This window comes from Pseudomonas cremoris (assembly GCF_014230465.1).
This window is the reverse complement of record NZ_JAAXCY010000005.1, coordinates 284,971-342,641: the sequence shown is the minus strand read 5'-3', so window position 1 is coordinate 342,641 and position 57,671 is coordinate 284,971. Positions and strand designations below refer to the sequence as shown.

Annotated in this window: 52 protein-coding genes (2 of these 52 only partly in view); 37 read left to right on the top strand and 15 right to left on the bottom strand. The window is 59.9% G+C overall.

The genetic code is table 11. The features are described from left to right. On the bottom strand, nucleotides 1–823 hold the 5' portion of the coding sequence (ttcA, locus tag HF257_RS14675; RefSeq protein ID WP_185706689.1) for a tRNA 2-thiocytidine(32) synthetase TtcA. Its footprint begins 2 nt before the window's first position; the window shows 823 of its 825 coding nt (coding positions 1–823); it begins with the start codon at nucleotides 821–823; only part of the stop codon is in view: it crosses the left edge, with 1 base visible at nucleotide 1. A gap of 365 nt (nucleotides 824–1,188) precedes the next feature. Here ttcA and HF257_RS14670 point away from each other — a divergent pair, with 365 nt between their 5' ends. Both HF257_RS14670 and HF257_RS14665 read left to right on the top strand, forming a co-directional pair. Continuing rightward, nucleotides 1,189–1,791 (top strand): Yip1 family protein, encoded by a 603-nt coding sequence (locus HF257_RS14670; protein ID WP_185706687.1) that lies wholly within the window; start codon nucleotides 1,189–1,191, stop codon nucleotides 1,789–1,791. A gap of 129 nt (nucleotides 1,792–1,920) precedes the next feature. Beyond that, nucleotides 1,921–2,415: a SprT family zinc-dependent metalloprotease gene (locus tag HF257_RS14665; protein ID WP_185706685.1), complete on the top strand. Its 495-nt coding sequence runs from the start codon at nucleotides 1,921–1,923 to the stop codon at nucleotides 2,413–2,415. Between the two features lie 105 nt (nucleotides 2,416–2,520). Here the strand turns inward: HF257_RS14665 and HF257_RS14660 are convergent, their stop codons facing one another. Beyond that, nucleotides 2,521–3,684, bottom strand: coding sequence for a CaiB/BaiF CoA transferase family protein (locus HF257_RS14660; RefSeq protein WP_185706683.1), 1,164 nt, complete (start codon nucleotides 3,682–3,684; stop codon nucleotides 2,521–2,523). A 157-nt stretch (nucleotides 3,685–3,841) separates the two neighbouring features. Between HF257_RS14660 and tusD the strand changes: the two genes are divergently transcribed. From tusD to HF257_RS14630, 6 genes are all read left to right on the top strand, one after another. Next, nucleotides 3,842–4,234, top strand: a complete 393-nt coding sequence (gene tusD, locus HF257_RS14655) for a sulfurtransferase complex subunit TusD (protein WP_185706681.1) — start codon at nucleotides 3,842–3,844, stop codon at nucleotides 4,232–4,234. A gap of 1 nt (nucleotide 4,235) precedes the next feature. Continuing rightward, nucleotides 4,236–4,586, top strand: coding sequence for a sulfurtransferase complex subunit TusC (gene tusC, locus HF257_RS14650; RefSeq protein WP_185706679.1), 351 nt, complete (start codon nucleotides 4,236–4,238; stop codon nucleotides 4,584–4,586). Beyond that, nucleotides 4,586–4,864, top strand: coding sequence for a sulfurtransferase complex subunit TusB (gene tusB / locus HF257_RS14645; protein ID WP_185706677.1), 279 nt, complete (start codon nucleotides 4,586–4,588; stop codon nucleotides 4,862–4,864). The genes tusC and tusB overlap by 1 nt, the downstream gene beginning before the upstream one ends. Continuing rightward, a complete protein-coding gene (locus HF257_RS14640) occupies nucleotides 4,861–5,196 on the top strand; it encodes a TusE/DsrC/DsvC family sulfur relay protein (protein WP_185706675.1) in 336 nt (111 codons plus the stop codon). The genes tusB and HF257_RS14640 overlap by 4 nt, the downstream gene beginning before the upstream one ends. Continuing rightward, entirely contained in the window at nucleotides 5,193–6,194 is a 1,002-nt protein-coding gene (locus HF257_RS14635; RefSeq protein ID WP_185706673.1) for a glycosyl transferase family protein, read from the top strand. Before HF257_RS14640 ends, HF257_RS14635 begins: the two co-directional genes overlap by 4 nt. Nucleotides 6,195–6,282: 88 nt before the next feature. Beyond that, nucleotides 6,283–7,281 carry a glutathione S-transferase family protein gene (locus HF257_RS14630; protein WP_185706671.1) on the top strand — a complete coding sequence of 333 codons (999 nt, stop codon included), beginning with the start codon at nucleotides 6,283–6,285 and terminating at the stop codon, nucleotides 7,279–7,281. Nucleotides 7,282–7,418: 137 nt separating this feature from the next. Here the strand turns inward: HF257_RS14630 and cysG are convergent, their stop codons facing one another. From cysG to HF257_RS14600, 6 genes are read right to left on the bottom strand one after another with little or no spacing between them, the layout of a single operon-like run. Then, a complete protein-coding gene (gene cysG / locus HF257_RS14625) occupies nucleotides 7,419–8,813 on the bottom strand; it encodes a siroheme synthase CysG (RefSeq protein WP_185706669.1) in 1,395 nt (464 codons plus the stop codon). Beyond that, on the bottom strand, nucleotides 8,814–10,094 hold the full coding sequence (gene serS / locus HF257_RS14620; protein ID WP_185712093.1) for a serine--tRNA ligase: 1,281 nt from the start codon (nucleotides 10,092–10,094) through the stop codon (nucleotides 8,814–8,816). Nucleotides 10,095–10,110: 16 nt separating this feature from the next. Beyond that, nucleotides 10,111–10,485 (bottom strand): fluoride efflux transporter CrcB, encoded by a 375-nt coding sequence (gene crcB / locus HF257_RS14615; RefSeq protein WP_185706666.1) that lies wholly within the window; start codon nucleotides 10,483–10,485, stop codon nucleotides 10,111–10,113. Beyond that, nucleotides 10,485–11,807, bottom strand: coding sequence for a replication-associated recombination protein A (locus HF257_RS14610; protein ID WP_185706664.1), 1,323 nt, complete (start codon nucleotides 11,805–11,807; stop codon nucleotides 10,485–10,487). The genes crcB and HF257_RS14610 overlap by 1 nt, the downstream gene beginning before the upstream one ends. A 27-nt stretch (nucleotides 11,808–11,834) precedes the next feature. Then, complete coding sequence (gene lolA, locus HF257_RS14605) at nucleotides 11,835–12,458, bottom strand: outer membrane lipoprotein chaperone LolA (protein ID WP_185706662.1); 624 nt, start codon at nucleotides 12,456–12,458, stop codon at nucleotides 11,835–11,837. Nucleotides 12,459–12,512: 54 nt separating this feature from the next. Further along, nucleotides 12,513–14,921, bottom strand: a complete 2,409-nt coding sequence (locus tag HF257_RS14600; RefSeq protein WP_185706660.1) for a DNA translocase FtsK — start codon at nucleotides 14,919–14,921, stop codon at nucleotides 12,513–12,515. 498 nt (nucleotides 14,922–15,419) lie between these two features. Here HF257_RS14600 and aat point away from each other — a divergent pair, with 498 nt between their 5' ends. From aat to infA, 3 genes are all read left to right on the top strand, one after another. Beyond that, nucleotides 15,420–16,100: a leucyl/phenylalanyl-tRNA--protein transferase gene (aat, locus tag HF257_RS14595; protein ID WP_185706658.1), complete on the top strand. Its 681-nt coding sequence runs from the start codon at nucleotides 15,420–15,422 to the stop codon at nucleotides 16,098–16,100. Nucleotides 16,101–16,155: 55 nt separating this feature from the next. After that, nucleotides 16,156–16,863 carry an arginyltransferase gene (locus HF257_RS14590; protein WP_185706656.1) on the top strand — a complete coding sequence of 236 codons (708 nt, stop codon included), beginning with the start codon at nucleotides 16,156–16,158 and terminating at the stop codon, nucleotides 16,861–16,863. 100 nt (nucleotides 16,864–16,963) lie between these two features. After that, complete coding sequence (gene infA, locus HF257_RS14585; RefSeq protein ID WP_002553999.1) at nucleotides 16,964–17,182, top strand: translation initiation factor IF-1; 219 nt, start codon at nucleotides 16,964–16,966, stop codon at nucleotides 17,180–17,182. 242 nt (nucleotides 17,183–17,424) lie between these two features. On the opposite strand, the gene clpA is transcribed toward infA, so the two are convergent. Together clpA and clpS are read right to left on the bottom strand one after the other, a co-directional pair. Then, nucleotides 17,425–19,695: an ATP-dependent Clp protease ATP-binding subunit ClpA gene (gene clpA / locus HF257_RS14580; protein ID WP_185712092.1), complete on the bottom strand. Its 2,271-nt coding sequence runs from the start codon at nucleotides 19,693–19,695 to the stop codon at nucleotides 17,425–17,427. A 29-nt stretch (nucleotides 19,696–19,724) separates the two neighbouring features. Continuing rightward, entirely contained in the window at nucleotides 19,725–20,093 is a 369-nt protein-coding gene (clpS, locus tag HF257_RS14575) for an ATP-dependent Clp protease adapter ClpS (RefSeq protein WP_185706654.1), read from the bottom strand. Nucleotides 20,094–20,317: 224 nt separating this feature from the next. Between clpS and cspD the strand changes: the two genes are divergently transcribed. Further along, the gene (gene cspD / locus HF257_RS14570) at nucleotides 20,318–20,596 is read left to right on the top strand and encodes a cold shock domain-containing protein CspD (RefSeq protein WP_185706652.1); all 279 of its coding nucleotides are present in this window, start codon (nucleotides 20,318–20,320) and stop codon (nucleotides 20,594–20,596) included. An 82-nt stretch (nucleotides 20,597–20,678) separates the two neighbouring features. Here the strand turns inward: cspD and icd are convergent, their stop codons facing one another. Continuing rightward, the gene (gene icd / locus HF257_RS14565; protein WP_185706650.1) at nucleotides 20,679–21,935 is read right to left on the bottom strand and encodes an NADP-dependent isocitrate dehydrogenase; all 1,257 of its coding nucleotides are present in this window, start codon (nucleotides 21,933–21,935) and stop codon (nucleotides 20,679–20,681) included. 493 nt (nucleotides 21,936–22,428) lie between these two features. Here icd and HF257_RS14560 point away from each other — a divergent pair, with 493 nt between their 5' ends. From HF257_RS14560 to HF257_RS14440, 25 genes are all read left to right on the top strand, one after another. Continuing rightward, nucleotides 22,429–24,654, top strand: coding sequence for an NADP-dependent isocitrate dehydrogenase (locus HF257_RS14560; RefSeq protein ID WP_185706648.1), 2,226 nt, complete (start codon nucleotides 22,429–22,431; stop codon nucleotides 24,652–24,654). A gap of 172 nt (nucleotides 24,655–24,826) precedes the next feature. After that, complete coding sequence (locus HF257_RS14555; protein ID WP_408635691.1) at nucleotides 24,827–26,044, top strand: serine hydrolase domain-containing protein; 1,218 nt, start codon at nucleotides 24,827–24,829, stop codon at nucleotides 26,042–26,044. Nucleotides 26,045–26,106: 62 nt separating this feature from the next. Further along, the gene (locus HF257_RS14550) at nucleotides 26,107–26,553 is read left to right on the top strand and encodes an NUDIX hydrolase (RefSeq protein ID WP_185706646.1); all 447 of its coding nucleotides are present in this window, start codon (nucleotides 26,107–26,109) and stop codon (nucleotides 26,551–26,553) included. Nucleotides 26,554–26,612: 59 nt separating this feature from the next. Further along, the gene (mnmA, locus tag HF257_RS14545; RefSeq protein ID WP_185706644.1) at nucleotides 26,613–27,737 is read left to right on the top strand and encodes a tRNA 2-thiouridine(34) synthase MnmA; all 1,125 of its coding nucleotides are present in this window, start codon (nucleotides 26,613–26,615) and stop codon (nucleotides 27,735–27,737) included. After that, the gene (hflD, locus tag HF257_RS14540; RefSeq protein ID WP_185706642.1) at nucleotides 27,734–28,357 is read left to right on the top strand and encodes a high frequency lysogenization protein HflD; all 624 of its coding nucleotides are present in this window, start codon (nucleotides 27,734–27,736) and stop codon (nucleotides 28,355–28,357) included. The genes mnmA and hflD overlap by 4 nt, the downstream gene beginning before the upstream one ends. Before the next feature lie 123 nt (nucleotides 28,358–28,480). Next, nucleotides 28,481–29,851 (top strand): adenylosuccinate lyase, encoded by a 1,371-nt coding sequence (purB, locus tag HF257_RS14535; RefSeq protein WP_185706640.1) that lies wholly within the window; start codon nucleotides 28,481–28,483, stop codon nucleotides 29,849–29,851. 83 nt (nucleotides 29,852–29,934) lie between these two features. Further along, entirely contained in the window at nucleotides 29,935–31,101 is a 1,167-nt protein-coding gene (locus tag HF257_RS14530) for a ribosomal protein uL16 3-hydroxylase (RefSeq protein WP_185706638.1), read from the top strand. Continuing rightward, on the top strand, nucleotides 31,094–31,516 hold the full coding sequence (locus HF257_RS14525; RefSeq protein WP_185706636.1) for a GNAT family N-acetyltransferase: 423 nt from the start codon (nucleotides 31,094–31,096) through the stop codon (nucleotides 31,514–31,516). The genes HF257_RS14530 and HF257_RS14525 overlap by 8 nt, the downstream gene beginning before the upstream one ends. Nucleotides 31,517–31,745: 229 nt before the next feature. Then, complete coding sequence (locus HF257_RS14520) at nucleotides 31,746–32,483, top strand: secretin N-terminal domain-containing protein (protein ID WP_185706634.1); 738 nt, start codon at nucleotides 31,746–31,748, stop codon at nucleotides 32,481–32,483. A 495-nt stretch (nucleotides 32,484–32,978) separates the two neighbouring features. After that, nucleotides 32,979–34,304 (top strand): isocitrate lyase, encoded by a 1,326-nt coding sequence (gene aceA / locus HF257_RS14515; protein ID WP_105698602.1) that lies wholly within the window; start codon nucleotides 32,979–32,981, stop codon nucleotides 34,302–34,304. A gap of 573 nt (nucleotides 34,305–34,877) precedes the next feature. Beyond that, the gene (locus HF257_RS14510) at nucleotides 34,878–35,291 is read left to right on the top strand and encodes an NADH-quinone oxidoreductase subunit A (RefSeq protein WP_003219575.1); all 414 of its coding nucleotides are present in this window, start codon (nucleotides 34,878–34,880) and stop codon (nucleotides 35,289–35,291) included. A gap of 10 nt (nucleotides 35,292–35,301) precedes the next feature. Next, nucleotides 35,302–35,976, top strand: coding sequence for a NuoB/complex I 20 kDa subunit family protein (locus HF257_RS14505; RefSeq protein ID WP_016975544.1), 675 nt, complete (start codon nucleotides 35,302–35,304; stop codon nucleotides 35,974–35,976). A gap of 72 nt (nucleotides 35,977–36,048) precedes the next feature. Further along, on the top strand, nucleotides 36,049–37,833 hold the full coding sequence (gene nuoC / locus HF257_RS14500; protein WP_033896875.1) for an NADH-quinone oxidoreductase subunit C/D: 1,785 nt from the start codon (nucleotides 36,049–36,051) through the stop codon (nucleotides 37,831–37,833). A 2-nt stretch (nucleotides 37,834–37,835) separates the two neighbouring features. Further along, the gene (gene nuoE / locus HF257_RS14495; protein ID WP_105698603.1) at nucleotides 37,836–38,333 is read left to right on the top strand and encodes an NADH-quinone oxidoreductase subunit NuoE; all 498 of its coding nucleotides are present in this window, start codon (nucleotides 37,836–37,838) and stop codon (nucleotides 38,331–38,333) included. Beyond that, nucleotides 38,330–39,685: an NADH-quinone oxidoreductase subunit NuoF gene (nuoF, locus tag HF257_RS14490; protein ID WP_185706632.1), complete on the top strand. Its 1,356-nt coding sequence runs from the start codon at nucleotides 38,330–38,332 to the stop codon at nucleotides 39,683–39,685. The genes nuoE and nuoF overlap by 4 nt, the downstream gene beginning before the upstream one ends. A gap of 135 nt (nucleotides 39,686–39,820) precedes the next feature. Further along, nucleotides 39,821–42,535, top strand: a complete 2,715-nt coding sequence (gene nuoG, locus HF257_RS14485; protein ID WP_185706630.1) for an NADH-quinone oxidoreductase subunit NuoG — start codon at nucleotides 39,821–39,823, stop codon at nucleotides 42,533–42,535. Then, nucleotides 42,532–43,539, top strand: coding sequence for an NADH-quinone oxidoreductase subunit NuoH (nuoH, locus tag HF257_RS14480; RefSeq protein ID WP_185706628.1), 1,008 nt, complete (start codon nucleotides 42,532–42,534; stop codon nucleotides 43,537–43,539). The genes nuoG and nuoH overlap by 4 nt, the downstream gene beginning before the upstream one ends. An 11-nt stretch (nucleotides 43,540–43,550) precedes the next feature. Beyond that, entirely contained in the window at nucleotides 43,551–44,099 is a 549-nt protein-coding gene (gene nuoI / locus HF257_RS14475) for an NADH-quinone oxidoreductase subunit NuoI (RefSeq protein WP_003174725.1), read from the top strand. Between the two features lie 9 nt (nucleotides 44,100–44,108). After that, entirely contained in the window at nucleotides 44,109–44,612 is a 504-nt protein-coding gene (nuoJ, locus tag HF257_RS14470; protein ID WP_016974048.1) for an NADH-quinone oxidoreductase subunit J, read from the top strand. A gap of 2 nt (nucleotides 44,613–44,614) precedes the next feature. After that, nucleotides 44,615–44,923 (top strand): NADH-quinone oxidoreductase subunit NuoK, encoded by a 309-nt coding sequence (gene nuoK / locus HF257_RS14465; RefSeq protein WP_003174727.1) that lies wholly within the window; start codon nucleotides 44,615–44,617, stop codon nucleotides 44,921–44,923. Beyond that, on the top strand, nucleotides 44,920–46,773 hold the full coding sequence (gene nuoL / locus HF257_RS14460) for an NADH-quinone oxidoreductase subunit L (protein ID WP_185706626.1): 1,854 nt from the start codon (nucleotides 44,920–44,922) through the stop codon (nucleotides 46,771–46,773). The genes nuoK and nuoL overlap by 4 nt, the downstream gene beginning before the upstream one ends. Before the next feature lie 49 nt (nucleotides 46,774–46,822). Continuing rightward, nucleotides 46,823–48,355: an NADH-quinone oxidoreductase subunit M gene (nuoM, locus tag HF257_RS14455; RefSeq protein ID WP_010209575.1), complete on the top strand. Its 1,533-nt coding sequence runs from the start codon at nucleotides 46,823–46,825 to the stop codon at nucleotides 48,353–48,355. Nucleotides 48,356–48,362: 7 nt separating this feature from the next. Beyond that, complete coding sequence (gene nuoN, locus HF257_RS14450) at nucleotides 48,363–49,826, top strand: NADH-quinone oxidoreductase subunit NuoN (protein WP_185706624.1); 1,464 nt, start codon at nucleotides 48,363–48,365, stop codon at nucleotides 49,824–49,826. Nucleotides 49,827–50,065: 239 nt separating this feature from the next. Beyond that, on the top strand, nucleotides 50,066–50,416 hold the full coding sequence (locus HF257_RS14445; protein ID WP_185706622.1) for a toxin: 351 nt from the start codon (nucleotides 50,066–50,068) through the stop codon (nucleotides 50,414–50,416). Next, the gene (locus HF257_RS14440) at nucleotides 50,406–50,720 is read left to right on the top strand and encodes a helix-turn-helix domain-containing protein (protein ID WP_185706620.1); all 315 of its coding nucleotides are present in this window, start codon (nucleotides 50,406–50,408) and stop codon (nucleotides 50,718–50,720) included. The genes HF257_RS14445 and HF257_RS14440 overlap by 11 nt, the downstream gene beginning before the upstream one ends. A gap of 89 nt (nucleotides 50,721–50,809) precedes the next feature. On the opposite strand, the gene tssK is transcribed toward HF257_RS14440, so the two are convergent. The 4 genes in view from tssK to tssG are tightly spaced (at most 26 nt apart) and all read right to left on the bottom strand, a layout consistent with a single transcriptional unit that may run on beyond the window. Then, nucleotides 50,810–52,141 carry a type VI secretion system baseplate subunit TssK gene (tssK, locus tag HF257_RS14435; protein WP_185706618.1) on the bottom strand — a complete coding sequence of 444 codons (1,332 nt, stop codon included), beginning with the start codon at nucleotides 52,139–52,141 and terminating at the stop codon, nucleotides 50,810–50,812. Between the two features lie 26 nt (nucleotides 52,142–52,167). After that, a complete protein-coding gene (locus tag HF257_RS14430) occupies nucleotides 52,168–54,126 on the bottom strand; it encodes a type VI secretion system Vgr family protein (protein WP_185706616.1) in 1,959 nt (652 codons plus the stop codon). A 6-nt stretch (nucleotides 54,127–54,132) separates the two neighbouring features. Then, nucleotides 54,133–56,769, bottom strand: a complete 2,637-nt coding sequence (gene tssH, locus HF257_RS14425) for a type VI secretion system ATPase TssH (RefSeq protein WP_185706614.1) — start codon at nucleotides 56,767–56,769, stop codon at nucleotides 54,133–54,135. Then, nucleotides 56,762–57,671, bottom strand: partial view of a type VI secretion system baseplate subunit TssG gene (gene tssG, locus HF257_RS14420; RefSeq protein WP_198913549.1) — the 3' portion only. It continues 110 nt past the right edge of the window; the window shows 910 of its 1,020 coding nt (coding positions 111–1,020); its start codon lies beyond the right edge, outside the window — the gene reads right to left on this strand; the stop codon is at nucleotides 56,762–56,764. Before tssG ends, tssH begins: the two co-directional genes overlap by 8 nt.

The following is a 57,671-nucleotide window of genomic DNA, read 5'->3' as shown; positions in this document are numbered from 1 at the left end:
AGAGGTTCACTACATTGACGAAGCGCGACGCGGCGCTCTCATCGATCTTGAGGCTGGTGAAGTCAAACAGGTTGCGGTCGGCCAATTGCGACGGAATCACATTCTGCAGGCTGCGGAAGATGCTTTCGGTACGGCCCGGCGTCTTGCGCTCCCAATCCACCAGCATCTCCTTGACTACCTGGCGCTGCAGGTTCTCTTGGGAGCCGCACAGGTTGCACGGGATGATCGGGAATTGCTTGAGGTCGGAGTAGGCCTGGATGTCCTTCTCGTTGCAATACGCCAACGGGCGGATCACCACGTTGCGTCCGTCATCGGCGCGCAGCTTGGGCGGCATGGCCTTGAGGGAGCCATTGAAGAACATATTCAGGAAGAAGGTCTCGACGATGTCGTCGCGGTGATGCCCCAGGGCCATCTTGGTCGCGCCGATTTCATCCGCAAAGGTGTAGAGCGTGCCACGGCGCAGGCGCGAGCACAGCGAGCAGGTGGTCTTGCCCTCCGGAATCAGCTCCTTGACCACCGAGTAGGTGTCTTTCTCGACGATGTGATACTCGACGCCCAATTCTTTGAGGTAGGCCGGCAACACGTGCTCGGGAAAACCGGGTTGTTTCTGGTCCATGTTGACGGCAACGATCTCGAACTTGATCGGTGCGACCTTTTGCAGATGCAACAGCACGTCGAGCATGGTGTAGCTGTCTTTGCCGCCGGAGAGGCAGACCATGACCTTGTCGCCGTCCTCGATCATGTTGAAGTCGGCGACCGCCTCACCGGCCAGGCGGCGCAGGCGTTTTTGCAGTTTGTTCTGGTTGACCGTAAGAGTGCCCATGGCGCTTGGATCCGCTGGAGGTGTGTGACGAAAAGCGGGGCATTTTACCGTTATGCGCGACTGAGATCCAATGTGGGAGCGGGCTTGCTCGCGAAGGCGCAGTGTCAGTCGGTACATGTGTAACTGATACACCGCCTTCGCGAGCAAGCCCGCTTCCCACATTTTGATCGAGTGGTGCCCGACAGTCCTCACCGCGATTAGCGCCAGTATTTACAGCGCAATTTGCTCTAAAGACCCTACAGTTATTCCGGCCATCCCTTCCTATACTGCGACTTGAGGTCGCACATATATCCAGACCTTTCAGGCCAATTGGCCCGTGGGCGCTCCGATGGGGGGCGATGGTAATTACGACAGGAGTGACTGGCATGATCCATCACGTCGTGGGGCTGTTTACCCATCCCGACCAGGAATGGCGGGAAATCCGTGGCGATAAAGAAGAAAGCATCGGCCACATGTACCTCACTCACACCCTGATTCTCGCGGCGATCCCCGCCGTATCAGCCTTTATCGGTACCACCCAGGTCGGCTGGGTCATCGGCAGTCGCGCGCCCGTGATGCTGACCCAGGAAAGCGCACTGTGGATGACCATCATGTCGTACGCAGCCATGCTCGGCGGCGTGGCGGTGATGGGCGCGTTCATTCACTGGATGGCGCGCACTTACGACGCCAACCCCAGCATGTCGCGTTGCGTGGCGTTCGCCACCTACACCGCCACACCGCTGTTCATCGGCGGGCTGGCGGCGCTGTATCCGCATATGTGGCTGGGCATGGTCGTCGGCACAGCGGCGATTTGCTACACGGTGTACCTGTTGTATGTGGGGCTGCCAACCTTCATGAACATTGATCCGGACGAAGGTTTCCTGTTTTCCAGTTCGGTACTCGCCGTGGGCCTGGTTGTACTGGTGGCAATCATGGCGTTCACCGTGATTGTCTGGGGCCTGGGCGTAGGGCCGATCTACACCAACTAAACGGTTTTAATCAGTGAGCAAGGCCACCGCAAGGTGGCTTTGTGCGTTGTGCATGACCATTCGGCGCCTGACAGATTCGGAAACACCTGGTTTTGCGGCATACTGGGGGTCTCTGGAGATATGGTCAGCATGCCCGAGCAACTCAATACCCGCGTCGAAGATTGTTTCCTACAAGCCGAATCCTTTTTCAAACGAAGCTTCAAACGCCCCCAGGTCAGCCTCAAGCTGCGGGGCCAGAAGGCCGGTGTCGCGCATTTGCACGAGAACCTGCTGCGTTTCAACCCACAGTTGTACCGTGAAAACAGCCAGCACTTCCTGAAACAGACCGTGGCCCATGAAGTGGCGCACTTGATCGCCCACCAATTGTTTGGCGAGCGCATCCAGCCCCATGGCGAGGAATGGCAATTGATCATGCGCGGCGTCTACGAGCTGCCGCCGGACCGTTGCCACACCTATGAAGTCAAGCGCCGCCAGGTGACCCGCTATATCTACCGATGCCCGTGTGCGGACAGTGACTTTCCGTTTTCGTCGCAGCGCCATGGGCTGGTAGGTCAGGGGCGGCGGTATTTGTGTCGGCGGTGTCGGCAGACGTTGGTGTTCACTGGGGAAACTCGGGTGGAGTGAGGGCCCCTTCGCGAGCAAGCCCGCTCGCACATTTGATCGGTGATCAACCTGGCAACGCGGTCGAATGTGGGAGCGGGCTTGCTCGCGAAAGCGCCAGTCCAGGCTCTACCCAACTACTTTGGCACGCCGCAACTCCGCTATCCGCTGAGCACTGAACCCCAACTGCGCCAACACCTCATCACTGTGCGCCCCCACGGCAACCCCGATATGCCGTGGTTCCGGCAAACCTTGCGAGAATTTCAACGGACAGGCCAATTGCGCCTGCGTCGAACCGTCCCCCCGGGGGACCTGACTGATCAGTTCGCGGGCTTTAAGCTGCGGATGCTCCACCGCCTCGCTCAAGCTCAACACCGGCTCGACACAGGCATCCACCCCCGAAAACAAATCACACAGCTCATTGAAGCTGCGCTTTTCGAACTCGACTTGCAGCGCAACCTTAAGCTCCGGCGCCAAGCCCTGCGCCGCTAACTCCGGACGCCCCAATGCCGTGCAGAGTTGCTGCATAAACACAGGCTCCAGGCTGCCAACCGACATCCAACGCCCGTCCCGCGTCCGGTAGTAATCGTAGAAACTGCCGCCGTTTAACACATGCCCCTCGCGCACCGGCTCCACGCCACATGCCAGGTAACCCGCACCTACCATGGCGTTCAAGCTGAATGAGCAGTCGGTCATGCTCACATCCAGGTATTGCCCTACCCCGCTCTGCTGCCGGGCAATGACCGCCGCCAGCAACCCGACCACCGCATGCAAAGAGCCGCCGCCCACATCCGCCAGTTGCACGCCCAGCGGCACCGGCCCGCTGTCCTGGCGCCCGGTGTAGCTGGCCACGCCGGCCAGTGCCAGGTAGTTGATATCGTGCCCGGCGCGGTCTTTGTAGGGGCCGGTCTGACCGTAACCGGTGATCGACACATAAATCAGCCTGGGATTGATCGCCTTCAGCGCCGCATAGCCCAATCCCAGCCGCTCCATCACACCGGGCCGAAACTGTTCGAGCACGATGTCGTAGTCTTTGACCAGCGCTCGCACAATCTCCAACGCCTCAGCCTGCTTGAGGTCCAGCGCCAAACTGCGCTTATTGCGATTGAGGTAGGCATGGCTCGCCGAAGTCCCTCGGTCGTTGGGCGGCAACACGCGCAGCAGGTCCATGCGCGTAGGCGATTCGATGCGCAATACCTCGGCGCCCATGTCCGCCAGCATCAATGATGCAAACGGGCCGGGCAGCAAGGTGGAAAAATCCAGCACTTTGAGGGACGCCAAGGGACCTGACATGGGCACTCCAATTCCGTTTCGATTGCCCACAGACTAGGCAGCCTTGCGCCTACCGGCAATCGTCAGAACGCTCAGCAACGGTGACCGTTTTGATCACGGCGGGCTTTTTCGTGGCGGCGGCTTTATCATTGCCCCACGTTTACTTGCAGAGTGTTCCATGAAGTTTGCGATAGCCCTGTTTTCCGCCGCCCATGCGCCCTCCTCGCGCCGCGCCTTGCTGTTCGCCCAGGCGGCGTTGGCCGGCGGGCATGAGATTGTGCGGCTGTTTTTTTATCAGGATGGCGTGTACAGCGCGTCCAACAACGTCGTCGCGCCCCAAGATGAGCAAGATATCGCCCGCCAGTGGCGTGAGTTTGTCAGCCAGCATCAGCTTGATGGCGTGGTGTGCATTGCCGCGGCCTTGCGCCGTGGCGTGCTCAATGCCGAAGAGGCCACGCGCTACCAACGCAGCGCGGTGAACCTGGAGGCGCCGTGGGCGTTGTCGGGCCTCGGGCAATTGCACGACGCCGCCCAAACGGCCGACCGCCTGATCTGTTTTGGAGGACCTTGAAATGTCCAAATCCTTATTGGTGATCAGCCGCCAGGCGCCATGGTCCGGGCCGAGTGCGCGCGAAGCGCTGGATATCGTGCTGGCCGGCGGCGCGTTTGACCTGCCGATCGGCTTGCTGTTTCTGGATGACGGCGTGTTCCAACTCGCGCCGCACCAGAACGCCAAGGCCGTGCAACAAAAGGACCTCAGCGCCAACCTGCAGGCCTTGGGGCTGTTCGGCATCGATGATGTATTTGTCTGCCGCCACAGCATGGCCGTGCGTGGCTTGACGCCACCGACCGAGGCGCAACCGTTGAGCAACGAGGCTATTTCCCAATTGATTGACCGCTACGACCAGGTGATTACCCTCTGATGTCGACTTTACATGTGGTGTCTCACTCGCCGTTTTCCGACAGCCGCCTCGACAGCTGCCTGCGTATCTGCGGCGCCGAGGACGCGATCCTGCTGTGCGGCGACGGCGCCTACGGGCTGCACGCCCCTGCCCTACACACCAAGGGCGTGAAGGTGTTTGTGCTGGCCGAGGACATGCAGGCGCGCAACCTGCCCTTACCGGACTGGGCCGACAGCGTGGACTATCCCGGTTTTGTGCAACTGTCGCTCGACTACGACAAGGTCAACAGCTGGCTATGAACACCTTGACCGTAGGCGAACGCACCTATGAGCTGGACAAAGACGGCTACCTCGTCGACTTGAACGACTGGTCCGTCGAGGTCGCCAACGCACTGGCCGCCGCCGAACCGTTGGCGTTGACGCCCGACCACTGGGAAATCCTCGACCTGTTGCGCGGCTTCTACGCCGAATTCCAGCTGTCCCCGGCCACCCGCCCGCTGATCAAGTACACCGCCTTGAAGCTGGGCCCGGAAAAAGGCAACAGCCTGCACCTCAACAAACTGTTCAACGGCACTCCCGCCAAACTCGCCGCCAAGCTGGCGGGCCTGCCCAGGCCGACGAATTGCTTATGACCGACTTTGCCCCGCTGACCCTAGAAACTCCTGCCGAGCACCCTTTTGCGCAGTTCGTGCGCATCCTGGGCAAAGGCAAGCGCGGCGCGCGCAACCTCACGCGTGAGGAAGCCCGCGAAGCCATGGGCATGCTGCTCGACGAGAAAGTCGAAGACACCCAACTGGGCGCCTTCCTGATGCTGCTGCGCCACAAGGAAGAAAGCCCGGAAGAACTCGCCGGCTTCACCGAAGCCGTGCGCGAGCGACTCAACGCGCCAGCGCTGAATGTGGATGTCGACTGGCCAACCTACGCCGGCAAGAAACGCCATCTGCCGTGGTACCTGCTGGCAGCCAAGTGCCTGGCACAAAACGGCGTGCGCATCCTCCTGCACGGCGGCGGGGCGCACACGGCGGGCCGGCTGTACACCGAGCAATTGCTGGAAGGTTTGCAGATCCCACTGTGCCGCAACTGGCAGCAGGTCGAGAGTGCCTTTGAGCACGGCAACCTGGCGTTTATCCCGCTGGGCGACTGGGCGCCGCAACTGCAACGCATGATCGACCTGCGCAACACCCTGGGCCTGCGTTCGCCAATCCACTCACTGGCGCGCCTGCTCAACCCGTTGAATGCACGCCTGGGCCTGCAAAGCATTTTTCACCCGGGTTACCAGGGTGTGCACCGCGACGCCAGCGGCCTGCTGGGGGATAACGTGATCGTGGTAAAAGGCGACGGCGGCGAAATCGAGATCAACCCTGACTCTGCAAGCCATCTGTACGGCACCACCGGCGGCGAAAGCTGGGATGAAGAATGGCCCGCCCTATCGGCCCAGCGCCACGTCAAACCGGCCGCGTTGGAGCCTGAGCATTTGAAAGCGCTGTGGCGTGGCGAAGTGGAAGACAGCTACCCACAATTGGCCCTGATCGCCACCATGGCGCTGGCGCTGCGCGGTCTTGGTCATGCACGTGAACAAGCGTTCGTCTTAGCCCAGCAATACTGGGATGCGCGGGACAAATCGATTTAGTCGATAATTCACCCGCAGTCTTTGCGCTTTTAAATCGAACTCATCCCTTTAGACTGGTCTCCAACGCTTATTAGTTGAGGAGCCAGTCATGGGTTTGCTGATCGAAGGACACTGGAAAGACCAGTGGTACGAAAGTAGCGCTGATGGCGCGTTCCAGCGCGAACAAGCGCAACGTCGCAACTGGGTGACCGCCGACGGCGCGCCTGGCCCGAGCGGTGAAGGTGGCTTCAAGGCTGAGGCCGGTCGTTACCATCTGTATGTGTCCCTGGCCTGCCCGTGGGCCCACCGCACCCTGATCATGCGAGAGCTCAAGGGTTTGGAAAGCCTGATCGACGTGTCCGTGGTCAGTTGGCTGATGCTGGAAAACGGCTGGACCTTCGACAAGGCCTACGGCTCTACAGGCGACAAGCTGGACAATTTCGAGTTCATGCATCAGCGCTATACCGCCGATACCGCTGACTACACGGGGCGCGTCACCGTGCCCGTGCTGTGGGACAAGAAATTGAATCGCATCGTCAGCAATGAATCGGCAGAGATCATCCGCATGTTCAACAGTGCGTTCAACGGGCTGACTGGCAACACGCTGGATTTCTACCCTGAGTCGCTGCGCCCGACCATCGACGTGCTGAACGAACGGATCTACCCTGCCGTGAACAATGGCGTGTACCGCGCAGGTTTTGCTACCTCGCAGCAGGCATATGAAAGCGCGTTTGATGATGTGTTTGCCGAGTTGGATTACCTGGAACAGCATTTGGGCAAACATCGCTATTTGGCTGGGGAATACCTGACCGAAGCTGATGTGCGGCTGTTCACTACGCTCATTCGTTTTGATGCGGTGTATTACAGCCACTTCAAATGCAATTTGCGCAGAATTGCCGATTATCCGAACTTGTCGAACTGGCTACGGGAGCTGTATCAGTGGCCGGGCATGGCCGAGACCGTGGATTTTGAACACATCAAGGGGCATTACTACGCCAGTCACCGCACGATCAATCCGACGGGGATTGTGCCGAAGGGGCCGTTGCAGGGGTTTGATGCCGGGCATGACCGGGAGCGATTGATTGGCAAGCGGGTATTCGGCATGTAGTGAGCGGGCTTGTCCCGCGCTGGGCGGCGAAGCCGCCCCAATAAGACCACCTCGGTGTTTCAGGAAGACCGAATTGCTTGGGTTTAGGGCGGCTTCGCCACCCAGCGCGGGACAAGCCCGCTCACTACAAAGCCACGTCAGATTTGGGATTGGGCGCCTTCAAACCACTTCAGCTTCTCGCGCAACACCACCACCTCACCGACGATCACCAATGTCGGCGCATGCACTTCATGCTCCGCCACCATGCGTGGCAAGTCCGCCAGGGTGCCGGTGAAGACACGCTGGTTGGACGTGGTGCCCTGCTGGATCAACGCCGCCGGAGTATCGGCCGCACGACCATGCTTGATCAGTTGTTCGCAAATGATTGGCAAGCCAACCAAGCCCATGTAGAACACCAAGGTCTGCGAAGGGCCGACCAGGTCGTGCCAAGGCAGGTCCGACGTTCCGTCCTTTAGATGCCCGGTGATAAAGCGCACCGACTGCGCATAGTCGCGGTGCGTCAGCGGGATCCCGGCATACGCCGCGCAACCGCTGGCCGCGGTGATACCCGGCACCACCTGGAACGGGATGCCATGAGCCGCCAGTTCCTCGATTTCCTCGCCGCCGCGACCAAAGATGAACGGATCGCCACCCTTGAGGCGTACCACCCGCTTGCCTTGCTTGGCCAGGTCCACCAATTGCTGGTTGATCTGGTCCTGGGGCACGGCATGGTCGGCGCGACGCTTGCCGACGTATACGCGCTCGGCGTCACGGCGGCACAGCTCCAGAATCGCGGGCGCGACCAAACGGTCGTACAACACCACGTCGGCTTGCTGCATCAGGCGCAGCGCGCGAAAGGTCAGCAGGTCCGGGTCGCCAGGGCCGGCGCCCACCAGGTAAACCTCACCCGGTGCATTGGGCGCTGCGCCGTTGACCTTTTCGATCAACAGGCGCTCGGCTTCGGCGCCCTGGCCGGCCAATTGACGATCGGCAATCGGCCCTTGGAACACGTCTTCCCAGAACGCGCGGCGTTGCTGCACATCCGGGTACAAGCCTTTGACCTGAGCACGAAAACGCGCCGCCAGCCCGGCCAGTTGGCCATAGGTGGACGGAATCCAGGTTTCCAGTTTGGCGCGGATCAGGCGCGCCAGCACCGGCGCGTCGCCGCCACTGGACACGGCAATCACCAACGGCGACCGGTCGACAATCGCTGGGAAGATCACGCTGCACAAAGCGGGAGCATCCACCACATTGACCGGCACGCAACGGCGCTTGGCGTCGCTGGACACTTGCGCGTTCAACGACTCGTCGTCGGTGGCGGCGATGATCAGGGTGCAACCGTCAAGGTCGGCTTCCTGATAACCGCGCAGAATCAATTCTCCGCCACTGCCCAGTACCAATTCACGCAACTGGTCTTCGATCTGGGGAGCAACCACCCGCAGCAACGCGCCGGCATCGGCCAGCAGCCGGGATTTGCGCAAGGCAATTTCCCCGCCACCGACGACCAATACACGACTGCCGCGCAGGTTATGAAACAGCGGCAGAAATTCCATTTAGCCGATGACCTCAACGCCCGCCATGTACGGCTTGAGCACCTCAGGTACACGGATTGAACCGTCGGCCTGCTGGTAGTTTTCCAGCACCGCCACCAGGGTACGGCCTACAGCCAGGCCCGAACCGTTGAGGGTGTGCACCAGCTCCGGCTTGCCGGTTTCCGGGTTGCGGAAACGCGCTTGCATGCGACGGGCCTGGAAATCACCGCAGTTGGAGCACGACGAAATCTCGCGGTACTTGTCCTGGCTCGGTACCCACACTTCAAGGTCGTAGGTCTTCACGGCGCTGAAACCCATGTCGCCGGTACACAGCGCGAGCACGCGGTATGGCAGCTCCAGCAGTTGCAGGACGCGCTCGGCGTTGGCGGTCAGGCCTTCCAAGGCTTCCATGGAGGTCGACGGCTCGACGATCTGCACCATCTCGACCTTGTCGAACTGGTGCTGACGGATCATGCCGCGCGTGTCGCGGCCCGATGCGCCGGCTTCGCTACGGAAGCACGGGCTGTGGGCGACGAACTTCAACGGCAGCTCTTTAGCGTCGAGGATCTCGCCGGAGACGATGTTGGTCAGCGACACTTCGGCGGTCGGGATCAGGTACAGGTCGGCCTCGCCGTCACGGCTGATCTTGAACAGGTCTTCTTCGAATTTCGGCAACTGGCTGGTGCCCATCAGCGCCGGCGCTTGCACCAGGTACGGGGTGTAGGCTTCTTCGTAGCCGTGCTCGGCGGTGTGCAGGTTGATCATGAACTGCGCCAGCGCGCGGTGCAGACGGGCAACCGGGCCGCGCAGCAACGAGAAACGTGCACCGGACATCTTGGCGGCGGTTTCGAAGTCCAGGCCACCGGTCAATTCGCCCAGGGCAACGTGGTCCTTGACCGTGAAATCAAAGGCTTTGGGCGTGCCCCAGCGGCGCACTTCGACGTTGCCGTCTTCGTCTTCGCCAATTGGCACGGACTCATGGGGGATGTTAGGAATGCCCAGCAGGATCGAATCCAGCTCGGACTGAATGCCTTCCAGCTCGACCTTGCCGTCGGACAGCTCAGTGCCCATGCGCTCGACGTCCGCCATCAACGGCGCGATGTCTTCGCCGCGCTGCTTGGCCTGACCGATGGATTTGGAACGCGCATTACGCTCAGCCTGCAGTGCTTCGGTGCGGGTCTGGACGGTCTTGCGCTGTTCTTCCAGCGCTTCGATGCGCGCAACATCCAAGGCAAAGCCACGGGATGCCAGGCGGTCCGCTACGTCCTGAAGGTTGCTACGTAACAGTTTGGAATCGAGCATGTCGGTCTCTCGTTTATCAAAGTTTGGTCAAGGACAGGCCAGCCCAGGTGGCGAGCAGCCCGCCGAACACGCTGATACCCAGGTACCCGAAGGCAACCAAGGCCTGCCCGCTTTCCAGCAAGCGCAGCGTATCCAGTGAAAAGGATGAAAAGGTCGTCAGACCGCCTACAAAGCCGACAATCAAGCCGGCGCGAATTTCAATCGGCACTTCCGGGCGCAACAGGAACCAGCCGTACAACAGCCCGATGATCAAGCAGCCCACCAGGTTCACGGCCAGGGTCGCCGCATAAAAATGCCTGGGCCAATTGGCGCTGACCCAAGTACCGGTGGCGAAACGCAATAATGTACCAGCGATGCCGGCTGCGGACACGGCAAGAATCGTCTTGAGCACTACTTTCTCCGCTGTTTGGGGCTGAGTCGATCGAGTTGGGCGAGGTGATTGAGCTTTTCACCGATCTTCAGCTCCAGCCCACGGGGCACCGGCTGGTAGAGCGGTAGCGGCTCAAGCTCATCGGGGAAGTAGTCTTCGCCGGCCGCATAGGCGTCCGGTTCGTCATGGGCGTAGCGGTATTCATCGCCGTAGCCCAGTTGTTTCATCAGCTTGGTCGGCGCGTTGCGCAAGTGCAGCGGCACTTCGAGTGAGCCGTATTCGGCAGCCGCACGCAACGCTGACTTGAAGCCCATGTACACCGCGTTGCTTTTCGGCGCACAGGCCAGGTAGGTGATGGCCTGGGCCACCGCCAACTCGCCTTCCGGGCTGCCCAGGCGCTCCTGCACATCCCACGCGGCCAGGCACAGGCTCAGTGCACGCGGGTCAGCGTTGCCGATGTCTTCGCTGGCCATGCGCACCACGCGCCGCGCCAGGTACAGCGGATCGCAACCACCGTCGATCATGCGCGCAAACCAATACAACGCGCCGTCGGGGTTGGAACCGCGCACGGATTTGTGCAGCGCCGAAATCTGATCGTAGAACGCTTCGCCGCCCTTATCGAAACGCCGACGGGTGTCACCCAACAGGCTTTGCAGCAGGTCGACGCCTATCTCACTGCCGTCTTCGGCCAGGTCAGAAGCATTTTCCAGCAAGTTGAGAAAACGCCGGCCATCGCCATCGGCGGCAGTGAGCAGGATCTTGAAGCCTTCGTCGCTGACGCTCAGCTGGCGCTTACCCAAACCCTTGTCTTCACTTAGCGCGCGGTGCAGCAGTTTTTGCATCGCGGCTTCATCCAGACTCTTGAGCACGTAGACCCGCGCCCGAGACAGCAACGCATTGTTGAGTTCAAACGAAGGGTTTTCAGTGGTGGCACCGATAAAGATCAGTGTGCCGTCTTCCACGTAAGGCAGGAACGCATCCTGCTGCGACTTGTTGAAGCGGTGCACCTCATCCACGAACAGGATGGTGCGCTTGCCATACTGCCCGGCCTGCTGTTTGGCCACGTCCACCGCCTGGCGGATCTCCTTGACCCCGGCGAGCACCGCCGAAACCGTTTCGAAGTGCGCATCCGAGACTTTCGCCAGCAGCCGCGCCAAGGTGGTCTTGCCCACCCCCGGCGGCCCCCAGAAAATCATCGAATGCAGCGCACCCTGCTCCAAGGCTTCGCGCAATGGCTTGCCGCGAGCGAGCAGGTGTTCTTGCCCGACGTACTCATCCAGGTTGGTCGAGCGCAAGCGCGCGGCCAGGGGCTGGGCAATCGGGTCACTTCGAAACAAATCCATGGGCAGCGTTTGAAACCTCTGGGCTGATTATTCCTGGATCACGTCGGCACCCTTGGGGATGTCGAACTTGAACTTGGAGGCTGGCACCGGTTGGTTGGCCTTGACCCCGGAGAACAGGATATCGGTGCGCTGGCCGACGCTGTCGATCAAGCGCATGTTGTTGATCACACCGTTGCCGAATGACAGGTTCAGGGTGTCAAACAACGTGTCCTTGGACTTCGGCTTGAGCGTGAACTCGATCACGTTGCTGGTTTGCTTGGAGGTGATCTCGAAGCTTTCGTTGATTTTCGACACATCACCCGACAGCAGCAGCGCTGGTGTCTGGTTCAGGCGTGGATCGAGCTTCTTGATGGTCGCTTGCTCCAGGTCCGGGTCCCACAGCGTGACTTTCTGGCCGTCGGAGACGATGGTCTGCTCAGACTTGCCTTCAGTGTGCCAGTAAAACAGGCCTGGGCGCTGCACGGCCATTTCGCCTTCGGTTTGCTGCAACTGGGTGCCGCCTGCATCCAGCGTCAGCTGGGAGAAGCGCGCGGTCAGGGTCTTGGATTTGTCCAACAGGTTGGTCAGGCTGGCGACAGAGGCCGGATCGGCGTGGGCCGAAACAGCGGTCAGGGCCAGTGCCGGCAACAACAGCATGCGGATAAGACGCATGGGAGTCCTCATTGAGTCGTTAGGGCGTGCCGCGTGCTGCCACGCGGCGCGGGATCAGTCGCGCATCTGCCCGGGGGCGATGACTTCGCGCGAGCCGTTGGTGTTCATTGCGGTCACTACGCCGGCCATTTCCATGGCTTCGATCATGCGGGCGGCGCGGTTGTAGCCGATTTTCAGTTTGCGTTGCACAGCGGAAATCGAGGCGCGGCGGCTTTCGAGCACGAAAGCCACGGCTTCGTCGTACAGGGCATCGGTTTCTGCATCGTCGTCACCGCCACCGCCGCCGCCCTCAAAGCCGCTACCGGCTTCTTCGACGCCGTTGAGGATGTCGTCGTTGTATTCCGGCGCGCCGCGCAGCTTCCAGGCCTCCACCACGCGGTGCACTTCATCGTCCGATACGAACGCGCCATGCACCCGAATCGGCAGGCTGGTGCCTGGCGGCATGTAGAGCATGTCACCGTGGCCCAGCAGTTGTTCGGCGCCGCCCTGGTCGATGATGGTGCGCGAGTCGATCTTGCTTGATACCTGGAACGCCATGCGCGTCGGAATGTTGGCCTTGATCAGACCGGTGATTACGTCCACCGAGGGGCGCTGGGTGGCGAGGATCAGGTGAATACCGGCAGCCCGCGCCTTCTGGGCGATACGGGCGATCAGTTCTTCAACCTTCTTGCCGACGATCATCATCATGTCGGCGAATTCGTCGACCACGACCACGATGGTGGGCAGCTTGGTCAGTTTTGGCGCTTCGTCGTGAATACTTTCGCGCTTGTACAACGGGTCATCAATGGTCTCGCCGCGATCGTGGGCTTCCTTGATCTTGGCGTTGAAGCCCGACAGGTTACGCACGCCCATCTTCGCCATCAGCTTGTAGCGGCGCTCCATCTCGGCCACGCTCCAGCGCAGGGCGTTGGCGGCGTCCTTCATGTCGGTGACGACCGGGCACAGCAGGTGCGGAATGCCTTCGTAGATCGACAGTTCCAACATCTTCGGGTCGATCATGATCAGCTTGGCGTCTTCCGGGCCGGACTTGAACAGGATCGACAGGATCATGGCGTTCACACCCACCGATTTACCCGAACCGGTGGTACCGGCTACCAACAGGTGAGGCATTTTCGCCAGGTCGGTGATCACCGGCTTGCCGCCGATGTCGTGGCCCAGGGCCAAGGTAACCGGGGACTTGAAGTTGTCGTATTCCGGCGTCGACAGCACTTCAGAGAAGCGCACGATCTGGCGGTCTTCGTTGGGAATCTCGATACCCACGGTGGTCTTGCCGGGAATCACTTCCACCACCCGCACGCTGGTCACGGCCAGGGATCGCGCCAAATCCTTGGCCAGGTTGGAGATGCGGCTGACCTTGACACCGGCAGCCGGCTGAATCTCGTAACGGGTGATCACCGGGCCGGGATGGATCGAATCCACCGACACTTCGACGCCGAATTCCTTGAGCTTGATTTCCAGCAGGTGGCCAACAGCGGCCAGGGATTCCGGGGAGTAGTTGAGTTGTTTCTTTTCGGCCGGGTCGAGAATCGAAATCGGCGGCAACGTGCCTTCGACGGCGCTGTCGACAAACAGCGGCGCCTGCTTTTCTTTCTGTACGCGGTGGCTCGGTTCGGCAGGCTTGGGCGGCGCGGGGGCGATCACCGGCGGCACCTGCTTCTCGCGGTCCGACATGTGTTTGCTCAGGGCTTGCTCGCGTTCGATCAGGCGTTCCTTGACCTTGGCCTGCTCGCGGCGATCCGGGGTGCTTGGCGCAACCACCTCGTTGACACGGGTGTCCACCTCACGCAGTTGCGCAACCATGCGCTTGCGGTCGACACGGGCCGCCCACCAACGGTTGGCAGCGCCCTGGAACAGCTCCAGCAGGTCGAGGGTGATCTTGCCGGTCACGTCCATCACCTTGAACCACGACAGGTCGGTGAACACGGTGAGGCCGAACAGGAACAGCGCGATAAACATCAGGGTGCTGCCCTGGATATTCAGGGTCCTGCGCGCCAGGTCGCCAAGGCTTTCGCCCAGCGCCCCGCCAGCGCCCGCCGGCAGGCCGGTGGGCGCATGGAAGTGGATATGCGCCAACGCCGCGCCAGACAACACCAGGAACACCAGGCCGATCAGGCGCCAGGAGAACAGCCAGCCACTCCACTGCCACGGTTCGTGGCGCTGGCGGAAGATCTGCCAGGTCTTGATGGCCAGCAACAACGGGAAAATATAGGCGAAGTAGCCGAGCACCATGAACAGGATATCGGCGCTGTAGGAACCGGCGGGGCCGCCGAAGTTCTGCACGTCTTCGATCTTGCTGTTGTGGCTCCAGCCCGGATCGTCCTTGCCATAGGTGAGCAAGGCCATCATCAGGAACAGGCACAGGGCGCCGATGGCGATCAGCGCGCCTTCCTTGAGTCGATAGTGCAGGTGCTGGCGCCAGGCCGGCACGACTGCTGCTTTAGGTGTTGCGGCGGATTTCTTCAAAACGGGTCTTTTCCTGCGCCTTTTAGCGCGTCCATCTATTGAATGACGATAAATACTGCCCAATCCGAGCAGTTGAAAAATGAACGAGCGTCGTTGAATCTACTTTTAACACTGGGCGATTGCTTGGCGAAATGACGAAAGCGCCACAAAGGCCGCATTGTACGGGTTTGTGTCCGCGATGCCACGCCCTTGCCCATTACCCAGCAGCATAGCCAATTTAAGTGTCACAACATGTTCAATTTGAGCATGCATTGCCTTTGCTGACAAAGGCTTATGAGCTGTTTTTACCAATCCAGGCCAGCTTGGCAAATGGCCTGCATTGCCCGAACCCGATTACGACCGCATCCCCGGCATAGAGTTGCAGAAACACCCGCTAACGCTAATCCACCTCAATGCCCGATTCGGGCTGGCCCGATGACGCTACGTCGACAATAATCAGCACTGCCGCGACAGGTGCCATACCTGCCACTCCCCTCCCCTTCCGCAAGCCTGGATACCATGCTGACCTGGTTACAACGCGACTCACTGACATTCCCGCCGCTGACAAAAGCCATGCGCGAACCCAACGGCCTGCTCGCCGCCGGCGGCGACCTGTCGGCCGAGCGACTGGTGCAAGCCTACCGCCACGGCTGCTTTCCATGGTTTTCGCAAGGCCAGCCGATTCTCTGGTGGTCACCAGACCCGCGTACCGTGATATTCCCCGACGAATTGCACGTGTCCCGCAGCCTGGGCAAGTTATTGCGCCAGCAGCGCTACACGGTGACGTTCGACCAGGATTTCGCCGCCGTCATCCAGGCCTGCGCCGCACCCCGCGCCTATGCCGATGGCACCTGGATCACCGAGGGCATACAGAGCGCCTACCTGGAATTGCATCGTCGCGGCCACGCCCATTCGGTGGAAGTGTGGGACGACGGCAAATTGGTGGGAGGCCTGTATGGGCTGGCAATGGGTCAATTGTTTTTTGGTGAATCCATGTTCAGTCGCGCCGACAACGCCTCGAAATTCGGCTTCGCCACCTTGACCCGTCAATTGCAAGCCTGGGGCTTTGTATTGATCGACTGCCAGATGCCCAACGATCATTTGCACAGCCTGGGTGCCCGCGCCATATCCCGTAGCGACTTCGCAGGTTTTCTGCGCGACCATCTGGACCAACCCAACTCTGGACCATGGGTTTCTTAGGCGACATGCGCGCACCTGGCTTACACTTATTTCAAAGCTTATCCGAGGGTTGATCATGACCGAGTTGGCGCGCTTGAAGTTTTATGCCACTCAACCTCACTCTTGCAGCTATCTGCCCGACGAGCAGGCCACCACGCTGTTCCTCGACCCCAGCCAGCCTATGGACGTGCATGTGTACGCCGACCTGTCGGAGATGGGCTTTCGGCGCAGCGGCGATCACTTGTACCGGCCTCATTGCCAGAACTGCAACGCCTGCGTGCCGGCACGTATTCCCGTGGCGCAGTTCCTGCCAGAGCGCAACCAGAAGCGCATTCTCAAGCGCAATGCCGACCTGACGGTGACATCGACCAAGCCGCGGTTTACCGAAGAGTATTTCGACCTCTACCAACGCTATATCGAGCAACGGCACGCTGACGGCGACATGTTCCCCCCCAGCCGCGACCAGTTCTCAACATTCCTGGTGCGCGACTTGCCCTTCTCGCGTTTCTACGAGTTTCGTGCGAATGGCCGCCTGATGGCGGTGGCCGTGACCGATTTACTGCCGAACGGTCTGTCGGCGGTCTACACCTTCTATGAACCGACCGAGGAGCGTCGCAGCCTGGGGCGTTTTGCGATTCTCTGGCAAATTGGCGAGGCATTGCGCCTGGAACTGGAGGCGGTGTACCTCGGCTACTGGATCAAAAACTGCAAAAAGATGAACTACAAGACCCAATATCGGCCCATAGAACTGCTGATTAATCAAAGATGGGTCACGCTTAACTAGAACCCCTTGGCTTAAACACCCTTTTTCGGGCACAATGCACGCCGCTTTTGCCTGGCGCAGTTGCACCGGGCCATTCACTGGATACCGAGGGCTTTACTGCATGTCGAAAGAAGACAGCTTCGAAATGGAAGGCACTGTCGTCGACACCCTGCCCAACACCATGTTTCGTGTGGAGTTGGAAAATGGGCACGTCGTAACCGCGCATATCTCCGGCAAGATGCGCAAGAACTACATTCGTATTCTTACCGGTGACAAAGTGCGCGTCGAGCTGACGCCCTATGACTTGAGCAAAGGGCGCATCACTTACCGCGCTCGCTAAGCAAGTCAATACAAGACGCCCGGTTATGCCGGGCGTTTTTGTGTGCATGCACTTTTTCTCCAACACCACCTACCCAATGTGGGAGCGGGCTTGCTCGCGAATGCGGTGTATCAGACCCGAATCAGTCGACTGAAAGACCGCATTCGCGAGCAAGCCCGCTCCCACCTTTGAGCTTCTGCGCCTGGAAGATAGCGCACAAAAAAGGCGCCTTTCGGCGCCTTTTGCTGTATTGCGATCAGCGATCAGGCCATTTCAGCCGTGGTTTCGAACTCGAAGGTCAGCTCGCCGTCCTTCAGATCGATATGCACCACGCCGCCATGGTCGGAAAGCTCGCCAAACAGGATCTCTTCGGCCAACGGCCGCTTGATCTTGTCCTGGATCAGACGCGCCATTGGGCGAGCACCCATTGCCGCATCGTAGCCGCCTTCGGCCAGCCAACTGCGCGCTGCATCCGTCACTTCCAGCTGCACGCGCTTGTCTTCCAACTGCGCTTGAAGCTCGGTAAGGAACTTGTCCACCACGCTTTTGATAACCTCATGACTGAGGCGACCAAACTGGATAATGGTGTCCAAACGGTTGCGGAACTCCGGCGTAAAGCTCTTCTTGATCACTTCCATCGCATCGGAAGAATGATCCTGATGACTGAAGCCGATCGAGGCCCGCGCGGCCGTTTCGGCACCGGCGTTAGTGGTCATGATCACGATGACGTTGCGGAAATCCGCCTTGCGCCCGTTGTTGTCGGTGAGGGTCCCGTGATCCATGACCTGCAGCAGCAGGTTGAAGACTTCCGGGTGCGCCTTCTCGATTTCATCGAGCAGCAACACGCAGTGCGGTTGTTTGGTGATCGCTTCGGTCAATAGACCGCCCTGGTCGAAACCGACATAGCCCGGAGGCGCACCGATCAGGCGCGACACGGTATGACGCTCCATGTATTCGGACATGTCGAAGCGCACCAGCTCAATACCCATGGCCTTGGCCAACTGCCGCGCCGCCTCGGTCTTGCCGACGCCGGTAGGCCCTGCAAACAGGAACGAACCGACCGGCTTGTCCGGCGACTTGAGACCCGCACGCGAAAGCTTGATCGCGGTAGACAGCGCGTCGATCGCCGCATCCTGGCCGAACACAGTGAGCTTGAGGTCACGCTCCAGGTTACGCAGCAGCTCCTTGTCGGAGCTGTTGACGTGCTTAGGCGGAATCCGCGCGATCTTGGCCACGATGTCCTCGACCTGAGGTACGTCGATGCGTTTCACTCGCTTCTCGACCGGCTGCAGGCGCTGATACGCCCCCGCCTCGTCGATCACGTCGATGGCTTTGTCCGGCATGTGCCGGTCATTGATGTAGCGTGACGCCAACTCGGCGGCCGAACGCAGCGCTTCATCGGTGTATTCGATGCCGTGGTGCGCCTCAAAGCGCCCCTTCAGCCCGCGCAGGATACCAATGGTGTCTTCAACCGAAGGTTCGGACACATCAACTTTCTGGAAGCGACGTCCCAGCGCACGATCTTTTTCGAAGATCCCGCGGAATTCCTGGAACGTGGTCGAGCCGATGCAGCGGATATCACCCGACGACAGCAATGGCTTGAGCAGATTGGAGGCGTCCATCACCCCACCAGATGCCGCACCGGCACCAATGATGGTGTGGATCTCATCGATAAACAGGATGGCTTGCGGACGTTTTTTCAGCTCGCCGAGCAGCGCCTTGAAGCGCTTCTCGAAATCGCCACGGTACTTGGTCCCGGCGAGCAACGCGCCCAGGTCAAGGGAGTAGACGACGCTGTTGGCCAACAGGTCAGGCACCTGGTTATCGACAATGCGCTTGGCCAGGCCTTCGGCAATCGCGGTTTTACCCACGCCTGCCTCACCCACCAGCAACGGATTGTTCTTGCGACGACGTGCAAGGATCTGCGCTACACGCTCAACCTCAAGCTCACGCCCCACCAGCGGATCGATCCGCCCCTGGCGCGCTAGCTCATTGAGGTTACTGGCATAGGCATCCAGTGGATTGCCCGAAGAAGAAGACTCACCGCCCTCGTCGTCCTGCATATCCTGCTCACCCTCGGAATGATCGCCGTGCCCAGGCACCTTGGAGATACCGTGGGCGATGTAGTTGACGACATCGATACGGGCAACGCTCTGCTGCTTGAGCAGGAACACTGCCTGGCTTTCCTGTTCGCTGAAGATCGCCACAAGCACATTGGCGCCCGTGACTTCACGCTTACCGGAGCTCTGCACATGGAAAACAGCACGCTGAAGTACCCGTTGGAAGCCCAGGGTTGGCTGGGTTTCACGGTCTTCATCGTGGACGGGAATAAGTGGCGTTGTGGAGTCGATAAACTCCTGCAGGTCATGCTTGAGTTTGTCGAGGTTGGCGCCGCACGCACGCAGAACGGTGGCGGCAGCTTCGTTATCCAAAAGTGCCAGCAGCAGGTGTTCGACGGTCATGAACTCATGACGCTTCGAACGGGCCTCCTTGAAGGCAAGATTGAGGGTGACTTCGAGCTCGCGGTTTAACATAGCTTCACCTCATACCCAAGTGGTCGGCGTTAACCGTCCTTCTCGATTTCACAGAGTAGCGGATGCTGGCTTTCCCTGGCGTACTGGTTGACCTGCATGGCCTTTGTCTCGGCGATGTCGCGGGTAAACACTCCACATACTGCCCGTCCTTCTGTGTGAACGGCCAGCATTACCTTGGTCGCCAACTCGCGGTTCAGGTTAAAAAACACCTCGAGCACTTCGACCACGAAATCCATCGGTGTGTAGTCATCATTGAACAAAACCACCTTATACATCGGCGGTGCCTGTAAGGCAGGCTTGGCCTCCTGAACAGCAATGCCTGCAGAACCGTCGTCATCATGGTCCTGATCCGGTCGATCCTGATTGAATGTTAGTCGAATCTGGCTGTTTGCATGCATGGAAAGAAAGGTTCGTCAGTGGTTCAAATACAGTGGTGGGGGCGACCTGTCAGAATTTCAACTCTGACCGACTGGTCGCCTTGACTATCGGCAAATCGGTGTTACAACCAATAGAACCCACAGTGGGTAAAAAAGGTCCGCGCAGTCAACCTTATTTATTCGGGTTAGGACGGATAAACTGGATGATACTCCAGTGATGGAGTCTGGTGCAGAGGGATATGGTTATGTCTGGCGTCAAGATCAATGGCAAGGTCAAATGGTTCAATAATGCCAAAGGCTATGGGTTCGTAAACGAAGAAGGAAAAACCGAGGACCTGTTTGCGCATTACTCAGCGATTATCATGGAAGGGTATAAAACGCTGAAGGCGGGCCAAGCGGTAAGCTTTGAGATCATTCAGGGACCAAAAGGACTGCACGCCGTGAATATCGATACAGTCAAAGCCGAAGTGGCTGATAAAAGTGCAAGCCCATCCGCTCATAAAGAAAAGAAACTAATGGCCTAACCCGCCGACGAGCGTGAAGCATCCAACAAAAAAAACGGCCACCCCAATCAACTTGAGGTGGCCGTTTCACTCTGGATCTTCTTTACATATGCGAAATCAGCGCATCGCCAAAGCCCGACGACGAGACCAGTTTCGCGCCCTCCATCAAGCGCTCAAAGTCATACGTCACGGTTTTGGCCGAGATCGCGCCGTTGGTGCCCTTGATGATCAAGTCAGCCGCCTCGGTCCAACCCAGGTGGCGCAACATCATTTCTGCCGACAGGATCAGTGAGCCCGGGTTGACCTGGTCTTTACCGGCATATTTCGGCGCAGTGCCGTGGGTGGCTTCGAACATGGCCACGGTGTCGGAAAGGTTGGCCCCCGGAGCAATGCCGATGCCCCCGACTTCCGCCGCCAGCGCATCGGAGAGGTAGTCACCGTTCAGGTTAAGCGTCGCGATCACATCGTATTCTGCCGGGCGCAGCAGGATCTGCTGGAGCATGGCATCGGCGATGGCATCCTTGACCACCACATTCTTGCCGGTCTTCGGGTTCTTGAACTGCATCCAAGGACCACCGTCGAGCAAGGTTGCGCCGAACTCTTTCTCAGCAATACCGTAGGCCCACTCCTTAAAGGCACCTTCGGTGAACTTCATGATGTTGCCTTTGTGCACGATGGTCAGCGAGTCGCGATCGTTATCCACTACATATTGAAGGGCTTTACGCGCCAGGCGCTCGGTACCCTCTTTTGAAACAGGTTTGACGCCAATCCCGCAATCCTGGTCAAAACGGATCTTGGTAACGCCCATTTCTTCTTTAAGGAACTTGATCACTTTTATCGCTTCCGGCGAGCCAGCCTTCCACTCGATACCGGCGTAAATATCTTCGGAGTTCTCACGGAAGATAGTCATGTCCACGTCACCCGGCTTCTTCACCGGGCTAGGCACACCTTCAAACCAGCGCACTGGGCGCAGGCACACATACAGGTCGAGTTGCTGACGCAGCGCCACGTTCAGCGAACGAATGCCACCACCGACCGGGGTCGTCAGCGGGCCCTTGATAGAAACCACGTAATCCTTGACCGCATCCAGGGTTTCCTGGGGCAGCCAGGTGTCCTGGTCGTAGACTTGAGTGGCCTTTTCGCCGGCATACACCTCCATCCAAGAGATTTTGCGCTTGCCGCCGTAGGCCTTTTCAACAGCTGCGTCGACCACCTTGATCATCACCGGGCTGATGTCGACGCCGATACCGTCACCTTCGATATAAGGAATGATCGGGTTATTAGGAACATTGAGAGAATGGTCTGCATTGACGGTGATTTTGTCGCCGACGGCTGGAACCTGAATCTTCTTGTATCCCATGCTGAACTCCATCTATGGATTGAACATCTGGCTGCGTTCGAGCCTACTCCAGATAAATGGCGACTGAAACCTCACGCCATGCTCATTTGCATCGAAAACAGCATAATTTGTCGCCTACAAGCCTGAAATAAAAGGCAAAATCGCCAATCTTGAGCACGCCATGCGACTTTGGGCGCAATGAAGTACCTGCGACCTTTAGACCAATGGACGACACACCTTTTGTATGAAGGCTCGGCGTAAGCATAGCGACCTATGTATAATGCCGCCGCTGACCCAAGAGTCACGACGGCTGACCGCTCTAGACAGTAGCCCTCAGCCAGAAAGCAGGACCATTACCATAGTCCAAACGCTTGACGCTCGACTGATGCAACCCAACATCACCGCGAAGAAACCTCGACATTTCGCTCATGGATGACTTTGAACGAACGCGCTCCACCCGGCGCATCTCGAGTTTCTGCGCACGCTTTCAGCAAAGAAGAGAGTTAATCCGAATATGCCCACCCGCTCGAAGATCATCTACACCTTCACCGACGAAGCCCCAGCCCTCGCCACCTATTCACTGCTGCCTATCGTAGAGGCCTTCACCGCTTCCGCTGATATTGCTGTGGAAACCCGCGATATTTCCCTCGCCGGGCGCATCCTCGCAAGCTTCCCCGAGCAACTGGGCTCCAAGGCCATCCCGGACCACCTCGCCGAACTGGGCGACCTGGCCGTTACGCCTGAAGCCAACATCATCAAGCTGCCTAACATCAGCGCCTCGACTCCGCAGCTGCAAGCCGCGATCAAGGAACTGCAGGCCCAGGGCTACGCCCTGCCGGACTACCCGGAAACCGTAACCACCGACGCGGAAAAAGAAACCCGTGCACGTTACGACAAGGTCAAGGGCAGCGCCGTGAACCCGGTACTGCGCGAAGGCAACTCCGACCGCCGCGCACCGCTGTCGGTCAAGAACTACGCACGCAAGCACCCGCACAAAATGGGCGCCTGGGCTGCCGACTCCAAGTCGCACATCGCGCACATGAACAACGGTGACTTCTACGGCAGCGAAAAAGCCGTGCAGATCGAAGCCGCTGACGCTGTGAAAATCGAGCTGATCGCTCAAGACGGCACCGCGACCGTCCTGAAAGAAAAGACCTCGGTACAAGCTGGCGAGATCATCGATACCGCCGTGCTGAGCAAGAAAGCCCTGCGCAGCTTCATCGCCGCTGAAATCGAAGACGCCAAGAAACAAGGCGTACTGCTGTCGGTTCACCTGAAAGCCACCATGATGAAGGTCTCCGACCCGATCATGTTCGGCCAGATCGTTGCCGAGTTCTATAAAGACGCCCTGGCCAAGCACGCTGTCGTGCTGGAGCAGATCGGCTTCAACCTGAACAACGGCATCGGCGACCTGTACGCTCGCATCAAGGCCCTGCCGGCTGACCAGCAAGCGCAGATCGAAGCTGACATCCAAGCGGTCTACGCCGCTCGCCCTTCGCTGGCGATGGTCAACTCCGACAAAGGCATCACCAACCTGCACGTGCCGAGCGACGTTATCGTCGACGCCTCGATGCCGGCCATGATCCGTGACTCCGGCAAGATGTGGGGCACCGACGGTCAACTGCACGACACCAAGGCCGTGATCCCGGATCGCTGCTACGCCACCATCTACCAAGCGGTCATCGAAGACTGCAAGGCCAATGGCGCTTTCGACCCAACCACCATGGGCAGCGTGCCAAACGTTGGCCTGATGGCCAAGAAAGCCGAAGAGTACGGCTCCCACGACAAGACTTTCCAGATCAAGGCTGACGGCGTAGTCCGCGTCACCGACAGCAAGGGCAACCTGCTGATGGAACAGAACGTCGAAGCCGGCGACATCTTCCGCATGTGCCAGACCAAAGACGCGCCGATCCAGGATTGGGTCAAACTGGCCGTCAACCGCGCCCGCGCCAGCAACACCCCGGCCATCTTCTGGCTGGACCCTAAGCGTGCGCACGACGGCGTCGTGGTCGAGAAAGTTCAGGCCTACCTGAAAGACCACAACACTGAAGGCCTGGACATCCGCATCATGTCGCCAGTCGACGCGATGAAGTTCACCCTGGAGCGTACCCGCAAGGGCCTGGACACCATCTCGGTGACCGGTAACGTGCTGCGTGACTACCTGACCGACCTGTTCCCGATCATGGAGCTGGGCACCAGCGCCAAGATGCTGTCCATCGTGCCACTGATGAACGGCGGCGGCCTGTTCGAAACCGGCGCTGGCGGTTCGGCACCGAAGCACGTGCAGCAACTGCTGGAAGAAAACTTCCTGCGCTGGGATTCCCTGGGCGAGTTCCTGGCCCTGGCGGCTTCCCTTGAGCATTTGGGTGTGAACTACAACAACCCGAAAGCCCTGGTACTGTCCAAGACCCTGGACCAGGCCACTGGCCAGTTCCTCGACAACAATAAGTCGCCATCGCGCAAAGTCGGCAACATCGACAACCGCGGCAGTCACTTCTACCTGGCGCTGTACTGGGCTCAAGCCCTGGCTGCTCAGACCGAAGACACTGCACTGCAGGCGCAATTCAGCCAGTTGGCCAAAACCCTGAGCGAGAACGAAGCAACCATCGTTGCCGAACTCAACGCCGTTCAAGGCAAGGCTGTGGATATCGGCGGCTACTACGCGCCAAACCCAGAGCTGACCAGCAAAGCCATGCGCCCAAGCAACACCCTCAACACGGCAATCGCTGCGCTGGTGTAATGCTTCACGGTGTGGCTGAAGTGAAGATCGCCCGCTGATCTTCACCCAGCAGAAAAATCCGGAACCTGAAAGGGTTCCGGATTTTTTTTGGCCTTTTTCCTGCAAATGGGCGCAGGACTTGCTTTGTGTTGTTTGCTCGAGCCATTCGGAAAACAATAAAAAGGAAGTCATTATGCAAAGAACCCATTTCAAGGTGCTGACCTGGGCCTCGGCAATTACATTGCTCAGCGCCTGCGCAAGCCACTCCCCCACCTACCCCCATGCACAAGAACCCATAGGCGACGTGCAAACAATGTACGACGGCAAACTCAGTCCCGACGCCGCCGTCAGCACCTTTCGCAATATCGACCGCCTGTTTCCGGTGCGTACCATTCCAGCCGGCGGCCATCCCTTTCCACTACCGCGCAGCAGCCAACCCCTGGGTGCGGTTTCGTTCGACTACGAAGGCAAGCACTACAGCCTCGATGACTACGTCACCCTCAATCGGGTAACAGGCCTGCTGGTGATCAAGAATGGCCAAGTCGTTACTGAACGCTACGAAAAAGGCAACACACCGGCGACCCGCTGGATGTCGATGTCGGTTGCCAAGTCCATTACCTCAACCCTGGTGGGCACCGCACTGCAGGATGGCTCCATCAAAAGCCTGGACGACAAAGTGACCCGCTACCTGCCCGCGCTGGCCGGCAGCGGTTACGACCAGGCCACCGTACGCCAGGTGCTTGCGATGCGCTCCGGGGTCAAATGGAGCGAGAAATACGCCGACCCCACTTCCGACCGGCGCATGATGCTCAAGCTGCAAACCGAACAAGTGCCCGGCTCTGCCCTGAAGTTCATGGCGAGCCTGCCCAGCGCGGCGCCACCTGGCACCCGTACCAACTACAGCACCGGCGAGACACAAGTGCTGGGGCAACTGGTCAGCGCTGCCGTAGGCAAGCCCTTGGCGCAGTACTTGAGCGAGAAGATCTGGGCCCCCTACGGTATGCAAACCGACGCCAACTGGTGGCTCGACGGCCCCAACGGCAATGAAGTGGGCGGTAGCGGCATCAGTGCAACACTGGAGGATTACGGTCGCTTCGGCCAGTTCGTACTCAGCGGCGGCAAAGCCGGCAACCAACAAGTCCTGCCCCAAGGCTGGATGAGCTTCGCTAGCACCACTACCGGCACCGACCCTGCATATGGAGACTTCGCCTCCATGTGGTGGCCCGCCTGGACTGACGCCTCCAAGGCCGACAAAGCCTTCACGGCCGCAGGCATCTTCGGTCAGTTCATCTACCTCAACCCCACCCAGAATGTGGTGATCGTTGTGTGGCAAGCGCAAACCAAAGCCACGGGCGGCGAAGTGATCGATGACATGGTCGCCTTCGACGCCATTACCAAAGCCGCGAAGTAAACGGTTGGGGCGGCGCCTCTGTATGATGTGCGCCTGCCCCTCCGATCGCTCGAGGCCTCTCCATGACCTGGCAACCCCACATCACCGTCGCCACCATCGTCGAAGACAACGGCCGCTTCCTGATGGTCGAAGAACTCAAGGGCGGCCGCGCCGTACTCAACCAGCCCGCCGGCCACCTCGACCCGCACGAAACCCTGACTGAGGCCGCGGTACGCGAAACCCTCGAAGAAACCGGCTGGGACGTCGAAGCCACCGGTATCGTGGGCATCTACCTGTACACAGCGCCCAGCAATGGCGTGACCTATCAACGGGTTTGCTTCATCGCCAAGGCGCTGAAACACCACCCCGACTATCAACTCGACGAAGGCATCCTGCGCGCTCGCTGGCTGACCCGCGACGAACTGATGGACGTTCGCGACACCTGGCGCAGCGAGTTGATCATCCGCTGCATCGATGATTATTTGGCAGGCCAGCGTCACAGTCTCGAATTGATCCGCCCTTCTCTTTAGCCTTGAAGGCCCGAGCCTGATAGAATCGCGTCCTTTTTCAAGACACCCGTTGAAACCCTATGCGTGATCCAGCCCCTTCTGACACACAAAAGAAGCGCGTCATCGTCGGCATGTCCGGCGGCGTGGACTCTTCCGTTTCCGCCGTTCTGCTCATGGAGCAGGGTTATGAGGTGGAAGGCCTGTTCATGAAGAACTGGGAAGAAGACGATGGAACGGAATATTGCACCGCCATGGACGACCTTGCGGACGCCCAGGCTGTTTGCGACAAGATCGGCATCAAGCTGCACACCGCCAATTTCGCCGCCGAGTACTGGGACAACGTGTTCGAGCACTTCCTGGCCGAATACAAGGCCGGCCGTACGCCGAACCCGGACATCCTGTGTAACCGCGAGATCAAGTTCAAGGCGTTCCTCGACTACGCCATGATGCTCGGCGCCGACCTAATCGCCACTGGCCACTACGTGCGCCGCCGCGACATCGATGGCCACACCGAACTGCTCAAGGGCCTGGACCCGAATAAGGACCAGAGCTACTTCCTGCACGCAGTCGGCGGTGAACAGATCGCCAAGACCCTGTTCCCGGTGGGCGAGCTGGAAAAACCCGAAGTGCGCAAGATCGCCGAGAAACACGGCCTGGCCACCGCCAAGAAGAAAGATTCCACCGGGATCTGCTTTATCGGTGAGCGCCGCTTCAGCGACTTCCTCAAGCAATACCTGCCGGCACAACCGGGCGAGATCAAGACCACCGAAGGCGAAGTCATCGGCCGCCACCATGGCCTGATGTACCACACCATCGGCCAACGCCAGGGCCTGGGCATCGGCGGCTTGAAAGACGCCGGCGAAGAACCGTGGTACGTGCTGGTCAAAGACCTTGAAAACAACGAGCTGATCGTGGGCCAGGGCAACGAACACCCCTTGCTGTTCTCAGGCGCCCTGCTGGCCTCGGAAATCTATTGGGTCAACCCGATCGACCTGAGTACTCCACGCCGCCTGACCGCCAAGGTGCGCTATCGCCAGAGCGACCAGCCCTGCACCCTGGAAAAAACCGCTACCGGCTATCGCGCCACCTTTGATGACCCGCAACGCGCCGTTACCCCTGGCCAGTCCGTGGTGTTCTACGACGGCGAAATCTGCCTGGGCGGCGGCGTGATTGAAGTCGCGCAAGCCTGGAGCAACAAGGCATGAACCCAATCCAGGAGCAGTTGACGGCGCTGGGCGGGGTTTTCCTCGCCGCCGTACTGGTGGACAAGATCGCCAAGACCGGCCAGGTCACCGAGGCAGGCCTGACCTGCATGCTCGGCAGCCTGCTGATCCGCGACCCGAAGGACACCCTGGAAGTTTATGGTGGCGACGACTTGGCGCTGCGTGAAGGGTACCGAGCGCTGATCGGCGCCCTGGAGCGCGACCCCAGCACCCTGCAGCGCGAGCCGTTGCGCTATGCGCTGTCGATGCTCGGCCTTGAGCGTCAATTGGCCAAGCGCGAAGATATGCTCGAAGTCATCGGCAAGCGTCTTCCACAGATTCAGTCCCAGGTAGAACATTTCGGCCCAGCCCACGAAAACGTAATCGCGGCCTGCGGTGCGCTGTACCAAGACACCTTGAGCACCTTGCGCCAGCGGATCCAGGTCCACGGCGACATGCGCAACTTGCAGCAACCGAACAACGCCTCGAAAATCCGCGCCCTGCTCCTGGCCGGTATTCGTTCGGCGCGGTTGTGGCGCCAGTTGGGTGGTCATCGTTGGCAGCTGGTCATCAGCCGTCGCAAATTGCTCAAAGAGCTTTACCCGTTGATGCGCAACGAATAAGTCGCAGCAACCACCACGTTCAAGCATTACGCGTAATACGCCGGTCAGTTGGCGACGGACCGGCGGATTTTTTCATGTATGATACGCGCCCCATTTCGTTGCCCGACTGTCCGAGAACACCCCATGCAGCTCTCTTCGCTCACTGCGGTTTCCCCTGTTGACGGCCGCTACGCCGGCAAAACCCAGGCCCTGCGCCCTATTTTCAGCGAATACGGCCTGATCCGTGCTCGTGTTCTGGTTGAAGTGCGCTGGCTCCAGCGCCTGGCCGCTCACCCTGCCATCAGCGAAGTGCCGGCGTTCTCCGCGCAAGCCAACGCTGTGCTCAACACCCTGGCGGAAAACTTCTCTCTCGAACACGCCGAACGTGTGAAAGAGATCGAGCGCACCACCAACCACGACGTAAAAGCCATCGAGTACCTGCTCAAAGAGCAAGCGGCCAAGCTGCCGGAACTTGCCCAGGTCAGCGAGTTTATCCACTTCGCCTGCACCAGCGAGGACATCAACAACTTGTCCCATGCCCTGATGCTGCGTGAAGGCCGTGATGACGTGATGCTGCCACTGATGCGCCAGACCGCCAACGCCATCCGCGAGCTGGCCATCCGCTTTGCCGACGTGCCGATGCTGTCGCGCACCCACGGCCAACCGGCTTCGCCGACCACCCTGGGCAAAGAACTGGCCAACGTGGTGTACCGCCTGGAGCGTCAGATCGCTCAAGTTGCGGCCGTGCCGCTGCTGGGCAAGATCAACGGCGCCGTGGGCAACTACAACGCTCACATCTCGGCCTACCCTGAGATCGACTGGGAAGAAAACGCCCGCGCCTTCATCGAAGACGAACTGGGCCTGGGGTTCAACCCGTACACCACGCAGATCGAGCCGCACGACTACATCGCCGAGCTGTTCGACGCCATTGCGCGCTTCAACACCATCCTGATCGACTTCGATCGCGATATCTGGGGCTACATCTCCCTGGGCTACTTCAAGCAGCGCACCATTGCCGGTGAAATCGGTTCGTCGACCATGCCGCACAAGGTCAACCCGATCGACTTCGAAAACTCCGAAGGCAACCTCGGCATCGCCAACGCCCTGTTCCAGCACCTGGCCAGCAAGTTGCCGATCTCCCGCTGGCAGCGCGACCTGACCGACTCCACCGTGCTGCGCAACCTCGGCGTGGGCTTTGCCCACAGCGTGATCGCGTACGAAGCCAGCCTCAAAGGCATCAGCAAGCTTGAGCTCAACGAGCAGAAGATTGCCGCTGACCTGGACGCTTGCTGGGAAGTATTGGCCGAGCCGATCCAGACCGTGATGCGCCGCTACAACATCGAAAACCCCTACGAGAAGTTGAAAGAATTGACGCGCGGCAAGGGCATCAGCCCTGAAGCACTGCAAACTTTCATCGATGGCCTGGATATGCCAGCCGCTGCCAAAGCCGAGTTGAAACTGCTCACCCCGGCCAACTACATCGGCAACGCAGTGGCCCAAGCCAAGCGCATCTGATTACCGCAAGACCCTTGAGACGCCCGGCCGCGCCGGGCGTTTTTATTCCAGTCTGAAAAGTGCTTTTTTTCAATAGGTTACACATGAATCCTGACATCCCTCTTCAACTTCTGGGCGGCATCACGGCACGGGAATTCCTGCGCGACTACTGGCAGAAGAAACCCCTGCTGATCCGCCAGGCCATCCCTGATTTCGAAAGCCCGATCGACGCCGACGAACTGGCCGGCCTGGCCCTGGAAGAAGAAGTCGAGTCGCGCCTGGTGATCGAGCACGGCGAGCGTCCGTGGGAACTGCGTCGTGGCCCGTTCGCCGAGGATGCTTTCAGCACCCTGCCTGAGCGCGAGTGGACCCTGCTGGTGCAAGCGGTTGACCAGTTCGTGCCGGAAGTGGCCGAACTGCTGGAACAATTCCGCTTCCTGCCTAGCTGGCGCATCGACGACGTGATGATCAGCTTCGCCGCACCGGGCGGCAGCGTTGGCCCGCACTTCGACAACTACGACGTGTTCCTGCTGCAAGCCCAAGGCAAGCGCAACTGGAAGATCGGCCAGATGTGCAACTCCGAAAGCCCGCTGCTGCAGCATGCCGACCTGCGCATCCTCGCCGAATTCGAAGAAAGCGCCGAATGGGTGCTGGAACCGGGCGACATGCTCTACCTGCCACCACGCCTGGCGCACTTCGGTATTGCCGAAGATGACTGCATGACCTACTCCGTGGGCTTCCGCGCACCGAGCGCCGCCGAAGTCTTGACCCACTTCACTGACTTCCTCAGCCAGTACCTGACGGACGAAGAGCGTTACACCGACGCTGACGCCCAGCCGGTCAGCGACCCGCATCAGATTCAGACCGATGCTCTCGATCGCCTGAAAAGCCTGCTGGCCGAGCACATGAGCGACGAGCGCATGCTGCTGACCTGGTTCGGCCAATTCATGACCGAGCCGCGCTACCCGGAACTAGTTGCTGGCGAAGAACTCGGCGAAGACGACTTCATCAGCGCCCTGCAAGACGGTGCGATCCTGGTACGCAACCCAAGCGCGCGCATGGCTTGGTCGGAAGTAGACGACGATGTACTGCTGTTCGCCAGCGGCCAGAGCCGTTACCTGCCGGGCAAACTGCGCGAACTGCTGAAACTGATCTGTGCCGCGGACGCCCTGCACGCCGAAAACCTCGGCCCATGGCTGGCGGACGAAGACGGCCGCGATCTGCTGTGCGAACTGGTCAAGCAAGGGAGCCTGGGGTTTGCCGATGAATAAGATTCACGTAAGTGTCGCGGACTGGCAAAAGGATATCGCTGAGATTCGGCGCATTCGTGAAGCGGTTTTTATCGCTGAGCAATCGGTTCCACCCGAGCTGGAATGGGATGCGGATGACGCCGACGCGGTGCATTTCCTGGCATTCGAAGGCGACTTTCCGATAGGCACCGCTCGCCTGCTGCCCAGCGGCGAAATCGGGCGTGTCTCGGTGCTCAAGGACTGGCGCGGGCTTAAAGTCGGCGACAAGTTGATGGAAGCGGTGATTGGCGCGGCTGAAAAACGCGGCCAGACCAAGCAGTTCCTCAGCGCACAGGTGTACGCGGCGCCATTTTATGAGCGACTGGGTTTCAAGATCGTCAGCGAGGAATTCCTGGAAGTTGGAATTCCGCATGTCGATATGGTGCGAGGGGACTGATCCGAGACCGAGTCGCCCCCTTCGCGAGCAAGCCTGCTCCCACATTTGACCGAGTACATCCCTTGGAATGCGGTCGAGTGTGGGAGCGGGCTTGCTCGCGAAAACTATTTCAGCAGCACCACAAATGCCCTGCCTGCCAGGGCATTTTGCCGTCTACGATTCAACAAGCACCCCGCCCAGCCGACAAACTGGCACTATCACGCCTAAATGACTCGCAGAGATAACGGACATGTCCCTACGCACCCTGCTCACCGCCCTTCTCCTGACTGCCAGCGCCACCGCCATGGCAGACACCGAAGTCGTCAACCTGAGCAACCGCACCAGCGCGGATCTGCTGCCCGTCGCACAGAACTTCATCGGCAAGGACGGCACCGTCAGCGCCTATGGCAACCAGCTTATCGTCAAGGCAGACGCCGGCAAGATCCAGGACTTGCGTGCCTTGCTTGCCCAACTGGACACGCCGGCCAAGCGCCTGCTGATCACCGTCGACACCAACGAAACCAACCAGCAGAACAGTGGCGACAGCCAGACCCGCATCATCAGCTACGGTACCGCCAGTCGCGAGGGTGGCATCCAGCAGATACAGGCCAGCGAAGGCGTTCCCGCGCTGATCCAAGTCGGCCAGAGTGTACCGCTCACCACGACCCAACCCGATGCCTATGGTCGCCCGCAAAACCAGACTCAGTATCGCAACGTCACCCAGGGTTTCTACGTCACTGCCAGCGTCACCGGTGAGACCGTGCACTTGGCAATCAGCACCAACCGTGACCGCATGAGCCAGGAACGTCCCGATGTAGTGAACGTGCAAAGCACCGACACAAGCGTCAGCGGCCGCCTTGGCGAATGGATCACCCTGGCTGGCATCAACCGCGAGACCCAGGCCGACAAATCCTCTACAACCCGCACGTATTCTACTCAGGGCCGCGATGACCTGACTTTGCGGGTCAAGGTCGACACCCTGAACTGAAGCACCAAAAACTGACTGATGAGTCGTCTTAGACTAAAGATGTAGTGCTTTAAAAAAAGCACTACAAAACATTTGACGATCCAAAAAAGCATGGGCATGATGGCCTCGCTCCCGCTAATCAGGGGCCCTGGCAAGGGCCTTCGGATCGTCGCTCTAAGCTACCCACCTGAGCCGATTCGTGTCTGTACCGCCCACAAGGTGTGTTTGACGAGGTTGCGACTGGAACGAAGTTGTCCCGAGGGACGGAAGCTAACCAGGTAACCCGGCTACACACTGATGGATCGTACAAAGGCCCACGACGCCCGAAGACTGTTCGCAGTTCGCCCCTACCTGCTCAACTCTCCCCTTGAGCCACTCGTTCATCACGTCGCCTTCCCCGCCAAACCTGGCTTGAACACCTAAGCTTCTGGTCAGCGAGCCGCCATACCCACGCACTGAATACGTGGCTGGCAAATGGAATTTTCCACCTAGACCTATGCGACGAGGTTTTTCCCCATGGCACTGACACGCGAACAGCAAATTGCAGCCCTTGAAAAAGATTGGGCTGAAAACCCACGCTGGAAAGGCGTGACCCGCGCTTATTCCGCTGCTGACGTCGTCCGCCTGCGTGGCTCGGTTCAACCAGAGCACACCTTTGCAAAACTCGGCGCCGAGAAGCTGTGGAACCTGGTAACCCAAGGTGCCAAGCCTTCCTTCCGTCCCGACAAAGATTTCGTCAACTGCATGGGCGCCCTTACTGGCGGCCAGGCAGTCCAACAGGTAAAAGCCGGTATCCAGGCGATCTACCTGTCCGGCTGGCAAGTGGCTGCGGACAACAACTCCGCTGAATCCATGTACCCCGACCAGTCGCTGTACCCGGTGGACTCGGTTCCAACCGTGGTCAAGCGCATCAACAACTCGTTCCGTCGTGCCGACCAGATCCAGTGGAAAGCCGGCAAGAACCCAGGCGACGCAGGCTACATCGACTACTTCGCCCCTATCGTGGCTGACGCCGAAGCCGGTTTCGGTGGCGTACTGAACGCCTATGAACTGATGAAGAGCATGATCGAGGCAGGCGCTGCCGGCGTGCACTTTGAAGACCAACTGGCCTCGGTGAAGAAATGCGGCCACATGGGCGGCAAAGTATTGGTACCCACCCAGGAAGCTGTGCAGAAGCTGACCGCAGCCCGCCTGGCAGCTGACGTTGCCGGCACGCCAACCATCATCCTGGCGCGTACCGATGCCAACGCAGCTGACTTGCTGACCTCGGACTGCGACCCGTACGACCAGCCGTTTGTAACCGGCGAGCGTACTCAGGAAGGCTTCTATAAGGTGCGCGCCGGTCTCGACCAAGCCATCGCCCGTGGCCTGGCGTACGCGCCATACGCCGACCTGATCTGGTGCGAAACCGCCAAGCCGGACCTGGACGAAGCCCGTCGCTTTGCCGAAGCGATCAAGAAGGAATACCCGGACCAACTGCTGTCCTACAACTGCTCGCCTTCTTTCAACTGGAAGAAGAACCTGGACGACGCGACCATCGCCAAATTCCAGCGCGAACTGTCCGCCATGGGCTACAAGCACCAGTTCATCACCCTGGCTGGCATTCACAACATGTGGCACAGCATGTTCAACCTGGCGCACGACTACGCTCGCAACGACATGACTGCCTACGTGAAGCTGCAAGAGCAGGAATTCGCCGACGCGGCCAAGGGTTACACCTTCGTGGCTCACCAGCAGGAAGTGGGCACCGGCTACTTCGACGACATGACCACCGTGATCCAGGGCGGCACCTCGTCCGTGACCGCGCTGACCGGTTCGACCGAAGAAGAACAGTTCCACTAAGGAGCATCGCGTACACGGCCACGACGGCCCCAAGGAAGACCTAACCGCCGTGCCGCACCACAATCACGCCCCGACCTGTTCGGGGCGTTTTTTTTGCGCTGATGAAAACCCGCCTGACACAACCCGCTCCCACAAGGGGAATGTGTGCAACCTGAACATTTTGCGCAAAACATTGATCTAGAGCGGTATCCGCCTCAACCAGATCAGTTAAAAGATCCCCGTCAACAACTAAGCGGCAATCGAGCAAGTAACGGCAACTTCCCCCGCCACACGAGAAACATTCGCTTAAACCCTGCATAAACAATAGTCATTATCATTTGGCGCATGAAAACTTCGTTACAGGTTAAACAAAACATAATTGATCAAAAGCCCGCTAATGCCCATGCCGCAAGGGCTACAGCCCCACGAAGGTGCACTATGTCCTTATTCCATCGAATAATTTCGCTATAGGAATTTTACTTGCCCGGTGTTTAGCCATAAAATCACCGCGATTGATTGCAGTGCGACATATCGTCACTGCATCGTTACTTTTTCGAGCTCAGAGACCTTTGCTCTCTGTTAAGGATTTCCAGCATGACCGAAGCGACAGGACTCATGGCCCACAACTGGGGCTTTGCCATTTTCCTCCTCGGTGTTGTCGGCCTTTGCGCCTTCATGCTCGGCGTCTCCAGCCTCCTCGGGTCAAAAGCCTGGGGCCGCAGCAAAAATGAACCGTTCGAGTCCGGCATGCTGCCTACAGGTGGCGCCCGCTTGCGGCTCTCAGCCAAATTCTATCTGGTCGCGATGCTGTTCGTGATCTTCGATATCGAAGCCCTCTTTCTCTTTGCCTGGTCTGTGTCTGTCCGCGAAAGCGGCTGGACCGGATTCGTCGAAGCTCTCGTTTTCATAGCAATTCTGTTGGCAGGCCTTGTCTACCTATTCCGAGTGGGCGCCCTTGATTGGGCTCCGGAAGCTCGTCGTAAGCGGCAAGCGAAGCTGAAACAATGAGGCTTTGGCGATGCAATACAATCTCACCAGGATCGACCCGGATGCTCCTAACGATCAGTACCCCATCGGCGAACGGGAAACCGTCTCCGATCCGTTAGAAGACCAAGTCCACAAAAACATCTACATGGGCAAGCTGGAAGACGTGCTGAGTGGCGCGGTCAACTGGGGGCGTAAAAACTCCCTGTGGCCGTACAACTTCGGTCTGTCCTGCTGCTACGTGGAAATGACCACCGCCTTCACGGCGCCCCACGACATCGCGCGCTTCGGCGCCGAAGTTATCCGGGCATCGCCGCGCCAGGCGGATTTCATGGTTATCGCCGGCACCTGCTTTATCAAGATGGCGCCGATCATCCAGCGTCTCTACGAGCAAATGCTCGAACCAAAGTGGGTTATCTCCATGGGTTCGTGCGCCAACTCCGGTGGCATGTACGACATCTACTCCGTTGTCCAAGGGGTGGACAAGTTCCTGCCCGTGGACGTCTACGTGCCTGGCTGCCCGCCCCGCCCTGAAGCGTTCTTGCAAGGCTTGATGCTGTTGCAGGAATCGATTGGCAAGGAGCGTCGCCCGCTTTCCTGGGTCGTCGGCGATCAAGGCGTATACCGCGCCGAGATGCCTTCGCAAAAGGAAGAGCGCCGCGAACAGCGAATCGCAGTCACCAACCTGCGCAGCCCTGACGAAGTCTGATCCAGCACCGCTTCTTTTATAGAACGAACACCTGGCTTCATTCTTTACGTTGACCGAAAGCGATAAAAAACCATGACTACAGGCAGCGCTCTGTACATCCCGCCTTATAAGGCAGACGACCAGGATGTGGTCGTCGAACTCAATAACCGTTTTGGCCCTGACGCCTTCACCGCCCAGGCCACACGCACCGGTATGCCGGTGCTGTGGGTGGCGCGTGCCAAGCTCGTCGAAGTCCTGACCTTCCTGCGTAACCTGCCCAAGCCGTACGTCATGCTCTATGACCTGCATGGCGTGGACGAGCGTCTGCGCACCAAGCGCCAGGGCCTGCCGAGCGGCGCCGACTTCACCGTGTTCTACCACCTGATGTCGCTTGAACGTAACAGCGACGTGATGATCAAGGTTGCCCTGTCTGAGAGCGACCTGAGCATCCCGACCGTCACCGGTATCTGGCCGAACGCCAGCTGGTACGAGCGTGAAGTGTGGGACATGTTCGGCATCGACTTCCCAGGCCACCCGCACCTGACGCGCATCATGATGCCGCCGACCTGGGAAGGTCACCCGCTGCGCAAGGACTTCCCTGCCCGCGCCACCGAATTCGATCCGTTCAGCCTCAACCTCGCCAAGCAACAGCTTGAAGAAGAGGCCGCGCGCTTCCGTCCGGAAGACTGGGGCATGAAGCGCTCCGGCACCAACGAGGACTACATGTTCCTCAACCTGGGCCCGAACCACCCTTCTGCTCACGGTGCCTTCCGTATCATCCTGCAACTGGACGGCGAAGAAATCGTCGACTGCGTGCCGGACATCGGCTACCACCACCGTGGTGCCGAGAAGATGGCCGAGCGTCAGTCGTGGCACAGCTTCATCCCGTACACCGACCGTATCGACTACCTCGGCGGCGTGATGAACAACCTGCCGTACGTGCTCTCGGTCGAGAAGCTGGCCGGTATCAAGGTACCGGACCGCGTCGACACCATCCGCATCATGATGGCCGAATTCTTCCGGATCACCAGCCACCTGCTGTTCCTGGGCACCTATATCCAGGACGTCGGCGCCATGACCCCGGTGTTCTTCACCTTCACCGACCGTCAGCGCGCCTACAAGGTCATCGAAGCCATCACCGGTTTCCGCCTGCACCCGGCCTGGTACCGCATCGGCGGTGTTGCACACGACCTGCCGAACGGCTGGGAGCGCCTGGTTAAAGAGTTCATCGACTGGATGCCCAAGCGTCTGGACGAGTACCAAAAGGCTGCGCTGGATAACAGCATCCTCAAGGGCCGTACCATCGGCGTCGCCCAGTACAACACCAAAGAGGCCCTGGAATGGGGCGTCACCGGTGCTGGCTTGCGCTCCACCGGTTGCGACTTCGACCTGCGTAAAGCGCGCCCGTACTCCGGCTACGAGAACTTCGAGTTCGAAGTCCCGCTGGCGGCGAATGGCGATGCCTACGACCGTTGCATCGTGCGCGTCGAAGAAATGCGCCAGAGCCTGAAGATCATCGAGCAGTGCATGCGCAACATGCCGGCTGGCCCGTACAAGGCGGATCACCCGCTGACCACGCCGCCGCCGAAAGAGCGCACGCTGCAGCACATCGAAACCCTGATCACGCACTTCCTGCAGGTTTCGTGGGGCCCGGTCATGCCGGCCAACGAATCCTTCCAGATGATCGAAGCGACCAAGGGTATCAACAGTTATTACCTGACGAGCGATGGCGGCACCATGAGCTACCGCACCCGGATTCGTACCCCAAGCTTCGCCCACTTGCAGCAGATCCCTTCGGTGATCAAAGGCGAGATGGTCGCGGACTTGATTGCGTACCTGGGTAGTATCGATTTCGTTATGGCCGACGTGGACCGCTAAGCATGAACAGCACGCTTATCCAGACAGACCGTTTCACCTTGAGTGAAACCGAGCGCTCGGCCATCGAGCACGAGCTGCATCACTACGAAGACCCGCGCGCGGCGTCGATCGAAGCCTTGAAGATCGTCCAGAAGGAACGTGGCTGGGTGCCGGACGGCGCCCTCTACGCCATCGGCGAGATCCTCGGCATCCCCGCCAGCGACGTTGAAGGTGTGGCCACGTTCTACAGCCAGATCTTCCGCCAGCCGGTAGGCCGCCACATCATTCGCGTGTGCGACAGCATGGTGTGCTACATCGGCGGCCACGAGAAAGTGGTCGATGCGATCCAGACCAAACTGGGCATCGGCCTCGGCCAGACCACTGCAGACGGGCGTTTCACCCTGCTGCCGGTGTGCTGCCTGGGCAACTGCGACAAGGCGCCGGCGTTGATGATCGACGACGACACATTCGGTGACGTGCAGGCAACTGGCGTGACCCAATTGCTCGAGGGCTACCCATGACCCTTACATCTTTCGGCCCGGCCAACCTGATCAAGCGTTCGCCTGAGACACATCCGCTGACCTGGCGCCTGCGTGACGATGCCGAGCCCGTGTGGCTCGACGAGTACCAGGCCAAGAACGGCTATGCCGCAGCGCGCAAAGCCTTCGCCGACATGGCCCAGGACGATATCGTCCAGACCGTGAAAGACGCCGGCCTCAAAGGTCGCGGCGGTGCAGGCTTCCCCACGGGTGTTAAGTGGGGCCTGATGCCCAAGGACGAATCCATCAACATCCGCTACCTGCTGTGCAACGCGGATGAAATGGAGCCGAACACCTGGAAAGACCGCATGCTGATGGAGCAACTGCCCCATCTGCTGATCGAAGGCATGCTGATCAGCGCCCGCGCGCTGAAAACCTACCGTGGCTATATCTTCCTGCGTGGCGAATACACCACCGCCGCCAAGCACCTCAACCGTGCGGTAGAAGAAGCCAAGGCAGCGGGCCTGCTGGGCAAGAACATCCTCGGTTCCGGTTTTGACTTCGAACTGTTCGTGCACACCGGCGCCGGGCGTTACATCTGCGGTGAAGAAACCGCACTGATCAATTCCCTCGAAGGCCGTCGCGCCAACCCGCGTTCCAAGCCCCCCTTCCCTGCCGCTGTGGGCGTGTGGGGCAAGCCGACCTGCGTGAACAACGTCGAGACCCTGTGCAACGTGCCGGCGATCATCGCCGACGGCGTGGACTGGTACAAATCGTTGGCCCGTGAAGGCAGCGAAGACATGGGCACCAAGCTCATGGGCTTCTCCGGCAAGGTCAAGAACCCTGGACTGTGGGAACTGCCATTTGGCGTGACCGCACGCGAGCTGTTCGAGGACTACGCCAGTGGCATGCGCGACGGCTACACCCTCAAGGCTTGGCAGCCAGGCGGCGCCGGTACTGGTTTCCTGCTGCCCGAGCACCTCGACGCACAGATGTATGCCGGCGGTATCGGCAAGGTCGGCACCCGGATGGGTACGGGCCTGGCGATGGCAGTGGACAACACCGTGAACATGGTCTCGTTGCTGCGCAACATGGAGCAGTTCTTTGCCCGTGAGTCCTGCGGCTTCTGCACCCCATGCCGCGACGGTCTGCCGTGGAGCGTCAAGCTGCTGATGGCCCTGGAAAACGGCGAAGGCCGCGAGGGTGACATCGAGACCCTGCTGGGTCTGGTCGGTTTCCTCGGCCCAGGCAAGACCTTCTGTGCTCACGCACCGGGCGCCGTAGAGCCATTGGGCAGCGCTATCAAATACTTCCGCTCGGAGTTCGAAGCCGGCATCGCGCCTACCAGCGCCGCCGTCCCGCCTCTGGCAAGGCCGATCGTAGTCGGCGCGTAACGCTTAAAGAAGCGAAGGGTCCGTGCCCTTCGCTTTCTCATGTGCTGACGCCTTGATGGCTGTGTAGATGCACATGAATAACAAGATTCCATTAGCCACGCCCGCTGACAACGGGCCAACGAAGAACTTTGAACCATGGCCACTATCCACGTAGACGGCAAAGCGCTCGAAGTCGATGGGGCGGACAACCTGTTACAGGCATGTCTGTCACTAGGCCTCGACATCCCGTATTTCTGCTGGCACCCCGCACTTGGTAGCGTCGGTGCCTGTCGCCAGTGTGCGGTCAAGCAATACACCGACGAGAACGACACCCGTGGTCGTATCGTCATGTCGTGCATGACCCCAGCCACCGACAACACCTGGATCTCCATCGAAGATGAAGAGTCCAAGGCGTTCCGCGCCAGTGTGGTCGAATGGCTGATGACCAACCACCCCCACGACTGCCCGGTCTGTGAGGAAGGCGGTCACTGCCACCTGCAAGACATGACGGTGATGACCGGCCACAACGAGCGCCGTTATCGCTTCACCAAGCGTACCCACCAGAACCAGCAACTGGGCCCGTTCATTTCCCACGAGATGAACCGCTGCATCGCCTGCTATCGCTGCGTGCGCTTCTATAAAGACTACGCCGGTGGCACCGACCTGGGTGTCTTCGGCGCCCATGACAACGTGTACTTCGGTCGCGTTGAAGACGGCGTGCTCGAAAGCGAGTTCTCCGGCAACCTCACCGAGGTTTGCCCGACCGGTGTGTTCACCGACAAGACTCACTCCGAGCGCTACAACCGTAAGTGGGACATGCAATTCGCGCCAAGCATCTGCCATGGCTGCTCCAGCGGTTGCAACATCTCCCCGGGCGAGCGCTACGGCGAACTGCGTCGGATCGAAAACCGCTTCAACGGTTCGGTCAACCAGTACTTCCTGTGTGACCGTGGCCGCTTCGGCTATGGCTACGTCAACCGCAAGGACCGTCCACGCCAGCCACTGCTGGCCAACGGTGGCAAGCTGAGCCTGGACGACGCGCTGGATAAAGCCGCCGACCTGCTGCGCGGCCGCAACATCGTCGGTATCGGTTCGCCGCGTGCCAGCCTCGAAAGCAACTACGCGTTGCGCGAGCTGGTCGGTGCCGAGCACTTCTACAGCGGTATCGAAGCCGGTGAGCTGGAGCGTATCCGCCTGGTCCTGCAAGTACTGAACGACAGCCCGCTGCCGGTTCCGAATATGCGCGACATCGAAGACCACGACGCGATCTTCGTCCTCGGCGAAGACCTGACCCAGACCGCTGCCCGTGTGGCCCTGTCCCTGCGTCAGTCGGTCAAAGGCAAGGCTGAAGACATGGCCGACGCCATGCGCGTCCAGCCGTGGCTCGACGCCGCCGTGAAAAACATCGGCCAGCACGCGCTGAACCCGCTGTTTATCGCCAGCCTGGCTGAGACCAAGCTCGACGACATCGCCGAAGAATGCGTGCACGCAGCGCCCGACGACCTGGCCCGCATCGGTTTCGCCGTGGCCCACGCCCTCGACGCCAGCGCGCCTGCCGTCGAAGGCCTGGATACTGAAGCCGTCGAACTGGCCCAGCGTATCGCCGACGCCCTGCTGGCGGCCAAGCGCCCCTTGATCATTGCCGGTACCTCGTTAGGTTCCAAGGCGCTGATCGAAGCCGCGGCCAACATCGCCAAGGCCTTGAAGCTGCGCGACAAGAACGGCTCCATCAGCCTGGTCGTGCCGGAAGCCAACAGCCTTGGCCTGGCCATGCTCGGTGGCGAGTCCCTGGACGCTGGCCTGCAAGCGGTGATCGACGGCAATGCCGACGCCATCGTGGTGCTGGAAAACGACCTGTACACCCGCACTGACTCGGCCAAGGTCGACGCCGCGCTCAACGCCGCCAAGGTGCTGATCGTTGCCGACCACCAGAAGACCGCTACCAGCGATCGTGCCGACCTGGTCCTGCCAGCCGCCACCTTCGCCGAAGGCGACGGTACCCTGGTCAGCCAGGAAGGTCGCGCCCAGCGCTTCTTCCAGGTGTTCGATCCGAAATACATGGACGCCAGTATCCTGGTTCACGAAGGCTGGCGCTGGCTGCATGCCCTGCGCGCCACCCTGCTGAACCAGCCGATCGACTGGACCCAGCTCGACCACGTGACCGCCGCCACCGCTGCCAGCGCGCCGCAGCTGGCACGCATCGTCGATGCCGCACCGTCCGCCGCGTTCCGCATCAAGGGCATGAAACTGGCCCGTGAACCGCTGCGTTACTCCGGTCGTACCGCCATGCGCGCCAATATCAGCGTGCACGAACCGCGTACTCCGCAAGACCCGGACACCGCATTTGCCTTCTCCATGGAAGGTTACTCGGGTTCGGTCGAGCCGCGTCAGCAGGTGCCGTTCGCCTGGTCGCCGGGCTGGAACTCGCCACAAGCTTGGAACAAGTTCCAGGACGAAGTCGGTGGTCACATCCGCGCTGGCGACCCGGGCACCCGCCTGATCGAAAGCACCGGTGACTCGCTGAACTGGTTCGCCGCCGTACCGCGTCCGTTCAACCCGGCCCAAGGTACCTGGCAGGTTGTGCCGTTCTTCCACCTGTTCGGCAGTGAGGAAAACTCCTCGAAGGCCGCACCGGTGCAAGAGCGCATCCCGGCTGCCTACGTGTCCGTGGCCAAGTCTGAAGCCGACCGCCTGGGCGTCAACGACGGTGCCCTGCTCAGCCTGAACGTGGCTGGCCAGACCTTGCGTCTGCCGCTGCGTATCAACGACGAGTTGGGTGCCGGCCTGGTTGCACTGCCAAAAGGCGTCGCCGGCATTCCAGCGGCGATCTTTGGCAAAACCGTTGACGGTCTGCAGGAGGCAGCGCAATGACTTGGTTCACTCCTGAAGTGATCGACGTGATCATCTCGGTTCTAAAAGCCATCGTGATCCTGTTGGCCGTGGTCGTTGCGGGCGCCCTGCTCAGCTTCGTCGAACGTCGCCTGCTGGGCTGGTGGCAGGACCGTTATGGTCCGAACCGCGTTGGCCCGTTCGGTATGTTCCAGATCGCCGCCGACATGCTGAAAATGTTCTTCAAGGAAGACTGGACCCCGCCGTTTGCCGACAAGGTGATCTTCACCCTGGCACCGGTCGTGGCCATGAGCGCCTTGCTGATCGCCTTCGCGATCATCCCGATCACCCCGACCTGGGGCGTGGCGGACCTGAACATCGGCTTGCTGTTCTTCTTCGCCATGGCCGGTTTGTCGGTCTACGCGGTGCTGTTCGCCGGCTGGTCGAGCAACAACAAGTTCGCCCTCTTGGGCAGCTTGCGGGCTTCGGCCCAGACCGTGTCCTACGAAGTGTTCATGGGCCTCGCGCTGATGGGCATCGTGGTGCAGGTCGGCTCGTTCAACATGCGCGACATCGTCGAGTACCAGGCGCAGAACCTGTGGTTCATCATTCCGCAGTTCTTCGGCTTCTGTACCTTCTTCATCGCTGGCGTCGCCGTGACTCACCGTCACCCGTTCGACCAACCGGAAGCGGAACAGGAACTGGCCGACGGTTACCACATTGAATACGCCGGCATGAAATGGGGCATGTTCTTCGTTGGTGAATACATCGGCATCATCTTGATCTCGGCCCTGCTGGTCACGCTGTTCTTCGGCGGCTGGCACGGTCCGTTCGGCATCCTGCCGCAGTTGGCGTTCTTCTGGTTCTTCCTCAAGACCGCGTTCTTCATCATGTTGTTTATCCTGCTGCGCGCTTCCATTCCGCGTCCACGATACGACCAGGTGATGGATTTCAGCTGGCGCTTCTGCCTGCCGCTGACCCTGATCAATTTGCTGGTGACGGCTGCCGTTGTGTTGTTGAACACGCCCGCCGGCGCGGTTCAGTGAGGATTTGACCCATGTTCAAATATATTGGCGACATCGTTAAGGGTACCGGTACCCAATTGCGAAGCCTGGTGATGGTGTTCGGTCACGGTTTTCGCAAACGCGACACCCTGCAATACCCGGAAGAAGCGGTGTACCTGCCGCCACGTTATCGCGGCCGTATCGTACTGACCCGCGACCCCGATGGCGAAGAACGCTGCGTAGCCTGCAACCTGTGCGCCGTGGCCTGCCCGGTGGGTTGCATCTCCCTGCAGAAAGCTGAAACCGAAGACGGTCGCTGGTACCCGGACTTCTTCCGCATCAACTTCTCGCGCTGCATTTTCTGCGGCCTCTGCGAGGAAGCTTGCCCGACCACCGCAATCCAGCTCACACCGGATTTCGAGATGGCCGAGTTCAAACGTCAGGACCTGGTGTACGAGAAAGAAGATCTGTTGATCTCTGGTCCCGGTAAAAACCCTGATTACAACTTCTATCGTGTTGCAGGTATGGCCGTTGCCGGTAAGCCGAAAGGCGCCGCACAAAACGAAGCCGAGCCGATCAACGTGAAGAGCTTGCTGCCTTAAGGAAGAAAGATGGAATTCGCTTTCTATTTCGCGTCCGGTATTGCAGTGGTGTCCACGCTTCGCGTGATCACCAACACCAATCCTGTGCACGCCCTGCTCTACCTGATCATTTCGTTGATCGCCGTGGCCATGACCTTTTTCAGCCTCGGCGCACCGTTCGCCGGTGTCCTGGAAGTGATCGCCTACGCTGGCGCCATCATGGTGCTGTTCGTGTTTGTGGTGATGATGCTCAACCTGGGGCCGGCTTCTGTCGCCCAGGAGCGCGTCTGGCTCAAGCCCGGCATCTGGCTTGGCCCGGTCGTGCTGGCAGCCTTGCTGCTGGGTGAACTGCTGTATGTGCTGTTCGCTCACCAGAGCGGCCAGGCCATCGGCCACACCACCGTAGACGCCAAGGCCGTGGGCATCAGCCTGTTCGGCCCGTACCTGCTGGTGGTCGAACTGGCGTCGATGCTGCTGCTCGCTGCAGCCGTCACCGCCTTCCACTTGGGCCGCAACGAAGCCAAGGAGCAATGACGATGCCTGCTATCCCTTTGGAGCATGGTCTGGCGGTCGCCGGCATCCTGTTCTGCCTTGGCCTGGTCGGCCTGATGGTTCGCCGTAACATTCTGTTCGTGTTGATGAGCCTGGAAATCATGATGAACGCTGCGGCATTGGCCTTCATCGTTGCCGGTGCACGTTGGGGCCAGCCGGATGGACAAGTCATGTTCATCCTGGTGATCAGCCTGGCAGCCGCCGAGGCCAGTATTGGCCTGGCGATCCTGCTGCAACTGTATCGTCGCTTCCACACGCTTGATATCGACGCTGCCAGTGAGATGCGCGGATGAACATGATCTTTCTGACTTTCGTATTCCCCCTGATCGGTTTCCTGCTGCTGTCGTTCTCTCGCGGGCGCTGGTCGGAAAACCTCTCTGCCCTGGTGGGCGTGGGTTCCATTGGCCTGTCGGCCATCGTGGCCGCCTACGTCATCTGGCAATTCAACGTGGCACCGCCGGAAGGCGGTCACTACACCCTGGTGCTGTGGCAGTGGATGTCGGTCGAGGGCTTCAAGCCCAACTTCGCCCTCTACGTCGACGGCCTGTCGATCACCATGCTTGGCGTGGTGGTGGGTGTAGGCTTCCTGATCCACCTGTTCGCGTCCTGGTACATGCGCGGTGAAGCCGGTTACTCGCGCTTCTTCTCGTACACCAACCTGTTTATCGCCAGCATGCTGTTCCTGGTGCTGGGCGATAACCTGTTGTTCCTGTACTTCGGTTGGGAAGGCGTGGGCCTGTGCTCGTACCTGTTGATCGGTTTCTACTACAGCAACCGCAACAACGGTAACGCGGCACTCAAGGCCTTTATCGTCACCCGTATCGGTGACGTGTTCATGGCCATCGGCCTGTTCATCCTGTTCCAACAGGTGGGCACGCTGAACATCCAGGAACTGCTGGTGCTGGCACCGCAGAAGTTCCAGGTTGGCGACTTCTGGATCACCCTGGCGACCCTGATGCTGCTGGGTGGCGCTGTGGGTAAATCCGCGCAACTGCCGCTGCAAACCTGGCTGGCGGATGCGATGGCCGGTCCTACCCCTGTTTCGGCACTGATCCACGCCGCAACCATGGTAACCGCCGGTGTCTACCTGATCGCCCGTACCCACGGCCTGTTCACCCTGGCGCCGGAAATCCTGCACCTGGTAGGCCTGGTTGGCGGAGTGACCTTGGTACTGGCCGGCTTCGCCGCGCTGGTACAGACCGACATCAAGCGTATCCTCGCCTACTCAACCATGAGCCAGATCGGCTACATGTTCCTGGCCCTGGGCGTTGGCGCTTGGGACGCGGCGATCTTCCACCTGATGACCCACGCCTTCTTCAAGGCCCTGTTGTTCCTCGCTTCCGGTGCGGTAATCGTTGCCTGCCACCACGAGCAGAACATCTTCAAGATGGGTGGCCTGTGGAAGAAACTGCCACTGGCCTACGCCAGCTTCATCGTCGGTGGTGCCGCCCTGGCCGCCCTGCCGTTGGTGACCGCCGGTTTCTACTCGAAGGATGAAATCCTCTGGGAAGCCTTTGCCAGCGGTAACCAGAACCTGCTGTACGCAGGCCTGGTGGGTGCGTTCATGACCTCGCTGTACACCTTCCGCCTGATCTTCATCACCTTCCACGGTGAAGCCAAGACCGAAGCGCACGCAGGCCACGGCATCTCGCATTGGCTGCCACTGTCGGTCCTGATCGTGCTGTCGACCTTTATCGGCGCCATGATCACTCCACCGTTGGCCGGTGTACTGCCGGAAAGCGCTGGGCATGCCGGCGGCGCTGCGAAGCACAGCCTGGAAATCGCCTCGGGCGCTATCGCCATCGCAGGTATCTTGCTGGCCGCGCTGTTGTTCCTTGGCAAGCGTCGCTTCGTGACTGCGGTTGCCAACAGTGGCATTGGCCGCTTCCTGTCAGCCTGGTGGTTCGCTGCCTGGGGCTTCGACTGGATCTACGACAAACTGTTCGTCAAGCCTTACCTGGCCATCAGCCATGTACTGCGCAAAGACCCGCTCGATCAGACCATCGGTTTGATCCCGCGCGCCGCAAAGGCCGGTCACACCGCCCTGAGCCGCAGCGAGACCGGTCAACTGCGTTGGTATGCAGCGTCGATGGCGGCCGGTGCCGTGCTGGTGATCGGCGCCATCGTTGTGGTAGCGGTATGACTATGAACATTGCGATCTTTGCGAACTTGCGAAAGGAAACGAGCCTGTCATGATTCTGCCCTGGCTAATCCTGATCCCCTTTATCGGCGGCCTGCTCTGCTGGATGGGTGAACGCTTCGGCGCCACCCTCCCCCGCTGGATTGCGTTGCTGACCATGTCCCTGGAACTCGCACTCGGCCTCTGGCTGTGGGCCCATGGCGACTATTCATTTGCTCCGGCACCGGGTGTCGATCCCACCTTCGCGCTTGAATTCAAGCACGTGTGGATCCAGCGCTTCGGCATCAACGTGCACCTGGCCCTCGACGGCCTGTCGCTGTTGATGATCCTGCTGACCGGCCTGCTGGGTATCCTCTCGGTACTCTGCTCGTGGAAAGAGATCCAGCGTCACGTGGGCTTCTTCCACCTGAACCTGATGTGGATTTTGGGCGGCGTGGTCGGCGTGTTCCTCGCCCTCGACCTGTTCATGTTCTTCTTCTTCTGGGAAATGATGCTGGTGCCGATGTACTTCCTCATCGCGCTCTGGGGTCACAGTTCTTCGGACGGCAAGAAAACCCGGATCTACGCGGCGACCAAGTTCTTCATCTTCACCCAGGCTTCCGGCCTGATCATGTTGGTGGCGATCCTGGGTCTGGTACTGGTCAACTTCAACAACACTGGCGTGATCACCTTCAACTACGCCGACCTGTTGAAAACCAAGATGTCCCTGACCACCGAGTACATCCTGATGCTGGGCTTCTTCATCGCGTTCGCGGTGAAGCTACCGGTGGTGCCGTTCCACTCCTGGTTGCCTGATGCGCACGCCCAGGCGCCGACTGCGGGTTCCGTGGACCTGGCCGGTATCCTGTTGAAGACCGCTGCCTACGGCCTGCTGCGTTTCGCCCTGCCGCTGTTCCCGAATGCCTCGGCCGAGTTCGCGCCGATCGCCATGACCCTGGGTCTGATCGGGATCTTCTACGGTGCGTTCCTGGCCTTCGCCCAAACCGACATCAAGCGTCTGATTGCCTTCTCGTCCGTTTCCCACATGGGTTTCGTACTGATCGGCATCTACTCCGGTAGCCAGTTGGCACTGCAAGGTGCAGTGATCCAGATGTTGGCACACGGTGTGTCGGCCGCTGCCCTGTTTATCCTGAGTGGCCAGCTGTACGAGCGCCTGCACACCCGTGACATGCGTGAGATGGGTGGCGTGTGGTCGCGCATTGCCTACCTGCCGGCGATCAGTCTGTTCTTCGCCGCAGCGTCCTTGGGCTTGCCGGGTACCGGTAACTTCATCGGCGAGTTCCTGATCCTCATGGGTGCCTTCGTGCAAACGCCATGGATCAGCGCCATTGCTACCTCCGGCCTGGTATTCGGTTCGGTTTACTCGTTGATCATGATCCACCGCGCCTACTTCGGCCCGGCCAAGTCCGACACCGTCCTGCAAGGGATGGATGCTCGCGAACTGATCATGGTGCTCGGCCTTGCGGTCCTGCTGATCTACATCGGCGTGTACCCGCAACCGTTCCTGGACACTTCTGCCGCGACGATGCATGGCGTGCAGCAGTGGTTCGGCACCGCCTTCTCTCAACTCGCTTCGGCCCGGTAAGAGCGCTATGGAATTCACGATCCAACACTTTATCGCGCTTGCGCCGCTGCTGATCACCAGCCTCACCGTTGTCGCGGTGATGCTGGCAATCGCCTGGCGCCGCAATCACTCGCAAACGTTCCTGCTGTCCTGCGCCGGTTTGAACCTGGCCCTGCTGTCGATCATCCCGGCACTCAAGGTCGCACCACTGGCGGTCACGCCTCTGATGATGGTCGATGACTTCGCACTGCTGTACATCGCGCTGATCCTGGTCGCAACGCTGGCCTGCGTCACCCTCGCCCACGCCTACATGGGCGAAGGCGGCACCGGTTACCCAGGCAACAAGGAAGAGCTGTACCTGCTGATCCTGCTGGCTGCGGCCGGCGGTATCGTGCTGGTCAGCGCTCAGCACCTGGCCGGCCTGTTCATCGGCCTGGAACTGCTGTCGATCCCGACCTACGGCCTAGTGGCGTACGCGTTCTTCAACAAACGTTCCCTGGAAGCAGGCATCAAGTACATGGTGCTGTCGGCTGCCGGTTCTGCGTTCCTGTTGTTCGGTATGGCCCTGCTCTACGCCGAAGCCGGCAGCCTGAGCTTCACCGGTATCGGCCACGCCCTGGCTACCACCAACATGCCTGCGCCGATTGCCCAACTGGGCCTGGCGATGATGCTGATCGGCCTGGCGTTCAAGCTGTCGCTGGTGCCATTCCACCTGTGGACCCCAGACGTGTACGAAGGCGCCCCGGCGCCGGTGGCTGCGTTCCTGGCCACCGCGTCGAAGGTTGCAGTGTTTGCGGTGATGGTGCGTCTGTTCCAGATCTCCCCTGCCGCCAACACCGGTGTGCTGAGCAACGTGCTGACCGTGATCGCCATCGCGTCGATCCTGTTCGGTAACCTGCTGGCCCTGACCCAGAACAACCTCAAGCGTCTGCTGGGTTACTCCTCCATCGCTCACTTCGGCTACCTGCTGATCGCCCTGGTGGCGAGCAAAGGCCTGGCCGTGGAAGCCATGGGCGTGTACCTGGTCACCTACGTCATCACCAGCCTTGGCGCATTCGGCGTGATCACGCTGATGTCCTCGCCGTTCAAAGGCCGTGACGCCGACGCCCTGTACGAGTATCGCGGCCTGTTCTGGCGCCGTCCGTACCTGACTGCGGTACTCACGGTGATGATGCTGTCGCTGGCCGGTATCCCGCTGACCGCCGGCTTCATCGGCAAGTTCTACATCGTCGCAACCGGTGTTGAAGCGCACGAATGGTGGCTGGTTGCCTCCCTGGTACTGGGCAGCGCCATCGGCGTGTTCTACTACCTGCGCGTGATGGTCACCCTGTACCTGATCGAGCCAAACCTGCGCCGTGTGGATGCCGAGCTGCATTGGGAACAGAAGGCAGGCGGCGTGATGCTGCTGGCCATCGCCCTGCTCGCGTTCTTCCTGGGTGTGTACCCACAACCGTTGCTCACCCTGGTGCAGCACGCGGTGTTGGGTGTTTGATCGCTTAGCATAATGCGGTAAACAAAACGGCGCCTTAGGGCGCCGTTTTGCATTTTCGGGAACCGACACGCTTCCCTTCACCGCTTGCTGAAAATTCCTCTAAGCCTTGCCTGCTTCATCTGGCATCTACCCGCTTGAGTGCGCCGTAAGGTGTCTGCGCTTTAGGAAAGTTCCCACAGCCGGGTATCTTGACCCATTGCGAGTGGGCCACCAAACTATACGCAGGCTACGTACAGAACATGGATGCTCTATTTATTGAACTGCCCGCCTTCGAGCGGCATCGCAAGGACTATCTGAGTGACGAGCTATTCCACGGTTTCCAACAGGAGTTGATGAAGAACCCGGAAGCGGGAGACGTAATCGAGGGAACAGGCGGGCTGCGTAAGGTTCGCTTTGTCGATGAGCGACGCAACAAGGGCAAACGCGGTGGCCTGAGGGTCATTTACTACTGGTGGTCGGGCGGTACGCAGTTCTGGTTGTTTACGCTGTACGGCAAACATGAACAGGACGATCTAACGCCACACCACAAGAAAGCCCTCAAACACATGCTGGACAGGGAAATCAAAGCGAGAACACATCATGAAACGTGAAATCTTTTCCGAACTGGTCGAAGGCTTCGACGCCCTGGCAGACGAGCGTCAAGGCAAAGTCACCCTACGAACACATAAGGTTCATCTCAACAAGCTGGCACCACTCACCGCTGAGGAAGTGATCGCTGTACGTCAACAGCTCAACCTGTCCCGCGCCGTATTCGCCATGTACCTGCGGACCAATACCCGCACGCTCGAGAACTGGGAGCAAGGGCGGGCCACACCCAATGCCCAGGCCACTACCTTGATTCGTCTGGTGGCGCGATTTCCAGAGACCGTGGCGCAACTTGCCGCACTAAGTTGATAAGCAAAGCCCCGGCAAGTCCGGGGCTTTTTCATGCAACGCACTACGCTACAGACATTTTCGTAAACGCCCCCTCCTGCCAGCTTCTCTTAATCCCGAATAGCCCAAAACTGCAGCTCAAGCCCTGGAAACGCCCCAGCGATATGCATCGCGAAGCCCGCCGAATGGCTGAGTAATTGCCAATACTCGCTGTTACGGTCGAGCTCGAAATAGGTGAAGTCGGCATTGAACGGCAACTGCCGTGGCGATACCGACAGCGGCCGCAGGCCAATACCCGGCAGTTGCAGGTTGACCAAGTCACGGATCTTCTCCACCGAGCCGATCTTGACTTGAGGTGCAAAACCACTGCGCACGCTTTCGGTCGGCATATGCGCCTGCACGGCCAGGATGAAGGTGGCCGAACGCAACAGTTCACGGTCGGGCAGCACCGCTACGCGAATGCCATATTCCCTCTCTTCCAAAGGGATGGCGATGGCCCGCGCATCCATCACCTGGGACAATGCACGACGCAGGTCGAGCAACACCGGGGCAAAGGTTTGTGCCAGGGCCGTGTGACGGTACACCGGGTAGGTGGTAGTGCGCCTGTCGCTGCGGGTAAAGGTCGCCAATTCACCCGCCAACGAAGCGAGATCGCGGTACAACTGCTCCGGGTGCAGGCCGGTCATCGTCGACAGGTGGCGCACCAACGGCAAGCAACGGTTGAGCACCTGTAACAACAAGAAGTCCGAAATTTGCGCCGCGTTGCTACCTTCCGGCTGGTTCAGGCGCGCAGCCAGAACTTCGATCCGTTGCGGCACCAGGCCCAGCAGCTCATCGACATGTCCAACCAAGCGCGTAGCTGCGCGAATATCCAGGCACGGTGGGCAGTAGTCACGGTCGAGTTGCACGCTGGTGTCGGCACGTTTCTCCACCACATGGGCAATGCCAAGGGTGGTACAGGTATCGGCAACATCCTTTTCAAAAGCCAGGCGCAGGCGCAGTTTGCCGACGCTCATCAAGGCGCTGCTGTCCAAACCATTGCTGTCCCAGGCTTCGTATTCGCCGCAGCGATAGCGAGCACAATTTTCAACACCGGGATTATCGTCCACCTCTGGCACACCAAGGCGCAGACTGGGTAATGCCAGCACTACCTTCAGGTCACGTGCGTCATCCGGGATGTCCAGGGGCAACGGTATTTCATCGCCAAAGGGCAAACCGACCGGCGTGCCATCCGGCATCACGGCGCTATACGTCAGCAACGACAGCTTGCCCATCGCCAACTGCTGCGGGTCGATTTCCAATCTGGAAAAGCCCCAGCCATAGGCGCGCAGGTTACAGACCCGGGCTTCCAGTTGGGTTTGCAGGAAGCGGTCATGCTGTTGCAGGTGTTGAGGCTGCAACAGCATGCCTTCGGTCCAGACGACTTTGTTATTCCAGGACATAGGAGGTTCTCTTGATAGGGGCGGCGCTACTGGCCGTCATCGGCCGCGTTGGGCGGTAACGGCTCGCTTGCCGGCCCGGTGGCAGCAGCAAGGGCCAAGGCGGTGGCTGCCGACGCGGCTCCGGGCTGGGGCTGCGGGATAATCGAAGCAGCAAGCATGGATGCCGCAACCATCGCCGGGGTCAGGGTCAGGAACGTCCCGCCGACTTTCAGCGTGATAGCCGTGCCCGCCTCGATCACCACGTTGTCGCCGCCCTTGATGTAGATGTCCCGGTCTGCAGTGATGCCGGTTTTCAGCCCGCCGCTGATGATCATGTTGGCCTCGGCCGCCAACGACACATCACCGCCGGCCTTCTCATGGCGATTGCCACCCACCGCCGAGTGCCGGTCGCCGCCCACCTGCTCGCGCAGGTCCTGGTCGACCTTGGAGTGGCGGTCACCGCCAACCCAGTCCAGGGAGTCCTTGAGCACACGTTGGTCGAGGTTCTTCTGCGCATGCAGGAACACTTGCTCCGCGCCCTTTTTGTCTTCGAAACGCAGCTCGTTGTACCCACCTCCCCCCTTGGATGAATGGCTCTTAATCGTCGAGCGCGTGGCGTTTTCCGGCAGCGTGCAGGGGGGCATCGTGTCGGCGTTGTAGACGCTGCCGGTCACCAACGGGTGGTCGGGATCACCTTCAAGAAAGCTGACCACCACCTCCTGGCCGATGCGCGGCGTGTACAGGCTGCCCCAGCGTTTGCCGGCCCAACCCTGGGCCACGCGAATCCAGCACGAACTGTTTTCGTCACGCTGGCCCTCGCGGTCCCAATGGAACTGCACCTTGATGCGCCCATATTTGTCGGTCCATATCTCCTCGCCCTGCTTGCCCACCACTATTGCCGTTTGCGGGCCGTGCATCAGCGGTTTGCGCGACAGGCACGGAGCACGAAATGGCTGCTGGCGGGACAGCGCGACGAATGTGCACTTCATCACGGGCGCAGGATTATCCGGCGGCGCTGGCTCGTAGGTGTCCGACGACAACTCATAACGTGCCTCCAGCAATAAATATTGCGCGTTTTGCTCGCTGCGCGGGTGCTCGGTGAGGGTCATCAACGCACCGGGAAACAGGCCCCGCGCGTGCGTGACACCCGTGGCTCGTTGGGCGCCTGTGTGCAAGGACTCAATCAAGGTGCGCGCATAGGACTCACCGTCCTTGCGCTCTGTATATTTGCCCGGGTAGTCGTAACGCTCATGCCGCGATTGCGGGTAGTTGCCGGCCAGCACCGACTTCGCCAACAGGTTGGCGGTGGGCTTTTCAAAGTCGAAGTCTTGCAGCGTGTAGCCGCCCGGTTGCACCTCGCCGCTCATGCACCAGTCATGGATCGCTTCGCTTGCGCCAGGCCTGTAGGGCATCTGCGCGTAACCAGGGGCTGGCGAGTGCGCGCCGTAGGCGTCGACCAATACCAAGGTGTGTCGCCCGGCGGCGCTCTTGAAGTAGTAGTAAATCCCCTCTTGTTCCATCAGGCGGCTGACGAAGTTCAAATCGCTCTCACGGTACTGCACGCAGTAGGTCAGCTCCGCGTAGCTGGCACTGAGGCCCGACGTATCGACATCGGCAATGCTGTAGGACGCGAATACCTGCTTGAGAATCTGCGGCACACTCAGCGCCTGGAAGATCCGGCAATCGCTGGTCAAGCTCAGGAACCACAACCATGGGCGTAGCACCGCCGTGTAAGTGGCGTAGCGGCCCTGGCGACCGGTGAATGCAAACTGGCTGACATGCCCACTGAAGTAGCGACTGCTACCCGTGGGCAGGTCCACTGCGATACTCATCTGGGTGGCCAACAGGTCGTCGATATTCAGGTCGGCGCGCTCGCTGAATAATTCGAGTTGGTACTCGCTGAGCTGGGACAATCCCTCGCGGGCCTGCATGCGTCGAAACAGCAGCACATCGGCGCCCAAGACACTGGTGACCTGTATTTCACGGTGAGTCTGTGTCGTTGCCATAGGGCGTTACCTCGCGGACTCGGAAAAGACATAGGCAAATTCGCCGTTTTCTACACGAACCTGCACCTGGGTTGCCGGTGTCCCGAGTAACAAGCGATTGAGAAATTCAGTACTGATAACCGGCAACATCGAATGAGTCAGAATCGCGTCAATCATCCGCCCGCCGCTTTCCAGTTCGGTGCAACGACTGGCGATCAGTTGCACCACCGCTTCGCTGTAGGTGAACGGCACCTTGTGAGCCGCGGCGATGCGTTGTTCGATCCGCCCCAATTGCAGGCGAATGATGCTGCCTAACATGACGTCGCTCAGTGGGTAATAAGGGATGACTACCAGGCGCCCGAGCAACGCAGGAGGAAATACCTGCAACAGCGGTTCGCGCAGGGCCTTGGCCATCGCATCCGGGGTTGGAACGGCCTGCGGATCACGGCACAGGCGGCTGATCAGCGGCGTGCCGACGTTGGTGGTGAGCAAGATCAACGTGTTCTTGAAGTCGATGATTCGGCCTTCGCCGTCCTCCATCCAGCCCTTGTCGAACACCTGGAAAAACAACTCGTGTACATCCGAATGGGCCTTCTCCACCTCATCCAACAACACCACGCTGTAGGGCTTGCGCCGCACTGCTTCGGTGAGCACACCCCCTTCGCCATAGCCCACGTAGCCGGGCGGCGCGCCCTTGAGGGTGGAAACGCTGTGGGCTTCCTGGTACTCGCTCATGTTGATCGTGATGACGTTCTGTTCGCCGCCATACAACGACTCGGCCAGGGCCAGGGCGGTCTCGGTCTTGCCCACCCCGGAGGTACCCGCGAGCAAGAACACACCGACGGGTTTGCCGGGGTTATCGAGGCCGGCGCGGGAGGTCTGGATGCGTCGCGCGATCATCTCCAACGCGTGGTCCTGGCCGATAATACGTTGGCCCACGCGCTCGGCCAGGCGCAGCACGTTGTCGATTTCATTCTTGACCATGCGGCCCACTGGGATCCCCGTCCAGTCCTGCACCACCGAAGCCACGGCCTGTTCGTCAACGCAGGTCAGCACCAGCGGATGCTCGCCTTGCAGGGTTGCCAGTTGGTCCTGCAATTGGCGCAGTTGCGCCAGGCCGTCGGCGCAATCATTGGCTTCGCCCAGTTGGCGGCGCAGGTGCTGAATCTGCTCCACCAGGGCCCGCTCGTTATTCCAGCGCTCTTCTACCTCATCCAGACGCTGGCGCTCGCTCGCCAGTAACGCTTGCACCGAAGTGCGGCGGCTGACGGTGTCCACACCAATGGCCGTCTCACGCTCGATGATCGTCAACTCCGTTTCCAGGGAATCGATACGTCGACGGCTGTCGTCCACCTCAGCCGGAGTGGCGTGCAAGCTGATGGCAACACGGGCGCAGGCGGTGTCGATCAGGCTGACTGCCTTGTCCGGCAGCTGCCGCGCCGGGATGTAGCGGTTGGACAGGCGCACGGCGGCTTCCAGCGCCGAATCAAGAATGTGTACCTGGTGATGGTCCTGCAGGGTTTCGGCAAGGCCACGCAGCATCAGCAGGGCACGCGCCTCGTCGGGCTCATCCACTTGTACGACCTGGAAACGCCGGGTCAGCGCCGGGTCTTTTTCGATGTGCTTCTTGTACTCGGCGAAGGTCGTGGCGCCCACCGTGCGCAAGGTGCCACGGGCCAGTACCGGTTTGAGTAGGTTGGCCGCATCGCCCGTGCCCGCAGCACCACCGGCGCCCACCAGGGTGTGTGTTTCGTCGATAAACAGCACCACCGGTTTGACACTGGCGTGTACTTCATCGATCACCGAACGCAGGCGCTGTTCGAACTCGCCTTTCATGCTGGCGCCCGCCTGCAACAGACCAACGTCAAGGGCGAGCAGTTGCACGTCTTTCAGGCTGGGCGGTACATCGCCACGGGCGATGCGTTGGGCAAGCCCTTCAGCAATGGCAGTCTTGCCCACGCCCGCCTCGCCCACCAGGATCGGGTTGTTCTGGCGGCGGCGCATGAGGATGTCGATCACCTGGCGGATCTCTGGATCACGGCCGACGATGGGGTCCATCTTACTGTTGCGCGCTTGCTCAGTGAGGTCGACAGTGAAGCGTTTCAACGCTGCCTGCTGGTTTGCGGGAGCCAGTGCCCCGAGGTCTTCGCCCGGCATTTGATGCCCGGCGCGTGCCTCCATCAACGCTTCGGGAGAGCCGTTGAGCAAGGTGTCGAACTGCTCGCTCAGGTCATCGACGCCGAACTTGTTGAACTCACGGGACACGCCATACAAACCATTACGCAGGGCCGGGGTTTTCAGCACTGCCAGCAGTAAATGACCTGAGCGTACCTGGGTATCACCGAACATCAGGGTGGCGTAGACCCACGCGCGTTCAACAGTTTCTTCCACCTGCGAAGAGAGGTCGGTGACCGACGTAGAACCACGGGGCAAACGGTCTAGAGCCGCCGCCAGGTCGCGGGCCAGTACGCTCGTGTCGATGCCGTAGTGACGCACCAGCCGCAACAGGTCGCAGTCGGTCAGTTGCAGCAACTGCTGCAGCCAATGCACCAGTTCCACATAGGGGTTGCCACGCAGCTTGCAGAACACCGTGCTGCTTTCAATCGCCCGGTAGCACAGGCTGTTGAGTTTGCCGAACAGCGCAACGCGACTGATATCAGCCATGGGCAGGTCCTTGTGAAGTGAAAGAGAGACGTGGATTGATCAACAACTGCCGGTCATCTGCCAAAGGGGCCTTGCTTCTCAGCCAACTGGTGCGGCCCAAGGGCGCGGAACCGAGGCGCAAGCCTGGCAGGTGTTGTTTCTTGACGATCAAGTTGAGATCCCAGTCCATCACCAGGCCGGCGTACTGGCGGACCCAGTCCCGCACCCGGGGCAAGCTGTCACCGCCGGGCAGCAGGCGCCGGGTTTTTGCCAGGTCCAGAGGGCCGATCTCCAGGCGAAATTTGTGCTGGGCATTCCAGACCTTCCTGCCCATGACCGTGTCCTGGCCGAGTACGGCGGCTTGTGGGCCGCCGCGCAACACACACAGGCCATCAGCGGGCAATGTCATCCAGTGGCCGACAAACTGCTTCACCTGCACGGGCATCCCAAGGTAATCACCCAGCAACGCAGCGAGGCCTTCGGCATTGCGCACCTGGGGCCCCAGGCGTCCGGCAAAATGCAGCTTGGCCACGTCCGGCAGCGTGTCGCGACCCAGCAACGATGCCTGGCCGATCCCTATCAATGACCCCAGGTACTGGGCGAACCGATCTGCCCCTGGCCGGTCGAGGCTCACCGCCGGTTGGGCGCTGGCCCAGGCGCGGTAGAACAGGCTGATCATGCGGTGATGGAATACATCGAAAAATGCAGCGGGCGTCGGATCATTCCGATTGCGCTGGCGGTCACGAACGTATTCGGTCAAGTGAATCGGCAGGGGGCCATTGGCGCCCATCAGGCCGAAGAAATTCAGCAGCAGCTTAGGCGTGTTACCTGGCTTGAGCGCTGCGAGCATGGCCGGTTCGAACGCCAGTGACGGTTGCTGGCCGAAACGCACCGCCTCATCCGCAGAACGCGCAGCCTGACCG

Bases quoted from the DNA above. Each gene is read 5' to 3' on its own strand.
- HF257_RS14670 (WP_185706687.1), top strand. From the start codon at position 1,189: ATGATCCATCACGTCGTGGGGCTGTTTACCCATCCCGACCAGGAATGG.
- HF257_RS14665 (WP_185706685.1), top strand. From the start codon at position 1,921: ATGCCCGAGCAACTCAATACCCGCGTCGAAGATTGTTTCCTACAAGCC.
- HF257_RS14660 (WP_185706683.1), bottom strand. From the start codon at position 3,684: ATGTCAGGTCCCTTGGCGTCCCTCAAAGTGCTGGATTTTTCCACCTTG.
- tusD (WP_185706681.1), top strand. From the start codon at position 3,842: ATGAAGTTTGCGATAGCCCTGTTTTCCGCCGCCCATGCGCCCTCCTCG.
- tusC (WP_185706679.1), top strand. From the start codon at position 4,236: ATGTCCAAATCCTTATTGGTGATCAGCCGCCAGGCGCCATGGTCCGGG.
- tusB (WP_185706677.1), top strand. From the start codon at position 4,586: ATGTCGACTTTACATGTGGTGTCTCACTCGCCGTTTTCCGACAGCCGC.
- HF257_RS14640 (WP_185706675.1), top strand. From the start codon at position 4,861: ATGAACACCTTGACCGTAGGCGAACGCACCTATGAGCTGGACAAAGAC.
- HF257_RS14635 (WP_185706673.1), top strand. From the start codon at position 5,193: ATGACCGACTTTGCCCCGCTGACCCTAGAAACTCCTGCCGAGCACCCT.
- HF257_RS14630 (WP_185706671.1), top strand. From the start codon at position 6,283: ATGGGTTTGCTGATCGAAGGACACTGGAAAGACCAGTGGTACGAAAGT.
- cysG (WP_185706669.1), bottom strand. From the start codon at position 8,813: ATGGAATTTCTGCCGCTGTTTCATAACCTGCGCGGCAGTCGTGTATTG.
- serS (WP_185712093.1), bottom strand. From the start codon at position 10,094: ATGCTCGATTCCAAACTGTTACGTAGCAACCTTCAGGACGTAGCGGAC.
- HF257_RS14610 (WP_185706664.1), bottom strand. From the start codon at position 11,807: ATGGATTTGTTTCGAAGTGACCCGATTGCCCAGCCCCTGGCCGCGCGC.
- lolA (WP_185706662.1), bottom strand. From the start codon at position 12,458: ATGCGTCTTATCCGCATGCTGTTGTTGCCGGCACTGGCCCTGACCGCT.
- aat (WP_185706658.1), top strand. From the start codon at position 15,420: ATGCTGACCTGGTTACAACGCGACTCACTGACATTCCCGCCGCTGACA.
- HF257_RS14590 (WP_185706656.1), top strand. From the start codon at position 16,156: ATGACCGAGTTGGCGCGCTTGAAGTTTTATGCCACTCAACCTCACTCT.
- infA (WP_002553999.1), top strand. From the start codon at position 16,964: ATGTCGAAAGAAGACAGCTTCGAAATGGAAGGCACTGTCGTCGACACC.
- clpA (WP_185712092.1), bottom strand. From the start codon at position 19,695: ATGTTAAACCGCGAGCTCGAAGTCACCCTCAATCTTGCCTTCAAGGAG.
- clpS (WP_185706654.1), bottom strand. From the start codon at position 20,093: ATGCATGCAAACAGCCAGATTCGACTAACATTCAATCAGGATCGACCG.
- cspD (WP_185706652.1), top strand. From the start codon at position 20,318: ATGTCTGGCGTCAAGATCAATGGCAAGGTCAAATGGTTCAATAATGCC.
- icd (WP_185706650.1), bottom strand. From the start codon at position 21,935: ATGGGATACAAGAAGATTCAGGTTCCAGCCGTCGGCGACAAAATCACC.
- HF257_RS14560 (WP_185706648.1), top strand. From the start codon at position 22,429: ATGCCCACCCGCTCGAAGATCATCTACACCTTCACCGACGAAGCCCCA.
- HF257_RS14555 (WP_408635691.1), top strand. From the start codon at position 24,827: ATGCAAAGAACCCATTTCAAGGTGCTGACCTGGGCCTCGGCAATTACA.
- HF257_RS14550 (WP_185706646.1), top strand. From the start codon at position 26,107: ATGACCTGGCAACCCCACATCACCGTCGCCACCATCGTCGAAGACAAC.
- mnmA (WP_185706644.1), top strand. From the start codon at position 26,613: ATGCGTGATCCAGCCCCTTCTGACACACAAAAGAAGCGCGTCATCGTC.
- hflD (WP_185706642.1), top strand. From the start codon at position 27,734: ATGAACCCAATCCAGGAGCAGTTGACGGCGCTGGGCGGGGTTTTCCTC.
- purB (WP_185706640.1), top strand. From the start codon at position 28,481: ATGCAGCTCTCTTCGCTCACTGCGGTTTCCCCTGTTGACGGCCGCTAC.
- HF257_RS14530 (WP_185706638.1), top strand. From the start codon at position 29,935: ATGAATCCTGACATCCCTCTTCAACTTCTGGGCGGCATCACGGCACGG.
- HF257_RS14525 (WP_185706636.1), top strand. From the start codon at position 31,094: ATGAATAAGATTCACGTAAGTGTCGCGGACTGGCAAAAGGATATCGCT.
- HF257_RS14520 (WP_185706634.1), top strand. From the start codon at position 31,746: ATGTCCCTACGCACCCTGCTCACCGCCCTTCTCCTGACTGCCAGCGCC.
- aceA (WP_105698602.1), top strand. From the start codon at position 32,979: ATGGCACTGACACGCGAACAGCAAATTGCAGCCCTTGAAAAAGATTGG.
- HF257_RS14510 (WP_003219575.1), top strand. From the start codon at position 34,878: ATGACCGAAGCGACAGGACTCATGGCCCACAACTGGGGCTTTGCCATT.
- HF257_RS14505 (WP_016975544.1), top strand. From the start codon at position 35,302: ATGCAATACAATCTCACCAGGATCGACCCGGATGCTCCTAACGATCAG.
- nuoC (WP_033896875.1), top strand. From the start codon at position 36,049: ATGACTACAGGCAGCGCTCTGTACATCCCGCCTTATAAGGCAGACGAC.
- nuoE (WP_105698603.1), top strand. From the start codon at position 37,836: ATGAACAGCACGCTTATCCAGACAGACCGTTTCACCTTGAGTGAAACC.
- nuoF (WP_185706632.1), top strand. From the start codon at position 38,330: ATGACCCTTACATCTTTCGGCCCGGCCAACCTGATCAAGCGTTCGCCT.
- nuoG (WP_185706630.1), top strand. From the start codon at position 39,821: ATGGCCACTATCCACGTAGACGGCAAAGCGCTCGAAGTCGATGGGGCG.
- nuoH (WP_185706628.1), top strand. From the start codon at position 42,532: ATGACTTGGTTCACTCCTGAAGTGATCGACGTGATCATCTCGGTTCTA.
- nuoI (WP_003174725.1), top strand. From the start codon at position 43,551: ATGTTCAAATATATTGGCGACATCGTTAAGGGTACCGGTACCCAATTG.
- nuoJ (WP_016974048.1), top strand. From the start codon at position 44,109: ATGGAATTCGCTTTCTATTTCGCGTCCGGTATTGCAGTGGTGTCCACG.
- nuoK (WP_003174727.1), top strand. From the start codon at position 44,615: ATGCCTGCTATCCCTTTGGAGCATGGTCTGGCGGTCGCCGGCATCCTG.
- nuoL (WP_185706626.1), top strand. From the start codon at position 44,920: ATGAACATGATCTTTCTGACTTTCGTATTCCCCCTGATCGGTTTCCTG.
- nuoM (WP_010209575.1), top strand. From the start codon at position 46,823: ATGATTCTGCCCTGGCTAATCCTGATCCCCTTTATCGGCGGCCTGCTC.
- nuoN (WP_185706624.1), top strand. From the start codon at position 48,363: ATGGAATTCACGATCCAACACTTTATCGCGCTTGCGCCGCTGCTGATC.
- HF257_RS14445 (WP_185706622.1), top strand. From the start codon at position 50,066: ATGGATGCTCTATTTATTGAACTGCCCGCCTTCGAGCGGCATCGCAAG.
- HF257_RS14440 (WP_185706620.1), top strand. From the start codon at position 50,406: ATGAAACGTGAAATCTTTTCCGAACTGGTCGAAGGCTTCGACGCCCTG.
- tssK (WP_185706618.1), bottom strand. From the start codon at position 52,141: ATGTCCTGGAATAACAAAGTCGTCTGGACCGAAGGCATGCTGTTGCAG.
- HF257_RS14430 (WP_185706616.1), bottom strand. From the start codon at position 54,126: ATGGCAACGACACAGACTCACCGTGAAATACAGGTCACCAGTGTCTTG.
- tssH (WP_185706614.1), bottom strand. From the start codon at position 56,769: ATGGCTGATATCAGTCGCGTTGCGCTGTTCGGCAAACTCAACAGCCTG.